Genomic DNA, 57,464 nt, shown 5'->3' on the forward strand with positions numbered 1-57,464 from the left:
ATGAATTTAAAGAAATTAGCAAATTATCTAGCAGGTTAAGCTGGATATTTTGCTAATTTCTTTAAAATAACAATATTTTTCGAAGAAAAAAGACAAACTCACTTTTAGAATTGTGAGTTTGTCTTCAGTCTGAAGTGACCTCAAATCAATTTTGAGGTCACTTTCTATCTAACTATTTCTTTTTCTTCTTTTTAGATGATACAACTTGCACATTTTTTGGTTTATTTTCAGTTTGATTTTGTTCATGCGCTGCAACTAAAGGTGCAATTTCTTCATGTACTTTCTTCTTATAGAACTTATTACCTAACCATGTTTGCACAACTAAGAATGCTCCACCGACAGCCCAGTATAAAGGTAATGCAGCTGGAGAGATTGCTGACATCCACACGATCATAATCGGTGAGATAAACATCATCATACGCATTTGTGCTTTTTGTTCTTCAGGAATGTTTTGCATTGATACATAAGCCTGAATTGCATAGACGATACCTGCAATGACTGTCATTGCAATATCAGTCTTTGTTAATTCGAACCATAAGAAATCTGGATATTTTGTAATACCACCTGATGTCGGGTATTTCAATACATAGAATAATCCCGTTACGATCGGTAATTGAATCAGTAATGGTAAACATCCCATGTTCAGCGGATTGATACCATTATCTTTATATAATGCCATCATTTCCTGGTTTGCTGCCATCTTCTCTTCTTGTGTACGGGCGCGTTTCACACGTTCCTGAATTTCAGTCATCTGCGGCTTAATTAACGCCATCTTTTCTTTCATTACATATTGGTTCTTATATGTACGCATCATAAAAGGGAAAAGTGCTAAACGCACGATTAAAGTAATCGCGATGATTGCTAAACCATAGTTATGTCCCATATTTGCACCTAACCAATGGATTAATTGGTCTAACGGATGTACAAATGTATCATAGAAAAATCCAGTACGATTCTCTTCTTTTGAATAATCACAACCCGCTAAAAATAATGCAATTGCAATGATTAACGGCCAAATTGCCTTTTTCTTCATTCTTTCACCTCATAATATTATTCACATAGAGGTTATTTTATCACAAAAAGTGATAATCTTAAACAAAAACCATGTATTTTTATTTATCTGTATAATATTTCAGGTAATCTGTAACAACCTGTTTAATATCGTCACTTTTCGTAATAGAAGAAATTGTTGAAATTCCATCAGCTCCGGCAGCAAGAATCATTTCGCTATTGGCATCTGTAATACCACCGATAGCGACGATAGGAATATCTTCGTCATATAGTCTCATTTTACGAATGAGTTCTATGCCTCCAGGTTTTTTCGCATCACTTTTACTGCTTGTTTCATATACTGGTCCTACACCGATATAATCAACATGCGTCAAATCAGATTGATCATATTCGGCAAAATTACCGACAGAGAGCCCGATAATCTTATCATTAAAATCATCAATGATGTTCTCGATTTTCTCATCGTCCTGCCCGAGATGAATACCGTCCGCATCAATTTTCTTCGCTAACGCAATGTCATCGTTAACAATAAACGGTACACCTTTTGCTTTACACATCTCAAAAAGTTTTCGCGCTAATGTTTCTTTAGCTTCACCAGTCAGAGCATTCTGACCTTTCTCTCTGAATTGATATAGCGTAATACCTGCTTCAAGGGCTTCCTGTAATACTCGCTCAAGATTACCGTCAGATGTATCCTGAGTGCCTGCAATAAAATAAACGCGCAATAATTTTCTATCAAACATTCGCTACACTTCTTTCACAAGTCTATTCTCTGCCACATCACTTTCCTGTATTAAATATAACTGATCGATTAAATTCACAGCAAAATGTCCCGGCAAAGTGCCGTTAGACGCACGTTCAGCAAACTCTGAGGCAACAGTATATGTTGTCAATGCTTCTGTTAATGTTTCTAACGTTGGTTTAGTTTCATTATATATGAAACTAGCAACAACTGCCCCTAATAAACATCCACCACCTGTGACTTTTGTTAAAAGTGCAGTACCATTCTCAATTAAGTTAATTTTTCCATTCACACAAATCGCATCGATTTCACCTGTTACGACAATTGCACATTTAAATTTATTATATGCAGCGCGTGCAACATCTTCTGTTGACAGACTCGTATCTGCTTCTGTTCCTTTCATACTCGCTTCTCTTGTCAACGCTTGTAATTCAGAAGCATTGCCACGTATTACTGTAATTTCATATGTCTCTAATAATTTTAAACAGAAATCTTTACGCAATTTAGATGCGCCACATGCAACAGGGTCCAATACGATAGGTACATCATGTTGATTGGCATATTTTGCAGCAGCCAGCATATTTTCGATATCATCTTCTTCAATTGAACCAATATTGATAAGCAATGCACCAGCATGTGTTAGAAATTCGTCCAGCTCTAACTTTTCTGTTGCCATCGCCGGACTGGCACCTAATGCCAGTAGACCGTTCGCTGTAAAATTTTTAACTACGTCATTTGTAATACAAATAATCAGTGGATTATCTTTTCTCAGCTGTTCTAATATCATTATTCCATCTCCTGAAATTTAAAATGATTAACCGGACCTTGACCATGTCCTAGTTCTGGTGTGAATCGGATTGCTGCATCCATATAACGTTTAGCAAGTTGTACAGCTTCTACAATAGATTTTCCTTTAGCAAGTTCAGATGTAATTACTGCTGAATATGTACATCCTGTGCCATGTGTGTGTTTCGTATCATAACGTTCGCCTTTCAAGACAACAAAATCATCTCGAGTGAATAAATAATCTGTAGCATCACCTTTAAGATGACCACCTTTTATCAGTACACTGTCAGATCCAATTTCATTAATAAATATTTTACCCGCACGTTTAATATCATCAAGTGTTTCAACTTTCATCTGTACGATTTCCTCAAGCTCCGGAATATTTGGTGTCACGACTGTTGCTACATCTAAAAGTTTTGTACGCACCGCACTGCGCCCATTTTCATCAAGCAATGCATCACCACTTTTAGCTACCATGACAGGATCGATTACATAAGGAACACCATGTTTTACAATATAAGGACGCACGACATCCATAACTTCACTCGTTGCAAGCATTCCTGTCTTCACTGCATCCGGTATGATATCACTGTATACACTCTCTAGTTGTGCTGCAATAACATCAACATTCTGATTAAATACTTGCTGAACGCCTAAAGTATTTTGTGCGACAATGCTAGTTACAACACTCATACCATAGACGCCTCTTGATTGAAATACTTTTAAATCTACTGTTGTTCCAGCGCCACCCGTTGGATCTGTTCCTGCAATCGATAAAGCTGTTTTCATATTATTCAACCACACTTTCCCAAGTTTCTTGTGTATAAGCCATATTAAAGAAACGTTTCTCATGTATACAGCTCTCTTTAAAGTTCTTTGTTAATACCGCGCGTTCCGCTACACTTGCGTGTTCTGCAAATTCATCTACCCAGCCATCCAGATGGTCCATTAACGGTTTCATCTCTTTTGCATAGAAATCTACCCAGTCTTTAAATGGATTACCGGTCAAATCATGACGTTCTTTCATCTTTAAAGCAACTTGCTGATAAACATACGGACACGGTGCCATCGCACAAATTGTAAATGCTGCATCACTATAACGATATGCATTAAAATACATGTGTTTAATATAATGATCACTTGTCGGGTACCATTCTCCGTCTTTAATAATCGTTTTATAATCAACCTGGGCATAGTCTGCTAAAGTATAATGTGCAGTGACTTCTCCGTTCAAAACAAAATCGATTTGTTCTAGTAAAAATTTAATACCTTCTTTATCATCTAGTTTTGGAATTAACAAGCTATAAATTTTCGCAAACTCGTTTAAATAAAGGTGATCTGCTTTTAAATAATGTATCACTGCTTCTTTACTTAAATCACCACGCACCATTCCCTGAATAAACGGATCATTGTAAATTGACTCGATAATTGGCTCTACTTCTTCTTTTAATTGTTGTGTAAACATCATTTACCTCCTCAAAATATATAAAATAAGCCCATTTCCATATAGGAAATGGGCTAAATACCGTTATTAAAAAATGAAATCAATAAAGGAATTTAACTACTTTCCTACGCTAGCATTATCTAGATCAGGTAAAGGGTTTGACAAAGTCATCTCAGCCAAAAGGCACCCCTAGTAGTATATGTATTTATTGTTAGTGTAACGCAAGCAAGATGTGAAAGCAAGATATGAAAAAAGACCAACGATACAATCGTTAGTCTTAAAATTATAAGCGAAGTCCACATACTGGCCAGGGTTGCGCGCCACGCATGTTATATAAAATTTGAGCACGTTTCGTTTGTTCAGCTGCTGATGCCTGGTGTGGATATCCATAACCACCAACACCACGCCATGTTTGTAAATTAAATTGGTACATACCATAATAACCGTTTCCAGTATTAATAGACGGATTACCACCAGATTCACATTGTGCTAATGCTGCCCAGTTTAAACCTCTGTTAATATAAGTAGAATTTGTTGTTTTTACAGTTTTTGAACTTGTATAAGCAGTTTTACTTACAGGTGCTTTATACGTTGATTTTTTGTAAGATGTATTTTTATATACAACACTATTATTTTTTCCATTAATTTTTAACACTTGGTTCGGATGAATTAAGTTAGATCTTAAGCCATTTGCTGATCTGATTGCTGCAATTGACGTACCATATTTATTAGCGATACTCCATAATGAATCACCAGATTTAACTTTATATGAAGCTGCATCTGCTGTTGAAACTGCCATCGTCGTTGTGATTGCAATTGCTGCTGTAACACTCAAGATTTTTTTCATGTTTATTTTCCTCCGGGAAATCTTTGTTTTTTATTTTATTACTGAATTCTTTTGAATGAATATGCTTTGTTCTTGTAGTTAACTATATCAGAAATAAATATTTCATAGGTTACAGCCAAATAAAAGATATGCCCTTTTATTACGCTTGCGTTACAATAATAAAATAACAAATAAATTAATTCCCATATAATGTTAAATGTTTAAGAGAAATATCACTTAGCTCGCTATGTTATTAATTATTAAGAATGTCACACTTTTGAAACAAGTGGCTTAATTTTTTCATAAAAAAAGCAGAACGTAAAGTTCTGCTAAAATTTATTATTAGTATGCTGTTGACCAATGTTGCGCGCCGTGTTGCGTATATAACATACGCGCACGTTTCCATTGTTCTGCTTCTGAAGCTTGTGCTGGGTTCCCAGTTCCGCCTACAGCTGCCCATGTTTGTGGTGAGAATTGGAATAATCCGTAGTAACCTGCTGCATTAACTGCTCTTGGATTTCCACCTGATTCACGTTGCATGATTAAACGTAAATGTGCATCAACTGATGAATTACCAGCTGGTGCTGATGTTTGTTCTACTGCAACACGTTTAGTCTGTTGTACTGGTGCTTGCTGTACTGGTGCTTGTTGTACTGGTGCTTGTTGTACACGAACTGCTTTTTGAGTTTGTTGTACTGGTTGAGCTTGTGGTTGTGGTTGTACAGTTGCTGCAGTATTTTGCGTTGCAACCGGTGCTGAAACTGGTGCTGCTACATTTTTAGCAACTGGTGCTGCTTTTACTGGTGCTGTATTCACATGTTTACGATGTGATTTTTTCTCAACGATTAATAATTGACCTTCTTTTAATTCTTTAGAAGATTCAATTTTATTCCATTTTTTTAATTCTGTAATTCTTACATCAAATTTATGTGCGATTTTACCTAAAGTATCTCCAGCTTTAACTTCGTATTTACCTTTAACTAATACTTCTAACTTTTGGTTAGGAACGATTACCTCTGATTTTAATTTATTAATCTTTTTAATCTTTTCGATTGTAGTGTCATATTTATCTGCGATTGTCCATAAAGATTCACCTTGAGCAACTTTATGTTCTTTTGCGTCTGCTTGTGTTGTAGCTAGGCCTGTAGTAAGTATTGCCATTGTAGTAATTGCTGCTAATTTTTTCATTATATATAATTCCTCCGAATAATCTCTTTTATCAATAACACTACTTTATCACGATTTTATATTTCTTTGGTTACAGCATTATTATAAGTAACTTCCTTAAATTACAAATATATTACAACGCTATCTCAATTCGATACAAAAACCGTCTATCGCCCCGGCACGGGCGATAGACGGTTTAAATTGGGAGGTGTATCGGGATGTGAGGTGTGTGAGTAATGAAGTAGTGTTACTTAAAATGGGATTTGTTGATCTGTTATTGCATCATCTGTCATTTCGGTCTGAGTATCATTTGTTTCATTATCTATCGTATTATTGCTTTGACTAGTCGGTTCTACAACTTCATCATTGTTATCAAGCGTTGCTTCTTTGTGATTAAGAGATGATTCGCCACTGAACTTCTGTACAATTTCTTCTGCCTGTTCCTGTATCTCAGCAGGCATCTTCTCATCTTTATTCAGTTTAGTAGACCATCGCTGATTGTAGGTCGTGACAGGTTCATGTTCTTGTTGTCCTGGTGTTACATTAGAAACAGCTTCCTTTTTATAGTCCGTCGTTTCTTTTTTAGCTGCACGATATCCATTAATAACGATTAATTTTTCATCGTATGACAGTTCATCCCATGTTTCATCTGGCGTCTTTTCTTTATTATTACCGCCGAATGACGGAAGAAACTTAATACTTTCTATTACGATTTCAGTTGAATACCTTGTCTGACCATCTCTTTCATAGCGATTATTATGAATTTGTCCTGTCACACAAATGAGAGAACCTTTCTTACAAAATGAATGTATATTTGTTGCTGTTCGATTAAATGCTTTACATCTCAGAAAATCAACTGTACTTTCTTTCGCACCCTTCTTCTTTCCGCGATCAACCGCCAGAAAAAATGATGCAATTTGTAGTTTGTCTGAAAAATTCTTTAAATCTATATCACTGGAAATCCTACCTGCGAGTATCACTTTATTTATCAATGTGTCACCTCCTTTCTTAATAGCACTATATAATGAAAATAAATTGTTGAAAAAATGCAGCAATTCATTTTTAGATATGAAGAACTTTCAAAATTTGAATAATTCATCATTTTCTATCAAAAATAAAAGGATTATTGATTTAAAAAGAAAGATTTTATAATTTGAAAATTAGATGTGATAATTTATAATAGATAATGGAGGGATATACATGAAAACGTTTAAAGCAGTAAGATTTCAAATAGTCGAAAATGAATCAGTAACAGAATATGCGCTACATGACGGTGTCATTATTAATAAAGAAAACAGCGGTACAGGTTGGCTGCTTGAAATCGTTATCGATGATATTCATCTTGAAAAAATGCAGCACTATTTAGAAAATGAGACGATGCTCGATACACGTGTTGTTATTACACGTGCATCAAATGATCCTGCCTTATTTGAATCAACTGTAAAACAAATTATTCCTTTAAAAGATAAAATCTCTGTAATCATTGAATGTCACATCTATACGTTACGACAAGTTTATGCAGAGAAGTTGCTTGAACAGCTTGTAGCGGACGGACTAAGTGGTCAGGAGCTACTTATCGCATTCAACCGCATGATGAAATCAAAACCAAAATTAAAAGATGAAATAGAAGAATAAAATAAAAAGAAGATAATCCAGAAGCTTGTGCTTTCCGAATTATCTTCTTTTGTTATCTCTCTAGAATTGCAAAACTGATTTCACAGCTACAAGCAATCTCACCATTCACTGTAGCCTTTGCTACACCTTTACCTAATGGACCTTTTACTCTTGTCATTTCTACTTCTAACTGTAACGTATCACCAGGTGTAACCTGCTTTTTAAATCTGCATTTATCAATACCAGTAAACATTGCAAGCTTTCCTTGATTCTCTTCTAACTTAAGCATTGCAACAGCACCAACTTGCGCTAGTGCTTCTACAATTAATACACCAGGCATTACTGCATAATCAGGAAAATGCCCCTGAAAGAACGGTTCATTACCACTTACCTGTTTAATACCAGTACATTTTTTTCCGTCTTCTAATTCAATGATTCTATCAATCAATAAAAATGGATAGCGATGTGGAATAATCTTTTTAATTTCGTCAAAAGTTAGTAATGTTTCCATCAACTTTCACTCCCAGTTAGTTTTAATAAGTGTGTCCATGTCGATGGTTTAAATACATCCATCGGAGAATGTAAGATACCATACCCAATCATCATTCCGATAACAAATAAAATCAACATTAATAAGATTACGATACTTACCATTAACAGAATGGGTATACGTCTATGTATTACTTCTGTGCCATTAATAACACTTACTTTTTGATTTAAGTTCGGTCGTTTCAAATCAATCACCCCTCAGGTTTGATTGTACATATTTAAGATTTTACAGTAACTTTTTTATCCCCTGTGCGTTCTATTTCCGCACCTAAACTTCTTAATTTAAGATGGAAATCTACGTAACCTCTATCTAAATGATAAAGTTCAGTGACCTTAGTGTAACCTTCAGCTACAAGTCCTGCCAATATTAAAGCTGCCGCTGAACGTAAGTCTGTTGCTTTTACTTCTGCACCTTGTAACTTACTTTCTGAAACACGTGCAATACGTTTATCTACTGTAATCCTTGCATTCATCTTAGCAAACTCTGCAACATGCATAAAACGATTTTCAAACACTGTTTCATGCATCGTACTTTCTTTTGGTAAGACAAGCATAAGCGCCATCATCTGAGCCTGCATATCAGTAGGAAATCCAGGATGTGGTAAAGTCTTCACATGAACTTCCTTTAAAGGTTGTTCAGCGCGTAGTCGAATACCAGTTTCATCAACATCAATTAAACAACCCGCTTCTTCAAGCTTAGCAATGAGCGCCTGCATATGCTCATAGATGGCACCTTCAACATACACATCACCTTGTGTTAATGCTGCGGCAACTAAAAACGTTCCGGCAACAATTCTATCCGGTACAATTTCATGTTCGGCACCTTTAAGCGCAGCAACACCATTGATTACGATACGATCAGTACCAGCACCTTGCACATCAGCACCCATTTTATTTAAATAGTTTGCTAAATCAACGATTTCTGGTTCTCTAGCAACATTATCAATAATTGTCTTTCCTTCAGCGAGTGATGCTGCCATCATAATATTTTGAGTTGCGCCAACGCTCGGGAAATCAAAATAGATTTGTGCACCTTTTAATCTACCATTTACACGACCCATTAAATAGCCATTTGTTTGTGTGATTTCTGCGCCTAAAGCACGTAATCCTTTTAAATGTTGTTCGATTGGACGAGAACCGATAGCACAACCACCAGGCATCGCTACTTCAGCCTTTCCAAAGCGTGCTAATAATGGCCCTAACACAAGCACACTTGCACGCATTTTACTAACGTATTCATATGCAGCATGCGTTAAAAGTTCACCACTTGCATCAACTTCAACAGTATTAACATTTAATTTTTTATATACTTTCGCATTTAAGCCTTCTAAAACGGCTGAAATAGTATCAACATCAGATAAATCAGGAACATTTGTGAACACACTTTTACCCTCAGCAGCAAGAATTGATGCTGTTATAATGGGTAACACTGCATTTTTAGCACCTTCAACTTTAACATGACCCTTTAATTTAGCGCCACCTTTAACTATAATTGTATCCATCTTAACCTCCAAATTAACATAGCTATACATCTATTCTATACCAAATACCCCACGTGTTGTTAATGAAAACTTCTTAAGCAATGAAAATATTATTATTATTTAAATATAATGTATGTTAATTATAGCACTAAAATAAAACCATAATAAGGTTTGTTTGTTTAATTAAATCAATAATAAAGTTGGTCACTAAATAACTCAACGACATGCTTAAACATATTAACAAAACTTGTATTTCTTTCGTCTTACCTGCTTTAAATAATTGATCAAAACGCAGTGCCTGCAAACTATTAAAACTCACGGCTGTAATAGCTAAATATAAAAAGACATATGTCAGTGCGTAAATATTCATATTTCTCCCTCTACAAAAAAAGTACACAGATAACTGTGTACTTTAAATTTCTTAATTAATTGGCATGTTCAAAGCAAACGCTTTGTCGACAGCCTCTCTTGAAACGGCGTAAAAGAAGCAGCCGCTAGTCAAACTTCAACAATTCCTTCAAAATCAAAAAGCGATTTTAAAGGAATTGTCTCCAGTTTGTTCGCGTCTTAACGCTTCTTTTACAGCCTCTTAGCGATATTTTGCAACTTCTAATCGGTTCATTGCACGATGTAATGCACGTTCTGCGCGGTGGAAATCAACATGTTCTGCCTTATCTTCTTTCATACGCTCTTCAGCGCGAAGTAATGAAGCTTTAGCTCTTTCAATATCAATTTCATCAGCTTGCTCAGCTGATTGAACAAGAATCGTAACTTTCTCTGGACGGATTTCAGCAAATCCTTCCGTTACAGCAATATGATCTTTATCATTAGCAGAACGTGTAACACGTACGGCCCCAATTTTTAGAGGTGCGACTGTAGGAATATGACCAGCCATCACACCCAATTCACCTGATTCAGTCTGTAATACTACTAACTCTACTTCATGCTCTGAGTAAACTGAACCGTTAGGAGTGACGATATCTAATGCGATTTTATTCATAGTTCCATCCTCCTAAGAAATTAAACTTCAACACCCATGCCTTTAGCTTGTTCTAACACAGCCTCGATGCCACCAACTAAGCGGAATGCATCTTCAGGGATATGGTCATATTTACCATCTAAGATCGCTTTAAAGTCTTGTACTGTTTGTTGAACTGGTACATAAGAACCTTTTTGACCTGTAAATTGTTCAGCTACGTGGAAGTTTTGAGATAAGAAGAACTGAATACGACGTGCACGGTTTACAGTCTTTTTATCGTCATCAGATAATTCATCCATACCTAAGATAGCGATAATATCTTGTAACTCACGATATTTTTGTAAAGTTGCCTGAACGCGACGTGCTACTTCATAGTGTTCTTCTCCAACTACTGCTGGTGTTAATGCACGTGATGTAGACGCTAATGGGTCAACGGCTGGATAAATACCCATCTCCGTTAATTTACGCTCTAAGTTTGTTGTTGCATCTAAGTGAGCGAACGCTGTTGCTGGCGCCGGGTCAGTATAGTCATCGGCAGGTACGAATACCGCTTGGATAGATGTAACTGAACCAACGTTAGTTGACGTGATACGCTCTTGTAATTGACCCATTTCAGTAGCAAGTGTTGGTTGGTAACCAACGGCAGAAGGCATACGACCTAAAAGTGCCGAAACCTCTGAACCTGCTTGTGTGAAACGGAAGATGTTGTCGATGAATAAAAGTACGTCCTGACCTTGTTCATCACGGAAGTATTCAGCCATTGTTAAACCAGATAATGCGACACGCATACGTGCACCAGGTGGCTCGTTCATTTGTCCGAATACCATCGCTGTTTTCTTAATAACGCCTGAGTCACTCATTTCGTGGAATAAGTCATTACCTTCACGTGTTCTTTCACCAACACCTGCGAATACTGAGATACCACCGTGCTCTTGTGCGATATTGTTGATTAATTCCTGAATTAATACAGTTTTACCTACACCGGCACCACCGAATAGACCGATCTTACCACCTTTGATGTATGGCGCTAATAAATCTACCACTTTGATACCTGTTTCTAAGATTTCAACTTTTGTAGATAATTCTTCAAATTTAGGTGCTAAACGGTGAATTGGATCACGACGCACGCTTGCATCTAATGCTTCACCTAAATCGATTTTTTCTCCTAATACGTTAAATACGCGACCTAAAGTTACGTCTCCAACTGGTACTGAGATTGGTGATCCAGTATCGACTACCTCTGCTCCACGTTGCACGCCATCAGTAGAACTCATAGCGATTGTACGTACAGCATCGTCACCTAAATGAAGGGCAACTTCTAACGCTAACTTCGTTGTTTTGCCTTCTTCACGTTTAATATCTAAAGTTAAGGCATTGTTTAATGCTGGTAATTGACCGTTTTCGAACTTAACGTCGATAACAGGACCCATAACTTGGATTACGTGACCTACTGCCATGTTTATTCCTCCTAAGTGTTATTCTAATGCGGCTGCTCCACCAACAATTTCAGTAATTTGTTGAGTGATTGCTGCTTGTCTCGCACGGTTATATTGTAATGATAAATCATCGATTAATTCTTTTGCATTGTCAGTTGCATTTTTCATTGCAGTCATACGTGATGCATGTTCACTTGCTTTACCATCTAAAATGGCACCATAGATTAAACTTTCCGCATATTGTGGAAGAATTACTTCTAAAATGGCATCTTGATCAGGTTCAAACTCATAGTTAGATAATGAAGTCTCACCTGATACTTCTTCTTTAGATATCGGTAAAATTTTGCGCTCCTGAACTTCTTGCTCAAGTACACTGATGAAGTGGCTAAAATGCATATAAATTTCGTCATATTCCCCAGTTTCAAAACGTGAAACAGCTTTTTGACTGATATCTTTAATTGATTTAAATGATGGTTGCTCAGAAAGCCCGATAATTTCACCTTCAACGTTATATTCACGTGAGCGTAAGAAATCACGACCAACACGACCAATTACTAAAATACCGTATTCAGCAGGATTGTTATTATGACGTTCTTTTATTTTAGCTGTAACGCTTTTTAAAATGTTTGCATTATAAGGTCCAGCAAGACCTTTATCACAAGTAATTACTAAGTAACCTGTCTTCTTAACAGGACGTGACTGCAACATTGGATGGTTTGAGTCTGAACTGTTACCTCCGATTGCTGTAATTGCTTCCTGCATTTTATTCATATATGGATAAAAGCTTTTAGCATTTTCTTCAGCACGACGAAGTTTAGAGTTAGAAACCATGTGCATCGCTTTCGTAATTTGACTTGTTTTTTTAGTCGAATTTATGCGGCCTTTTATGTCTCTAAGAGAAGCCATTTTGTCACCACCTTCTGATTAATTTCCTTATTAAAGATTATACTTCTGATTTTCTGAAGACTTTCTTGAATGCATTGAATGCTTCAACAAATGTTTCATCAGCTGGTAAGCCTTTAGTTTCACGGATTTCTTGGTAGATGTGTGGTGCGTTAGAACCAATCCATGATAATAACTCATCTTCAAAACGTGTAATATCTTCAACAGGAATATCATCTAAGTGACCTTTAGTTAATGCATAAAGAATTGTAACTTGTTTATCAACTGTTAAAGGTTTGTTTTGATCTTGTTTTAATACTTCAACCGTACGTTTACCACGCTCTAATTTCGCTTTAGTCTGTGGGTCTAAGTCAGAACCAAATTGTGCGAATGATTCTAATTCACGGTAAGATGCTAAGTCAAGACGTAATGTACCCGCTACTTTTTTCATCGCTTTAATTTGTGCAGAACCACCAACACGTGATACTGATAATCCGGCGTTGATCGCAGGACGTACACCAGAGAAGAATAAATCTGATTGTAAGAAGATTTGTCCATCTGTAATTGAGATAACGTTCGTTGGTACGTAAGCTGAGATATCCCCTGCTTGTGTTTCAACGAATGGTAATGCAGTAATAGAACCGCCACCTAAATCATCATTTAATTTAGCCGCACGTTCTAATAGGCGACTGTGTAAGTAGAATACATCCCCAGGATAAGCTTCACGACCTGGCGGACGACGTAATAATAATGACAACTCACGGTAAGCTGCTGCTTGTTTTGTTAAATCATCATATACGATTAATACGTGTTTACCGTTGAACATGAATTCTTCTGCCATTGCTACACCAGCGTAAGGCGCGATGTATAATAATGGAGCTGGTTGAGATGCTGATGCTGATACTACGATTGTATAGTCTAATGCACCGTGTTGACGTAAAGTTTCAACTGCAGTACGTACAGTTGATTCTTTTTGTCCAATTGCTACGTATACACAAATCATATCTTCATCTTTTTGGTTAAGAATTGTATCGATTGCAACTGTTGTTTTACCAGTTTGACGGTCACCGATGATTAACTCACGTTGGCCACGTCCGATTGGTACTAACGCATCAATCGCTTTGATACCTGTTTGTAATGGCTCATCAACTGATTTACGATCCATAACACCAGTAGCTGGTGACTCGATTGGACGTGTTTTAGTTGTGTTAAGCGGGCCACGTCCATCAATTGGTTGCCCTAATGGGTTAACAACACGTCCAATTAACTCTTCGCCAACTGGAACTTCCATGATACGACCTGTACGTTTAACTTCGTCGCCTTCTTTAATATCTAAGTAAGGGCCTAAGATTACGACACCTACGTTATTTTCTTCTAAATTTTGTGCAAGACCTAATACACCGTTACCAAACTCGACTAGTTCCCCAGCCATAACGTTGTTTAAGCCATGAACTAATGCAATACCGTCACCGACCTGGATAACAGTACCTACATCCGTTACGGTCATACCAGACTCATAATTTGCAATCTGTGATTTTAGTAACGCACTGATTTCTTCAGCTTTGATGGCCATTGATGTCACTCCTTATAAGAAATTATTGTTTTTGAAACGACTTGCTTAATTGATTTAATTCATTGATAACTGAACCATCATATACTGTCGTTCCGATTGTAGTACGAATACCGCCGATTAAAGATTCATTAATAACATTTTCAATTAATAATTTTTTATAGCCTGTTTTTTCGATGAATACTTTTCCTAATTCATCTAACTCTTCAGAAGATAGTGGATATACAGATTCTACTTTCATCTTTGCCTGTTGGTTTGCATTGTTATAATATTCAACGAATGCATCTACAATACCAGGAATAAGTCCTAATTGTTTGCGATCAGCCAAGATTTTCAGTAAATTCATTAATGGTGTATCCACACCTTTGAAAGTTTCTGTAACGAATGATATACGTGCTTCTTTAGATACTTTTGGATCTTCTGCAAAAGACGCAAATGTTGAATCATTTACTAATGCCTGCTTTATCTCTAAAAGATCTGAATAAACACTTTGTGATACACCTTGCACCTTTGCAACTTCTAATAAACTCTCTGCGTATTTATTTAAGACGTTGGCCATTATTTATCGCCTGCCTCTTGAATAAATTGTTGAACAAGTTGTTTTTGATCTTGTTCGTTAATTTCTTTATTGATTACTTTTTGTGCAATTAAAACAGATAATTCAGCAACACGATCGTTGATGTCTGCAATAGCACGTTGTTTTTCATTTTCAATTTCAACTTGTGCGTCGCTCACGATTTTGTTTGCACGCATATTAGCTTCGTGGATGATTGCTTCTTGTTGTGTTTTAGCTTGTGCTTTTGCATCTTCCATCATGATTGAAACTTCGTTTTGTGTTTTTGCTAATAAAGCTCTATTTTCTTCAGCGTAATGTTTTGCATCTTCATTTTGTTTTCTAGCGCTATCAAGATCGTTATTAATACCTTCTTGACGTTCATCCATAATTTTCTTAAGTGGCCCCCAGGCAAACTTACTTAAAAGTAATAATAAAATTATGAACAGTGCTAAAGTATATAATGCTGTGCCCCATTGAACACCTTGAGGCACAGCTTGTGCTGTTTCACCTAATATTAAGAAATTCAAAGTTAACGCTCCTTTCATCGCAGTTATATTGATAAATGAATGGCGAAATCAAAGTTGACTTCGCCTTAACGAGTTACTTATATGATTATTTGTTCATTACCATGAAAGCGATAACTACCGCGATGATAGGAAGTGCCTCTACTAAACCTACACCGATGAACATGATTGTCATTAATGGTCCACGAGATTCTGGTTGACGTGCTACACCTTCAACTGTACGTGCTACGATGTTACTTACTCCTAAACTTGCTCCTAATGCTGCTAAACCGATTGCGATTGCTGCTGCTAATAAATTCATGAATAATTTCCTCCTAAAGAAATATAATAGTTTTTTAATTTTTTATATTAATGGTCATCTGACACTTTATGTGACATATAAACCATTGATAACATTGTGAAAATAAATGCTTGTACAGCACCTACGAAAATTGAGAAACCTTGCCAAACCATTGTTGGGATTGCTGCACCTAAAAACCCAGCCGCACCCATTCCTGCACCAGCACCCATTACCGCAAGTAAACCTAGTAAAACTTCACCTGCAAAAATGTTACCATAAAGACGCAGACCTAACGTTAATGTAGAAGAAAATTCTTCAATAATCTTGAACGGTACCATAAACCAAACGGGTTGAGCAAAACTTTTTAAGTAATTGCCACTTCCTCGCATTTTAACACCATAGAAATGCGTAAGTAGTACCATCAATATAGAAAGTGTTAATGTCACTGTTGGATCAGCAGTAGGTGATTTCCACCATAATGTATGACCGTTGATGATAGCAAATGGTAACCCTAGCATGTTTGCAATAAATATAAACATTAAAATTGTTACAGCTAGAAAGTGAAAACGTCCACCTTTGTTCCAAGCCATATTACTGTTGATAATGCCTCTAGCAAAATCGAAAATCCACTCGATAAAATTCTGTTTGCCATGTGGTCTAATACTTAAGTTACGTGTGCATAAAAGTGCGATAATAAATACAATTACAGCTGTAACTGTCAGCATTAAAACTGATGATAAATCGAACAGTAAATTATGACCTGCAATTTCGAGATTATAGAGGGGTGATTCGTGTTCCATTTCTTCACCTCTTCCTTTATGTATTATTTTTTTAAACTGTTCACACCATGAATGATAATCATTACATAGGTCAACATTAGGCCAAGTGCGATACCTAATATATCAAATATTGCAGGATATCTCACCCAGAAGAGGCATGCCATGACCGCTATTAAAAAGCGAATGCCCATACCACTTGTGATGTACAATGCATCACTCTTAATCGCACGCGATAAATTGTGATACCATACAAAAGTACTAATCGCAGACGCAATAGTACCAATAACTAATCCTAACACAAAATCATTATGCATGAACATAGCAATTATTAAGAGTATTAAGATTAGGTATATAAAATATTGCAGATATTGCTTAAAAAATGTCTTGAATTCTGACATATTGGGAACTCCTTAGAAATAGTTTTCACGCGGATGAAAACCGTTTCATTCCACATTTTATGATAATATAGGCAAAATACCGTGTCAATGCTATGTCAAAACTTTAGAAACATAAATTTCACGGAATGTTCACAAATTAGACAAATAATTATGTTTCGTTTTAAAAATTATTTAATTAATTATTTTCAGATGCTTCTACCTTAAATGGTACCGGTTTTTCTTGTGTCAAGTTAAAATAATATTTTATATGACCACAAATTCTTTTAGAAGTTTCACCATCTCCATAAGGGTTGCTTGCTTTTGACATACTTTGGTAAGTTGTTTCATCTGTCAGTAACGTTTTTGTTAACTGATAAATATTTTCTTCTTCAATGCCTGCAAGTTTTAATGTTCCAGCTTTAACACCTTCAGGGCGTTCTGTCGTATCACGTAGTACAAGTACGGGCTTACCTAAAGAAGGCGCTTCTTCCTGGACACCACCTGAATCCGTTAATATAAAATGACTGCGCGAAGCAAAGTTATGGAAATCAATAACATCTAACGGTTCAATAAGTTGAACGCGATTGTGATTTGCTAAATGTTCAGCTGCAATCTCACGTACTTTAGGATTTTTATGCATCGGATAAACAACTTCAACATCTTCAAATTCATCGACGATACGACGAATTGCACTGAAAATATTGTGCATCGGTTGTCCGATATTTTCTCTGCGGTGCGCCGTAAGTAAAATCACTTTTCTGCCTTCAGCATTTTCAAGGATTTCAGATACGTAATCACTTTTTACTGTTGTCTTCAATGCATCAATTGCAGTGTTTCCAGTAATCGCAATTTTGTCCGCCGGTTTATTCTCATTCAGTAAGTTTTGTGCAGCTTCTTCAGTCGGTGAGAAGTGAATATCTGCAAGTACACCTGTCATTTGACGGTTCATCTCTTCCGGGAATGGAGAATATTTCTGGAAAGTTCGTAATCCCGCTTCTACGTGACCGATTGCAACTTCGTTATAGAAGGCAGCAAGACTACCTGCAAATGTTGTCGTTGTATCACCATGGACTAAGATCATATCAGGCTTAGCTTCCTGAATCACTTCTTCTAAGCCTAAAATTACACGACTTGTCACTTCTGATAACGTTTGTCCTGCTTTCATTATGTTTAGATCGTAATCTGGCGTAATATCAAAGATTGTTAATACTTGATCCAGCATTTCTCTATGTTGCGCAGTAACAACTACAATTGGTTCTAACTCCGGGTCTTCTTTTAAAGCGAGTACAAGAGGGGCCATTTTAATCGCTTCAGGTCTTGTACCAAAAATCGTCATAATTTTTTTCATGATAATCTCCTATATTCTTATTTTGTACCAAATAATCTATCGCCAGCATCACCTAATCCAGGGACGATATAGCCATGGTCATCTAATTTCTCATCTAATGCTGCGATATAGATATCTACATCAGGATGTGCCTCTTGTAATAACTTAACACCTTCCGGCGCAGCGATTAAACACATAAAACGAATTTTAGTAGCGCCACGTTTCTTTAAAGAATTAATCGCTTCAATTGCAGAACCACCTGTAGCAAGCATCGGGTCAACGACGATAAAATCACGTTCCTCAATATCCTGAGGTAACTTTGCGAAGTATTCAACAGGTTGCAAAGTTTCAGGGTCACGATATAATCCGATATGTCCGACACGCGCTGCCGGAATTAACTTTAATACACCATCAGTCATACCTAATCCTGCGCGTAAAATAGGTACAACTGCCATCTTCTTACCTGATAAACGTTTTGCTGTCATTTCAGTAACTGGTGTCTTCACTGTGACATCATCTAATTCTAAATCGCGCGTAACTTCGTATGCCATTAACATACCTACTTCATCTACAAGCTCGCGGAATTCTTTCGTTCCAGTCTGCTCGTCTCGAATGTAACTTAACTTATGTTGAATTAACGGGTGATCAAAAACATGGACTTTCGCCATAATAATCTTCTCCAAACTATATTGTATTTATTTCTTTTTATAAACTCAGGTGATTTATCGTTAAATCTTTACTGATATAAAGGAAACTTATCTGTAATTGATTTAACTTGCTCTCTTGCTTTCGCTAACACTTGTTCATCTTCATAATTTGCTAATACGTCAGCGATAATATTACCGATTAATTTCATTTCATCTTCTTTTAAACCACGTGTTGTTACTGCTGGCGTACCAATTCGAATACCACTTGTTACAAATGGACTTGTCTTATCAAATGGAATCGTATTTTTATTCGTAGTAATACCAACTGCGTCTAACGCATGTTCTGCAATCTTACCTGTTAAGTCCATCGGTGTCACATCAACACTAAACAGATGATTATCTGTGCCACCACTTACGATGCGAAGTCCTCTTTCTGACAATGACGCAGCAAGCGTCTTCGCATTGTTAATAACTTGTGTTTGATACGTCTTAAATTCAGGTTGTAACGCTTCACCAAATGCCACAGCTTTCGCTGCGATTACATGCATTAAAGGTCCGCCTTGAATACCTGGGAATATTGCTTTATCGATTGCTTTTGCATATTCCGCTTTACATAAAATCATACCACCACGTGGCCCACGTAACGTCTTATGCGTCGTTGTCGTTACAAAATCAGCATATGGTACTGGGTTTTCATGAAGCCCTGTAGCTACAAGTCCAGCGATGTGTGCCATATCAACCATAAATAATGCGCCAACTTCATCAGCAATTTCTCTAAATTGTTTAAAGTCAATTTCACGTGAATATGCTGAAGCACCAGCAATAATTAATTTCGGTTTGTGTTCTTTTGCTAAAGCACGTACATTGTCATAATTGATTGTTTCAGTTTCTTTATCCACCTCGTAAGCTACGAAATGATAATCTATACCACTGAAATTCACATGAGAACCGTGCGTTAAATGTCCACCGTGACTTAAATCCATGCCTAGTACAGTATCTCCTGGTTTAATCGCTACACGGTAAACCGCCATATTCGCCTGAGATCCTGAATGCGGCTGAACGTTTGCATGTTCTGCTCCAAATAATTCTTTCGCTCTGTCTCTTGCTAAATCTTCTACGATATCGACAAACTCACATCCACCATAATAACGCTTATGCGGGTAACCTTCAGCGTATTTATTTGTTAATACTGATCCTTGAGCTTCCATTACAGCTTTAGAAACAAAATTTTCTGAAGCAATTAATTCAATGTTGTTATTTTGTCTTTCTAATTCTTTATTCATTGCCTCAAATAGTACATTATCCTGCGCTTTAATTTCGTTCATCATATATCCCCCTGATATTCATTTAATATTGACTTCTAGGACCACCAATTAACTTCGGACGATGCGTTGCAATCGTAACCACTGCTTCGCCTACTTTTTTCGTTGCAACGCGTACAGGAATCTGTACATGTTTAATATGTTGACCAATCAGCGTCTGACCGATATCAATACCTATATCACACACGACATGCTCAACAACTACTGGATCTTCGAAACTTTGATATGCCAGACTACTCATACTGCCACCTGCCCCTTTTACAGGTACCACGCTGACTATTTCAAAGCCATATCGCTCCTGCACACGACGTTCCATCGTTATCGCACGATTGATATGTTCACAACCCTGGAAACAAAAATCAACACCCGTTTGTTTGTGTATACGTTGAAATGCTTCAAAAAATACTTTTGCTACTTCATCAGAACTATTTGTACCGATACGTTCACCAATAACTTCAGAAGTTGAACATCCAATAACACATAACGTATTTGGCTTAAAGAAATCAATTGCTACGAGTTCATCCAGCAATGTATTAATGTTATCCATTGCTAGACTCCAGCTGCGCTATTTTATCGATACGTTTCTGATGGCGTCCACCTTCAAATTCACCATCCAACCATGTTTTAACGATAAGTAGCATCAATCCTTCACCAATAACGCGTTGTCCCATTGCCAGGATGTTCGAATTATTATGTTCGCGTGTCACTTGAGCTGTAAACACGTCATGAACGAGCGCACAACGAATACCCGGCACTTTATTTGCTGTAATACTCATCCCAATACCAGTACCGCAAATCAAAATGCCTCGGTCATATTCACCGTTTGCTACAGCATGTGCTACAGGACCTGCATAGTCTGGATAATCGACTGATTCAGTTGATGCTGGCCCGAAATCCTTAAACTCAGTACCTTGTGCTGTTAAAAATTCTGTAATTTTAGCTTTGTACTCAAATCCACCATGGTCACTTGCAATCGCAATCTTCACAATATCCCTCCTCTTATTACATACTTCATATTATAGCCTATTTAAAAAGTGAGTTAAAACATTTCCGGAAAATGATTCGTTATTTTTTGAATTGTCTATTTTTCATCAATTTTTGTTAATAATTTCGTGATATTTTCCTGTAACTGTTCGTAAGTCTGTTGATATATTTCATAATCTCCACCATATGGATCCTGGATGTCCTGACTTACACCATCCACATATTCAATTAACGTATATACATTGCTTGCTGGATACATCGAACGAATCGTATCACGGTGATTTGCTGTCATCGTTAAGATTAAATCTTTTTCACTATCCACGCGGTCAAAGCCAGCACTTAGTGAAGCAACCGGCAAATGATTCGTTTCAATAATTTGTTGTGTATGGCGTGAAGCGGGCATACCATCCATCGCAAAAATACCTCTCGATGAAAATGAATGTTTATTTGACATTGATTTTGCGATACTTTCTGCTAGCGGACTACGGCACGTATTTCCTGTACAAACAAAAACGATATCCATCTTTCTCCCTACTTTCCTGAAGTTGCTTTATTGATGCGATTCATTAATGCATCGCTCCCGTCAATATGGGAATAGTCAGCGATATAGAGCTTTGTAATTTCTTTCTGCTGATCCATCTCGCGTAATGCACTATATAAATTATGCATGGCACCTTCAATATCTTCAAATGTCTCGCTTAAAGCATATGTCACATTGTCATTAAAACGTGATAACTCATTACGTGGTGCTATCAGCGCTTCATTTGAGGCAAGCTGTAATTGCGTTATATCAGACACAAGTACCATAGGACTGTCGGGTGCATAATGACGATATTTCATACCAGGTGCTATCGGCTGTTCTGTATTATAGTGTGCTGTTGTAATGCATCCTGGAATGATGCGCTCTAAATTATCTTTTGTAATCGCACCTGGACGTGCAATTTTATATGGATAAGATGTACAATCCAAAACCGTGCTTTCAATACCTACATCTACCTGAAATCCTTCGACAATGCCATAAATCTTTCCATCCATATCAAACTTCACATGATCTGCAGTTGTTGGAGACGGCTTTCCACTCGTATTTGCAGAAGGTGCAGCAAGCGGTAGATAAACTAATTTCAGTATTTGGCGTGCAATTTTATCACTTGGCATTCGTACTGCTACTGAATTAAGTCCAGCGGTAACTGCAGGTGCTAGCACGTCTTTTTGAAGCGGTAAAATAAATGAAATTGGTCCTGGCCAGAACGCATCCATCAATTGATGTACTTTATCATCCGGAATACATGCAAAGTCTTCAATTTGTGTTTTTTCATAAATGTGAACGATAAGTGGATTATCCTGCGGACGTCCTTTCGCTTTAAAAATTTTATCCACAGCCGTACTGCTCAATGCATTAGCAGCTAATCCGTAAACTGTTTCGGTAGGAATTGCAATGATTTCATCTTGTTTAAACCCTGTAATGATTTCCTGTACTTGTGGATATCTTGATAAGTCATCCACATTGTTACGCACATTCCAAATTTTTGTCTGCATGCTGAATCCCCTCTCTTTACTCATATTTTAAAACAAAATAAAAAGTTATGCACAAATTGTGGATAACTCCTGTAATTTGTGTATAACTTATTCACACCATTCAAACCAGACAATGCGATTCAAACCGTTAATATCCTGAACGACTTGTGGCGTAATGTGTGGATAAAGTTTCAAGACATATTCTGAGATAGCCGCGCCTTGTGCATGTCCAATTTCAAATGCGACAAGGGCATCTGGATTTAATATATCCGGCATACGCTCGATCATACGTTTATACAATGCCAAACCATCATCTTCTGCAAATAAAGCGATATGGGGATCATGCAATGCACTTTCATTCATTAACTCTAGTTCACTTTGTGCAATATACGGCGGGTTACTTATTAAACAGTCTACCCTAATTCCACGATTAATTAACGGTTCGAGTAAATCGCCTTCTAAAAAGGTGACCTCTGCGTTAAGTGCTGCTGCATTATTACGTGCAGTATTGAGCGCATCACTAGAAATGTCTACGGCATAAGCTTTAGTTCCCTGTAACTCTAAGGCAAGAGATATTGCGATAGCGCCACTACCTGTACCGATATCAGCGAAAGATTGATGATTGCTCCATTTTTCAATGACAAGAGATACAAGCTCTTCCGTTTCATTGCGTGGCACAAGTACATCTTTTGTCACCATAAACTTGCGGTCATAGAACATTTGAAACCCGGTAATATGTGCAAGCGGTATATGATGTGCTAACTGTTCGATACCTGTTAGATAACGCGTTCGTTCTTCTTCAGTCAGTTGTTTATTATCCATCATTATATCCATTTGTGATAGCTCAAACAGATCCATCATTAAATATCTCGCACCGATTACTGGTTCCTCATTTTGTGATAAAACCGCTTCACCTTGTTTAATCAGCTGCTGGACGTTATAGTACGCCATCATTTAATGCTTCTAATTTAGACGTTTGTTCTGCGATTGTTAACGCATCGATGATTTCGCTTAATTTACCTTCTACAATCTGATCCAGCTTTTGAATCGTTAAACCGATACGGTGATCCGTTACACGGTTTTGAGGATAATTGTATGTTCTAATACGTTCAGAACGGTCACCAGTACCTACTGCTGATTTACGTTGTTCAGAATACTTCGCCTGTTCTTCCTGTAATTTCGCATCAAATACACGCGTTTTAAGTAATTTTAATGCTTTTTCACGGTTTTTAATTTGAGATTTTTCTGAAGACGTTGCCACAATCCCAGTCGGAATATGCGTAATACGTACTGCTGAGTCAGTTGTGTTAACGTGCTGACCACCAGAACCAGATGAACGATACGTCTCAATACGTAAATCTTCCTGACGGATTTCAATTTCTACATCTTCTACTTCTGGTAATACCGCTACTGTTGCTGTAGACGTATGAATACGTCCACCACTTTCAGTCGTTGGGATACGCTGTACACGGTGGGCACCATTTTCGAATTTCAATTTACTGTATGCACCTTTTCCGATAATTGTGAAACTAATTTCTTTAAATCCACCATGGTCCGCTTCATTCGTTTCCATAACTTCAATCTTCCACCCTTGTTCTTCTGAGAATCTTGAATACATACGGAATAAGTCTCCAGCAAATATATTCGCTTCATCTCCACCAGCTGCTCCACGAATCTCCATCACTACGTTCTTATCATCCATAGGATCTTTTGGAATTAATAATAGTTTCATCTTTTCTTCTAATACTGGAATTTGCGGTTTTAATTCATTAATTTCTTCTTTAATCATTTCCTGCTCATCTGCATCACTTGCGTCACCCATCATTTCTAATGCTTCTTCAAGTTGTTGCTTCACTTCTTTATACGCTCTAAATGCTTCAACTGTTTCCTGAAGATCAGCCTGTTCTTTTGAGTATTCTCTTAATTTATCGGTATCACTTACGATATCCGGATCACTTAACAATTCATTTAATTGTTCATAACGTTGTTCTACGATTTCTAACTGATCAAACATATATATTTACTCCTTTTTAAGTTTATTTAATGTGTTTCATATTTTATTTCGGAACGATATGATGCTCACGACATCTCGGTTCATAACTTTCTTTTGCACCAACTAAAATAATCGGATCATCAAAGCGCGCTGGCTCACCGTTAATAAGGCGTTGTGTTCTTGAACTCGGGGCACCACATACACTGCACACTGCCTGCAACTTTGTAACATGTTCAGCAACTGCCATGATTTCAGGTACGGGTTCAAAAGGTACACCTCTGAAGTCCATATCTAAACCAGCAGTAATAACACGATATCCTTCTTCAGCAAGCTGTGTTGCTACACCGACGATATCATTATCAAAAAACTGAATTTCATCTATTGCAATAATATCATGGTCTTCCTGCACATGTTCCATTATTTCAGAAGAATGCGAGACATTAACTGCTTCAACTTTGTTGCCATTATGAGAGACGACTTCTAAATCGCTATATCTGTCGTCGATGGATGGTTTAAAGACGATGACACGCTGCTTCGCAAAAAGTCCGCGACGCACACGACGAATCAATTCTTCACTTTTCCCGCTAAACATACTACCCGTAATACACTCTATCCAACCCGAATGATACTGCTCATACATCTTGAATGCCACCTTTTTAAGTCATAATCGCTTTATTATATCATAATTTAACCCTATATTACATTGTGATTTAAAACTCATCTTGAACATTAAAAAAACTCCTACACCAAAAGGTATAAGAGTTTAAAGCTTCAGTATTAGTTATTTGACTTAAGACCGAATTTTTTGTTGAAACGTTCAACACGTCCATCCGCAGATGCGAATTTTTGACGGCCTGTGTAGAATGGGTGAGAGTCAGAAGAAATATCCAAACGGATTACTGGGTACTCGTTTCCATCTTCCCAAGTCATTGTTTCTTTTGATTTACGTGTAGATCCACTTAAGAATTTGAAGTCTGTAGTAGAATCTAAAAAGATTACTTTTTGATAATCTGGGTGAATTCCTGGTTTCATAATTGTTTTCAGCTCCTTTGCCCTGAACCATCTGGAACAGAGTTATTTCGTGAAATATTTTCACGTCAATACTTACATATTATATACGTCTCACTATAAAAAAGCAAGGTTAAATTTTAAATGATCGGTTTACCTGATTTTGCACTTTCGACCATGCGCTCACCGAGTTGTTTAAAGAAATCTTCGTTTGATTCACTTTGTTTTAGTCGGCGTAAGAAACGTTCCGTAAAGTCATTGCTATCCGTAAATAAATTTCTCAGCTGCCAAACCATCTCTAATTCTTTCTTATCAAGTAATAATTCCTCTTTACGTGTTGAACTTCTGCGGATATCAATAGCCGGATAAACACGTTTTTCAGCAAGCTTTCTATCTAATGTAAGCTCCATGTTTCCTGTCCCTTTGAACTCTTCATAGATCATATCATCCATACGTGAACCTGTTTCAACAAGCGCTGTAGATAGAATCGTCAAACTTCCACCTGCTTCAATGTTACGCGCCGCTCCGAAAAATGCTTTCGGACGATGCAGACTGGCAGGATCTAATCCACCTGATAATGTACGACCACTCGGTGGTACCACTAAGTTATAGGCACGTGCTAGTCGCGTAATTGAATCCATTAAGATAATGACGTCTTCACCAATCTCAACAAGACGTTTCGCACGCTCTAATAACAGTTCAGCCACTTTTACGTGATGTTCTGGTGGCTCATCAAATGTTGAATGTACTACTTCTGCTGCTTCTACCGAACGCTCTAAATCCGTTACCTCTTCAGGACGTTCACCGACAAGTAAGATAAACAATTTCGCTTCAGGATGATTAACACAGATTGCATTTGCGATTTCTTTCAGCAATGACGTTTTCCCTGCTTTAGGAGGTGCTACAATCATACCACGTTGCCCAAATCCAATTGGTGTCACTAAATCCATTATGCGCGTTGAATATGCTGTCTTCGTTGTTTCAAGACGAATTCTTGTATCCGGATATAGTGGGGTTAACGCCTGGAAGTGAGGACGCTTCTTAACCTCTTCAGCATTTTGATCATTGACGAAGTCTACTTGCAATAATCCGTAATATTTCTCATTTTCTTTTGGTTTACGAACTTTGCCGGTAACTTTGTCCCCTTTTTTAATCTCAAAACGACGAATCTGACTGGCAGAGATATAAATATCTTTCTCACCTTTTGAATAGTTAACCGTTCTTAAAAACCCGTATCCATCAGGCTGTATATCATCTAATATACCTTCCATATAATAGTTTCCGTCTTTCTCCATCTGTTTTTCCATGATGGCCAGCACTAACTCTTTTTTATTCAATTTACTATAATTAACAAGACCTAGTTCTTTCGCTTTTGCTGTTAATGCTTTTGTTGTATGATTTTTGTATAATTCGTGAAAAGACTCATACTGAGGGCTTGTTCTCACTTTTTCTACCATTTCTACACCCATTTCTATATTAATTTATCAATAAATCTATATGCATTCGTTTTGGAAAATTCAAAAAGAAAATAGAAGAAGTTTCAAGAGGAGTATCATTAGATAGTTTAGCATGTTTTGATAAAAAGAAAAAGCTCGAGCGTCTGCTCAAGCTTTTAATTATGATTAAATTGTATCTTCCTGATTGATTACTAAACCTGGTTTCTTCTCTAAACTATGGCGACCTTGTACGAAACGTACTGTGCCAGATTTTGCGCGCATAACTAATGAATGTGTTTCAGCATATCCGCCTTTAAACTGAACACCTTTCATTAATTCACCGTCAGTAACTGCTGTAGCAGCAAAGATTGCATCGTCACCTTTTACCATATCATCCAGTTGTAATACAGTGTTCGGTTCGATTCCCATCTTGCGGCAACGCTCTTCTTGTTCTACATCTTCCGGTAAAAGAATACCCTGGAAGTCGCCACCTAAAGCTTTAATACCCACAGCAGCAATAACGCCTTCAGGTGCACCACCTGAACCGAATAAAATATCAACACCTGTAAAATCAAACGCTGTATTAATCGCACCAGCAACGTCTCCGTGTTCGATTAACTTAATACGCGCACCCGCTTCACGAATTTCTTTAATAATCCCCGCATGACGCTCACGATTTAAAAGCGTAGCTGTAACATCAGAAATATCTTTACCTTTCGCTTTAGCAACTGCATGTAAATTTTCTGTTACTGACTTAGAAATATCCACTACACCTACACAGTCAGGACCAACTGCAATTTTCTCCATATACATATCCGGTGCATGAAGTAATGTTCCTCTATCACCAACAGCTAGTACTGTCATTGCATTCCATGAACCTTCAGCAACAAGCGTCGTTCCTTCTAGAGGATCAACTGCGATATCAATTTGAGGACCTTCTTTAGTCCCTAGTTCTTCACCGATATATAACATTGGTGCTTCATCCATTTCACCTTCACCAATAACTACAACACCGTCCATCGGAATTGTATCAAATACTTCGCGCATTGCTGTCGTTGCTGCGTCGTCCGCTTCGTTCTTTAATCCTTTACCTACCCAACGCGCACTTTTAAGCGCTGCCGCTTCTGTAACTCTGACTAATTCCATTGACAAACTACGTTCCATAAACATTCTCCTCTGCATTAGATATGTAACATCGTTAATAGTATAACACATTCCAATATTATGCGTACCATTAGTTGTAAAATGATACTTATTTTTTAAAGACAAAATAAAAAGCCTACCTGCTGACTATTCAGCAAGTAGGCTTCCTATTATGCTTGTTTTTCGTCTAGTTCTAAGTGCTCTTGTGCCCATGTTTCAATCGGATGCATCGCTTCAGATAAGGCATAACCTTTATCCGTTAATACATATTTAATTGAAAGCGGGGTTGTAGAAACAACTTTTTTTTCGACAAGGCCCCATTCAGCTAATTCACTCAACTTCAAACTTAATGCACGTGGCGTAATTGATTTTAAGTCACGTTTCATATCAGAAAAATGTGCAGAGCGATCATCTGAACGCGATAAATAGTTTATAAGTAGGCCATTCCAACTGCGACCAAGAATCTTAAACGTCTCTTCTAAATACGGACATACTTCCATATGACTCACCTCTTTATATTACTATTGTACACCGATATAAAAAATATATCAAATATATTTTTTATATATTTGTTGCTGCTTAAGAAAAAAAACGGCATTTGGCCGTTTTAGAAAATTCATTATTGTATCTCTTCTCTCCAGATATCTGCACCAAGCGCCTTTAGCTTCTCAACAATACCGCTGTATCCACGGTCGATATGTTTAACATTATAAACCGTCGTAATACCTTCAGCAGCAAGACCTGCGATAACTAAACAAGCACCTGCACGCAAATCACTAGCAGCAACTTCTGCACCTGATAGTTGAGATGGTTTAATAATTGCAGTACCACCAGACTCAGTGATATCACCGTTCATACGTGATAATTCATCAACATGTTTGAATCGGGCTGGATAGATAGTATCCGTTATCGTACTTTGACCCTCTGCCATAAATAATAATGGTGTAAAAGGTTGTTGTAAATCAGTCGCAAATCCAGGATAAACATTTGTCGTAATCGTTACTGGATTATATTTTTCCGGTTTAGAAATTAAAGCTTGATCTTCACCGATTTGAACATTAACACCCATTTCAATCAATTTAGCAGTTAGTGGTTCCATATGTAAGGGTATGATATTTTCAATTAATACTTCCTCACCCATCATTGCAGCGGCACACATATATGTACCAGCTTCAATTCTATCAGGAATAATTGTGTGTGAAGTACCTTGAAGTGATTCAACACCTTCAATTTTTAAAGTATCCGTACCAGCTCCACGAATTTTCGCACCCATGTTGTTTAATAGCGTTGCTATATCAACGATTTCAGGTTCTTTAGCAGCATTTTCAATGACTGTTTTACCTTTAGCCATCGAAGCAGCAAACATAATATTGATTGTTGCACCAACAGATACGACATCAAGAAAGATTTTCGCACCTTTTAACTCTTTAGCTTCAAGATACATGCCACCTGCTTCATTCGTAACAGTAGCACCTAACGCTTCGAAACCTTTAATGTGCTGGTCAATAGGACGTGGTCCTAAAGGACATCCGCCAGGTAATCCAATCACACATTTCTTAAATTTTCCAAGCATTGCACCCATCATATAATATGAAGCACGTAATGATTGAACTTTATGATTAGGAAGTGGCATGTTAATAGCATTTGAAGGATCTACGGTTAAACGGTCGCCATCTAAAGTTGTCGTTATGTTCAAATCTTCTAATAAGCTCATTAAAGTCACAACGTCTGAAATTTCTGGTAGACCTTCTAATGTAACAGGACTACTAGCCATTAAGGTTGCCGGAATTAAAGCAACTGCACTATTTTTAGCACCACTGATTTGAACTGAGCCTTTAAGAGGATTGCCTCCTCTTATTTTAATTACTTCTTCTGACATAATTGTACTCCTTTAACTTTTATCACACACATTTTTCTTATTATTGTTGATTATTTTTATTATAAACTAATTCATTTTAGTAATGCAAAACAAAAAGTATGAAGTCAAATATAATCCAAAGGGTAAAATTAGTCAAGAAAAAAGACTGATATGCCATGCATATCAGTCTAAGTATGAAAATAAAATTTAAGCTTTGTTAGAAGTACCAAATTCTTTAATTTTACCAATAACAGTTGCTTTAATCGCTTCACGTGCTGGTCCTAAATACTTACGTGGATCATATACGTTTGCATCATTGTTTAATGTATCACGAACAGCTTTTGCTGAAGCGATTTGGTTTTCAGTGTTTACATTGATTTTAGCAGTACCTAAAGAAATTGAACGTTCGATATCTTTAGTTGGGATACCCGTACCACCGTGTAATACTAATGGTAAACCTGTTGCTTTACCGATTTCTTCCATTTCTTTGAAACCTAAGTTTGGTTCACCTTTGTAAGGACCATGTACTGAACCTAATGCAGGCGCTAAGCAGTCAATACCAGTTTTCTCAACTAATTCCTGACATTCTTTAGCATCAGCGTAAACAACACCGTCAGATACTACATCATCTTCTTGTCCACCAACGCGTCCTAATTCAGCTTCAACTGAAACACCTTTAGCGTGTGCATATTCAACTACTTTACTTGTGATTTCAACGTTCTCTTCGAATGAGTGATGTGAAGCATCAATCATAACAGAAGTAAATCCAGCATCAATCGCAGCTTTACAGTTTTCAAAACTTGAACCGTGGTCTAAATGGATTGCTACAGGAACTGTAATTTCCATATCTTTCATTAAACCTTCAACCATTTTTACTACTGTGTAGAAACCACCCATATATTTAGCTGCACCTTCAGAAACACCTAAAATAACTGGCGCGTTTTCTTCTTGTGAAGCACCTAAGATTGCTTGAGTGAATTCAAGGTTGTTAAGGTTGTATTGACCAACAGCATAACCACCTTCTTTTGCTTTGATTAACATTTCTTTCATAGAAACTAATGGCATGGATAAAATCCTCCTTGTTTGTGCTTAAGCACTATTTTTATAAGGTAAGTATAGCACTTCGTTATCTTATTTGCATGTGCTAAGAATCGTTTTACGAAAACTTTTCAGCGATTTTCACAACTTCGTCAATTGTAAACGGCTTCATTAAGACACCTGTTGCGCCAGTTTGCTTAATTGATTGAATCTCTTCATCTGTCTGAAAAGCGGAAACAAGATAAACAGGAACATCCGAGAATTTTCTCAGCTGATCTAAAGTTTCGTCACCCGACATGACCGGCATTTTACGATCCAGAAAAATGAGATCGTAATAATTCTCCTTTAACATCTCTAATCCTATTTTTCCGTTTTCCGCAATTTCAGTATCATAACCTTTCATTTTAAATATTTCCTGAAAAAGAAGTCGAATATTAGGTTCATCGTCAATTACTAATATTTTCATTTCATGTTTTCTCCTATTCATTTATGATATGATATGTGTTAAGAATTTTAGAAAGAAGGTTTACCATGCTTAAAATATTTAATACGCAACTTAATGGTATCTTTAAAAAAATAGATATGCAAGAAGCTGAGCTGGATATAGCGGGCCGATTACTTGCACAAGCCGTTGTCGGAGAAGGTAAAATATACATTAAAGGATTTGGCGACTTAAAGCTTTTCGAGGAATTTGCTGCAAATAGTAAAGAAAGTTTATTCGATGCTGCAGTCTACATTTCTGATGCGTTAGTTGATGGAACAGATCGTATTCTTGTAATGAGCGATGCGTATGATGAAAGTACTGCTGAATTTGTCGATAGTCTGGAAGCACGAGATATCGACTACGTATTAGTATGTAATAAGCACGAAGATATTCGATCGATGAATTTTATCGATTTAAGTACACCACGTGCGCTGGTACCTACTGAAGATTTCAGTCGTATTATTACGCCGCATATGATGGCGATGAATTACATCTACTATGCAATCTATAGTGTGATGCATGAGATGCTGGTGGAGGAATAAGAAAAGAGTGATGAAACAAGTCTGATATATTGCGTATATCGGACTTGTTTTCTTGATATCCACGATTTCGACGTGCATCTTGTCCGATATATCACGTATATCGGACTTGTTTTCTTGATATCCACGATTTCGACGTGCATCTTGTCCGATATATCACTTATATCAGACTTGTTGCTCTTACACATTACTATTGAAACCAATAAACTCTACCTTTATTCTTTCCTTTAAACATACAGCTATTTAAAAGAGCTCTTTGGACTGTCTTAATTTCACAGTTACTCCATTCAGCTATTTCTTTAATTTGAAATGGTTCATTTTTAAGGATCGAAACTTGTCTAGCTGCTTCTGTAATATAATCTAGTTTGCTTAGTCGTCTACCACAACGACAAGCCACATATTTTTTTCTACTTGCTACCTCCACATACCCAAATCGCTTACACTTTGGACAACGATAACCTTTCTTCATCTGCGTATAATCATAATAAGCAAATCGGTGATTATCTACCGCGTCCGCTGATATCAACGCTTTAGCTAAACGATAGTCTTCATCAGTCGGCGGTCCAAGCTTTTTAAGATAATCTATAATACCAGGTATTTGGCCGGCAAACTTCACATATTGATCACCATTGAAGTTCCTCAAAACAAAATTTTCATTCACAAAGATGATGCGACTTACATGTTCGTATTGAAATACATTACGCATTAAAAATTGTGACAAAATAAGGTCTGCACGTTTCAACTGTGATATTATTGTTTGATCAACTCTACCGCGATTGTTCTTAAATATTCCATCTATATAAGTGTATTCTCCTGAATAATTTTTTGTATCAAAGTGAAAAATTTTACCATCCCCGATAATCAAAAAATCAAACTGAGCTTTACTAGATTCTTTCAACGTAATATCCCAAAGCTTCAATCCCCCTTCGACAGCTTGCAGTTGTTCATAAAAATAGTTTTCCCCGGCAAATCCAATTTGATATGCAAATAAAGCTGTACGATCATCTTTTGTCAGGTTACACCTTCCATCAACGTTCATCAAATAACTCATCTTATTATCAGGTTCATGAAGTTTTAGAAACATATTACACCTCCTACCAATTAATTTACAACAACACAAATCTGTTTTCAATAGTTAACTTTTGTTAACTCATCACAAACAAAAAAGGTCATCCAAAAGGATGACCTTTAAAAATCTTATTTATTAATTGCTGCCTCTATAAATCCACGGAATAAACTTTGTGGTTTCATTGGACGTGATAAGAATTCCGGATGGAATTGACATGCCACAAACCATTTATGATCAGGAATTTCAACGATTTCCACTAAGCGACCATCTGGCGAAAGTCCTGAGAATACTAATCCTTTTTCTTCTAAACGTTCACGATACTCGTTGTTAAATTCATAACGATGACGGTGACGTTCATCAACATGGTTCACACCATATGCTTCAAATGCTTTCGTACCTTCCTGGACTTCACATGGATATAATCCTAATCGTAATGTTCCGCCTAAATCTACAACATCTTTCTGATCAGGTAATAAAGCGATAACTGGATACGGTGTATTTGGATCTAACTCTGCTGAATGTGCACCTTTCAATCCAACAACATTACGTGCAAATTCAACTGTTGCAAGTTGCATACCTAAACAAATACCGAAGAATGGAATATCATTTTCACGCGCATATTGCGTCGCTAAAATCTTACCTTCGATACCACGTTCACCGAAGCCGCCAGGTACTAATATACCGTCAGCATCCTGCAGACGTTCTTTATAATTTGTTACATCTAAATGCTCTGAATTGATCCAGTCGATTTCAATATCTTTACCAAATACATAACCTGCATGTTTTAATGCTTCTGCAACTGAAAGATACGCATCCTGTAATGCAACATATTTACCTACTAATGCAATTTTCACTTTTCCATCCAAGCTGCGTACAGTATCTAACAATTGATTCCATTCAGTAAGATCAGCTTCACCACTTGCTTCTAGCCCTAAACGTTCAATCACAAGGTCATCCATGTCTTGAGCTTGTAATGCAACCGGAATTTGGTAAAGTGTATCCGCATCGCGACATTCAATTACTGATTTCTTATCGATATCACAGAATAACGCAATTTTATCGCGTAAGTCTTCTGTCATTTCATATTCAGTTCGCACGACGATCATATCTGGTTGAATACCTAATCCACGTAATTCTTTCACAGAGTGTTGTGTCGGCTTCGTTTTCATTTCACCCGCAGCTTTAATGTACGGTAATAATGTACAGTGAATGTACATTACATTCTCACGACCTAGGTCGCTTTTAATTTGACGAATTGATTCGATAAAAGGAAGTGATTCGATATCTCCTGTCGTACCACCAATTTCAGTAATAACGACATCAGCTTTCGTTGATTCGCCAGCTAAAAGTAAACGTGATTTGATTTCATTAGTAATGTGTGGAATAACCTGAACTGTCCCACCTAAGTAATCACCACGACGTTCTTTCTTCAACACATGAGAATAAACACGACCTGCTGTAACATTAGAATATTGATTTAAATTAATATCGATGAAACGTTCATAGTGCCCTAAATCTAAGTCTGTTTCTGCGCCGTCATCAGTTACGAATACCTCACCGTGCTGGTATGGACTCATCGTACCTGGATCTACGTTTAAATATGGATCAAACTTTTGAATTGTTACATTTAGACCACGATTTTTTAATAATCTTCCTAAACTTGCTGCAGTAATCCCTTTACCTAAAGAAGATACTACTCCACCTGTTACAAATATAAATTTTGTCATGATTTACCTCCTAAAAAAATAAAAAAGCACTCCGTTTGCAAAAGCAAAGGGAGCGCATAAGTTTATACGTTCGTCCTAATTAAAGGAGCCCAAGTAAAATAATAATCATTTTTGAGCAAAATGTCAACTAAGATTATTATTCTTCTTCGTCTTCTTCCTCTTCATCTTCGAATTGATCGTCTTCGTCATCGAATTCATCCGCTTCAACTACTAAACCTGCTTCTTCTAATTCATCTTCGACTTCTTCATCCTCAGCGTCAACGTTTTCTTCGTCATCTTCACTAACAACAATGTCTAATTCATCTTCGACTTCATCTTCACCAAGTAAAGCGATCTTAGGTGCATCTTCATCGTCTTCATCAAGCACGTCAAATTTTTGTACAGTCGGCGCGATTTTTTCTTCGATATCATCTACTGAATACCAGTCGCGAAGACCCCACATATATTCACCTGTTGATAAGAAACGACCATCTGTATTTAAATCTGTGTAGAATTGAACAACACGTGTTTCAATTTCTTCACTTGAATACTCACCTATAGATTGGAATTCATCGATTAAATCATAGAGGTTAACTTCTTTACCTTTTTCAGTTAAATAAATATAAGCTAAATCGATAAAAGAGTTTTCATCTATCATTTCTTTTGTATATTCAGAGATTTTCATTTTCTTCGTCCTTTCAAACTATGCTAGTTTAAGTTCACACTACATCATATCAAGAAAACGACCTCTAACGCAAGATTAATAACGAATTAATTTCGTTAAATGATGAGGATGTTCAGCATCCATCGGTACAAAGTTATTATTTAAGTATACATCTCTTAAATTTTCCGGAACCTCTACTTCTATCCTGATGACATCTTTAAAATGTTTACGGACAAAAGTCGCAATCTGACGCAACACATTTTCATGGATAACATCCACATCTTCAGTAATATCCATCGCTTTCAATGTAGCGATATCTCCATCAACTTCTAAATCGACAGTTCCTACTTCTTTTTCATCTTTCAGCAATTTAATATTGTCGCCATCTTGAACCAATTTTAATTTAGAAACATAGTTTGCGTCTAAGTCTAAATAATAAAGACGTTCCTTGCCGATTGGCCCATTAGGGTTTGTCGCTAAATGCATAAAGCCAGCACGCTCATATAAATTCCACGCACCTTGATTCTCAGCATCGACAACTAGGAAAAGATGATCAAAGTTCGGGAATACAGTCTGCGCAAACTCCGGTATATTCATCATAATTTCAGTACCATAGCCTTGCCCTTGCAACTTATTATTGATTGATAAACTACGCACGTAAACAGCGTTTACTGGTGTGTCATATCCTTCATGCTGATAATGTTGATGTAGTACAAAGAACCCGACAACCTGCTCATCATGATTAAGCACAACACATGGTCTGCGGTTCGGGTCAAATAAACCTTCATCTAAAACTTCTAAAGGTAATGATGAATATATCTTTTGTCTATCTGTTAATTCAAACGCTTCTAATTGAGGTCTATATTCCTCTTTATATTGAACAATCTTAATTTGAGATCCTATAAATTCCATAATGTTGCCTCCGTCTGAGATGAATTTAATAATTTACTCAATATATACCCATTTCATCTCAAAATTATCACAAAATTTAAACAAAACAGTGAAACGACACAAACAATACTGCATTATAGTATAATGACAAAAACAAATAATAAATGAGGTATTTATATGAAAATCGGTATTGATGCTGGCGGTACTTTAGTTAAAATCGCCATTTTAGAAAATGACAAATTCACATTCAGAAAACAGCTGAGCACCGAAATCCAGGAAGTAGCTGAATGGTTAAAGACTGTACCTGATGCACAAGTTGCATTAACTGGTGGGAAAGCAACATATCTGCAGAGCTTAATCCCTCAAAATGCATTTCAATCGGTTGAATTTGATGCAACATTCCGTGGCATCCAATCATTCCTAACAGAAATGAATCTAGATATTTCAAAATTTGTCTTTAGTAATGTCGGAACCGGAACGTCTATACACTTTGTAGACAACGGTAAACAAATCCGCGCAGGCGGAACAGGCGCAGGTGGTGGTATGATGATGGGATTATCTTACTTACTGACTGGAAAAGTAAATTTCGATGATATTGTGACAACAGCAAAAGAAGGAAACCGTGACATTATCGACTTAAAAGTAAAACATATCTATAAAGGTGATAAAACGCCGATACCAGGCGAACTGACTGCAGCCAATTTCGGTAACGTCCTTCATAACAAAGATACTAAAAACTTTACCGATGCTGATAAAATTGCTTCAGTATTGGGTATTGTCGGAGAAACCGTAACAACAGTATCCATTCATGCTGCACGTGAATTCGGTGCCGAATATGTTGTCTATATCGGTTCAAGTTTCTTAAATAATACGTTATTACGCGATATTGTTATGAACTATACAATTCTCCGTAACTTTAAGCCTTACTTCATCGAAAACGGTGAATATTCAGGTGCGGTTGGTACATTGAGATTGATGGATGAGCAATAAAAAACGCTGCGTTACTCGTGTAAGTAACGCAGCGTTCTGCTTTGCAGACGACCTTATTTCTTCCCGATTAATTTCACTAAACTAAACAAAAACGGAATTAAAGTCGCACTAATAATTGTCGTTGCTACTGCAATGCCTGTAGCATTATTTTTCTTACTCAAATGAATCACTCCTTAAGTCGAGCTTCAAATGCTTTTACGCGTGATTCTACTACATCTTCATCTCCGTGCCAGATACAGATAAATCGTGATGGGAATCCGTCTTTCTCTTTATAATCTCCATTATAATAGGCAAGCGGGAATAAGTATCCTGCTTTCACTTCATTCAATATGACATCAAAGAATTTCGCATTATCTCCAGCACTATAATACGCAAGAAACTTCTTATAATCTCCAGATAATACACTATCTAATAATAACAGCGAGCTTGAACCGTTCTGTCTGAAGTTAAGGTCGATTGCGTAAATCGCACCTTCGCTATCCACAAGTAAATCAAAGCCAGCAATTCCAGCATATCCTGCTTCTACACCATTTTGCATGATTTCCATTCCGGCATCGATGACATTCTGCGGGATATCATGATTTATAATATTCCCACGATATTTACCATACTTTTCAGTGATCTGCTGACTTGAACCAATAAACTTAATACCAAGTTCTTCGCTATATGCATATTGTACACAATAATTATGCACTGGCTCAATAAACTGTTCGATAATCATCTGCTCTGTACCTTCTGCTTCTCGGACACGTTTAATACTACGTTCAACATCTTCCTGCGTATAGCACAGCATTACGCCATATCCACCGGCAGTCGGATGTTCGTCTCCTGGTTTAATCACGAAAGGCAGTGACCACTTGCGAACAGTATTTTCAAACTCTTCAATCGCTACAACGTCACGTTTCGGTAAGAATTTCCCCTTTGTCCATTTATCCAGTATTGATTTATTGTTAAGCGCTAAAAATTTATTACGCGGTACGACATATTTATCGCCTGATACTAATTCTTCTTCATGAGCATATTGAAAGAATATCTTTTCTCCATCTGCAACTGCATCGCGTAACACCTGTTCATATGATTCACGTGTATTATACACTCTGAAACCATTTGGCATATCAAATCCAACTGCATTAAACAACGCTTCAGTTTTATCTGTCACAGTCGCTTCGTGTACAACGACCGGCATCTCGGCAATTAACAGTTCACGTGCGCTCAGTAAATTTGATTGGTGTTCTTCCGGCTGTAGCCATGGATTAAAAGTATAGGATGGGCGTGATGAATACATCACTTTCTCCCCATATAAATCTTTCATAACTAATGGTAAGTTGATTGGTTTAGTCCCCATAAATGTTCTCCTTTAATGTTTCATGTAAATGTTTAATGCGTTGTAGTTCTTCAGGTTTCTCGATTAACTCGATAGCCATCGTTGCCATTATTTTAGCGCCTTGTAATAAGGCATGGTCTCCGTGTGCGCTTTTCGCTGCTTCACGAAACTCTACTGTGTGGCCTACGAGCGACGATGGCCCCATCTTTATATGCGGGTGAATCGTAGGAATGATATGACTTACATTCCCCGTATCCGTTGAACCGAAACCAAAATCATCATGCAAAATTGGTTCATTATGCATAATAGCATGTTTCTCAAATAAATCATCTAAAAATGTATTTCTGATGAATTCATTGACACCATTTTGAATGTGGTTGAGTTGATATTCTGCACCTGCTGTAATTGACGCACCTTGTGCTACACGATCAACTTTACCGGTTAATACATCTAAATCTTTTCTGCTGATTGCTCGTGTATAAAATCTCGCTTTCGTATAATCCGGAATAATATTTGCTGACTTACCACCATCTAAAATAACACCATGCACTTTATCCGTCTTTTTAATATGTTGACGCAGTTGACCGATACCATTAAAGAAACTGATCATCGCATCAAGCGCGTTAATACCATTATGTGCATTCTCAGAAGCATGCGCAGTCTTGCCAAAAAACTCCACTTCAAATACGTCTACTGCCAGTGTTGGCACGGTTCTAAACGATTCATGACCAGGATGAATCATCAATGCTACATCACTATCATTAAATAACCCAGCTTTAACGTATGATGCTTTCGCACTCCCGTTTACACCACCTTCTTCAGCTGGTGTGCCGAACACTTGAATGACACCGCCTAAATCATCAATCACTTCTTTTAGAGCAATCGCTGATAATACGCTAGATGTGCCGATAATGTTATGACCACATGCATGTCCTAAACCTGGCAATGCATCGTATTCTGCTAAATAAGCGATAGTAGGTCCTGCTTTCTCGCTTTCATACGTTGCGATAAATCCAGTTTCATGTCCTGCAATATCACGCTCTATACTAAACCCTGCATCTTTTAATGTCTTGCTCAGCAAATTAGACGCAAAGTATTCTTCGTTGCCTAGTTCAGGTCGTGCATGAATTTCATGACTGATGCGTATGAATTTATCTCTATTTTCATCTATATATTGTAATACTTTGTTATTCATATTATTCTCTCCTCCGTACTTATAAAAAAAAGACATTCCCAGATAGGAATGTCTACACGTTCTTATCTGCCAGCTTACGCTGTAGGAATTAGCACCTTACATTACTGCAGGTTGCTGGATGTCATCGGGCCCTTCCCTCAATCCGTCTTGATAAGTTATTGAATTTATAGATAACTATATAGTTATCTATAAATTCTGTCAAATATCAAAATTAGTATGTTGGTAAAGTAATTAAGAATTTCGTGCCAGCAACTGAACTGACAACGTCTATCGTGCCGTCATGCAGTTCCACGATTTCTTTTGCCACAGATAATCCCAAACCACTGCCATTATGATGTTCATTTGTTCTGTTACCACGATAGAACTGTTCAAAGATATGTGTCAGATCTTCCTGTGGTATACCTTGCCCGTTATCCGCAATTTCTATAATCGCGTTATTTCCATTCGTATACGTACTGATCCATACTTCAACATTGACATTATGTGTAAAACTATTCGACACAATATTCGTCAGCACGCGATCCATCCTTGACGTATCAATATGAATCGTCGCATCTTCTTTAAGTATATAGCTTAAACCTTTATTGCCATATTGAGAGACAAATGCATCGATATATGTTCGCAAACATATTTCTTCTGTATGGAATTGAATCCCGTCACTTTTCAGCTGATAGACCATATTTAAATCTTTAAGCAGCTGATCAATATATAATGCTTTATCTTCAATAATGCCGATAAACTTCTTCTGTTCGTCCGGTTCAAGCGGCATACCACTGTTAAGTATTTTGGCATATCCATAGATTGAACTAAGCGGTGTTTTTAAATCATGTGTAATACCCCGTACCCATTTTTCCCGCTGAATATTCATATTACTTTGGTAATTTTTATCATCTGCAAGCTTTCCTGTAAGTTTCGCTATCGCACCATCAATCGGACTATACATACGATATTTACGACGTAACCGACCATTTTTATAGATTCTTTCATCATTAAGCACTGAATAGTCACCTTTTGCAAGTTGCTCTACCCATGTTGAAAAGTGTTTTAACGGTTGCGCTAGTCGATTACCTAAAAAGATTGAGAACAGTAATATAGCAGCCAATACAACGAGATTTATCCATGCATACCAAATTAAAAAATTTTTTATGTCATTCATAAAATCTTTATCATACATATAGCTGTCCTCTGCAAAGATTGCTTTCGTATCAGCCGGATGTTGATTTTTCTGAACCACATAGTAATTTTTATTATCTTTAAAATATGAAACAAAGAAATATTTCTGGTAATTGTCATTATTCTTATGCTTAAATAGCGTACTATTCACGACATCTTCATCAAACTGTCCAGAAATTTTAGTTAAGCCTTTTTTATCTGCAACGAATAACGCAAGATCGTGTTGCTCTAAATAACGCTGTGCTTCTTTCGAATCAGTTTCAAGCTTACGTCTCGCTTCATTTAATACTTTATTCTCCAAATAGATAACCTGCTGTCCTTTAGGCAGCTCCCATGTCGTAAATGCTTCAGCACGATATGTATTTAACGGCTGTAATTTGAAATCTTTATCAGACGAATAGATGACCTTACCACCCTTGTCTCTTACTACAAGTATGCCGTTGTGCTGTTTAATATAATTAACCATCTCTTTAACCGGTTTAACTTTGTCCCCGTCAAACTTAATATATTCACTAATAGCATATGAATCCACACTTTGCATATCTTCCTCAAAGAAACTTTGTTCACTGGTAACCAGAAAATAGAGAAAGAAGGCACAAATAATTAAGGTCACTGAAAAATAAAAGATAAGAAAATAACGGATAAAGCGAATCATAAATTTTTTGCTGATGCTCATTTATCCTCACCTGATTTTAAAATGTAGCCGATACCACGTGATGTTAGTAATAATTTCGGTTTACTTGGTTCCACTTCGAGCTTTTCTCTTAACTTTCGGATATGAACCATCACTGTATTATCATCTACAAACTGATTTTCCCACACCGCTTCATAAATCTGCTCTTTTGTACATATCTCATCCTGATGTTCATAGAGGTATTGCATCAATAAATATTGTTTTCCTGAAAGCAGATATTTCTTATCTCTTACAGTTAATTCTGCATTTCGTTCATCAAATGAATATAACGCCTTTTCTTTTTTACCGGACTTCATATAACGCTCGACATTAACCTTTACTCTCACCGCAAGTTCCATCGGATTAAATGGCTTTGTAATATAATCATCTGCGCCATTTTGAAAGCCTTTAATCTTATCTCTATCCTGTGTATTGGCCGAAACATAAAGAATCGGCGCATCGGTCATTTCACGTATTTCATTGCCAAGATCATAACCTGACCCATCCCCAAGATTTATGTCCAATAGATAAGTATCATAATGTGTACTAATCATCAACTTCGCCTGTGCAAATGTAGAAGCAATATCAACTTTTCCGAAACCTTCACGCACAAGAATAAACTTTATAAGTTCGGCAATCTCAAGTTCATCTTCTACAATTAATATTGACGGCATATTTTTATCTCCTTTAAAAACGCATTTCTTTAGTAATAATAACAAAATTCCCACTATTTTTGTATTATTCTTTTAATTATGAAAAAACAAGATAGAAGTAATCTTCAATCTCGTTCTTATATTATTGAAACATCTTCATGTGATGTTCTATCACTATACCAGTCAAGAGCTTTTACTGTCATTACGGTGACAAAGATCAGTTTAGACTGTTCATATGCGTGAACTTCAAATGGATACATTTTAGCAAGTTCTCTTTTCACACTATTATATCGTTCCATCTCACTCGGATAATATTTTAAATAGCTGGTAAACGCAGTCATTTCTAAAATCTTTTCATGACCAGATGGAAATATATAGAGCTGATGTGTTCTATCACCTGAAACGCGCTTCACATATTGTAAGCAATCTTTAAATTCCGGTGTAATTCTTTCATAACCTAAATTGATTAAAGCCAGATGCTGCGTTTCAAAGAGCTGCAAACTTTTAGTGACAATCATCATATCAATAATTGGTTTAGCCGACATACCAGGCACTGCTGTTGAACCGATATGCAATATATTATCGGCGTGCTCTTTAATACTATTTTTTAATTTTCTGCTTTCATCTAAAAACAAATGCTGCCAAATACTATCATATGGTAAAACAACAATCTTCTTCATATGCCACCAACTTTCAAATTTTGTAATAGTACTATTATATCTTATTGTGACAAAATTCACAAACTATTTCGTTGTTTTCTAATTCGTACCATGTTATTATTAATCCCGAGTTAACCGATAAGATTACTTAAATTATAGGAGCGGAAATAATCATGAGCTTACCTTTTATGGATATATTTAAAAATTGGGCATCTGAATACGATAACTTCGTGACTGGTCAGGACCCTGAATATAAAGATGTTTTTGTAAACTATGACTTTATGATTGCACAAGCAGTAAAACATGCACAAGGCGATGTTGTAGAATTTGGACCAGGTACTGGTAACTTAACTAATTACCTTTTACAGCAAGGTTTAAACGTCCGTGCGATTGAACCAAGCGAAGAAATGGCAGCAATCGGAGAAAAGAAGACAAGGATTACGTTTGAACGTGGTGACTTCTTAAATTTCAAACAGCAACCAGCTGATACATTTATCTCTTCATTTGCTTTCCACCACTTGACAGATACAGAAAAAGATATCGCAGTCGGTAAATATGCAGAATTACTTAATGATGGTGGCCGCGTCATCATTTTAGATACAATCTTCAATTCTGAAGAAGAGAAACGATTGATGATAGCGCACTATACGTCACTTGGTTTCAATAATTTAGTAGATGATTTAAACCGTGAATATTATCCATTAAAAGAAACGATGGAAGTTATCGCCAACCGCAATGGCTTCGACTATCACGATACACAGCTTAATCGCTTTGCACACCTTCAGATTTTAGAAAAAAAGACAATTAAAAAGCCATTTGATTTAATCGGCCACACACCTATAGTAGAAATTACAGCATTTCCGTTAAATGAGGGAAACCGTATTTTCGCAAAACTAGAGAATCATAATTTAGGTGGTTCAGTAAAAGATCGCCTTGGACTAAATATTATTACAAAAGCTTTAGAACGCGGTGATATTAAAACCGGTCAAGTCGTTGAAGCAACTGCAGGGAACACGGGTATCGGGTTAGCACTTATATGCCAGAAGTATGATTTAAAATTACGTGTATACGTTCCTGAGAAGTTCAGCGTTGAAAAACAAAGCATTATGCGTGCTTTAGGCGCAGAAATTATCAATACACCAACGGATAAAGGGATGCTATTCGCACGCGAGGAAGCATTAAAATATGCACAGAAAACGGGTGCATTCTTCACCAATCAATTCGAATCACCTGATAATCCTTCTAGTTATGAAGGACTTGCGAATGAAATTATCGCTGATGTTGGACGCGTTGATATGATCGTAGCCGGCGCTGGTTCAGGTGGTACGTTTACAGGGCTAGCACACTACTTTAAAGATGCACATAAAGTCATCGTTGAGCCACAAGGTTCAATATTAAATGGTGGTGAATCAGGCAGTCACAGGACTGAAGGTATCGGTGTTGAAAAATGGCCAGGTTTCTTACCAAAAGATTTAATCGATGCAGTTGAAACGATTTCTGATATTGATGCTTTTACAAAAGTGTCAGAACTTGCTAAGCTTGAAGGGTTAATGCAAGGTAGTTCATCCGGTGCTGCATTACAGGCGGCGCTAAATCAGCAACAACACTTTACGAATCAAAATATCGTTGTCATCTTCCCGGATGCTAGCGACAGATATTTATCACAAGCAATATTTAATATTAAAGGAGAATAACAATGAAGAAAAAAACAATGATGATTCATGGTGGACAAACGACTGATGTCTATACTGGGTCAGTCAATGCACCAATCTATCAGACAAGCACATATAAACAAGATGGTATAGGTAACTTACGTCAAGGCTACGAATATTCTCGTACGAAGAACCCAACACGTACTGCTTTAGAAACGTTAATCGCAGACCTTGAACATGGACATGAAGGTTTCGCATTCGGTTCAGGTATGGCAGCAGTATCAACAGTAGTAATGCTGTTAAATGCTGGTGACCATATCGTAGTTGGTAGTGACGTCTACGGCGGAACATACCGCGTATTTACTAAAGTATTTGACCGTATCGGCATTAAATCAACGTTTGTAGATACAACAGATGTTGAAGCGGTTAAAGCGGCAATTACACCTGAAACTAAGATGTTATATATCGAAACACCGACAAATCCATTACTCAATGTTACTGACATTCGTGCAATGGTTGAAATCGCACAAGCAAACGACTTAATCTCAGTAGTAGATAATACATTTATGACACCATATTTCCAGAATCCAATCGATCTAGGTGTTGATATCGTATTACATTCAGCGACAAAATATATCGGTGGTCATAGTGATGTTGTAGCAGGCTTGCTTGTTTCACGTACACCAGAATTATCAGAACAAATTCACTTTATTCAGAACTCTGCTGGTGGTATACTCGGACCACAAGATAGTTTCCTACTTGTACGTGGTATTAAAACACTTGCATTACGTATGGAACAAACCGAAAAAACAACGAAGAAAATTATCGAATTCCTACAATCACAAGATAAAGTAACAAACATCTTCCACCCATCATTATTAGATGCAGAACGTAAAGCAATTCATGAATCACAAGCAACAGGTTTCGGTGGAATGATTTCATTTGATGTCGGTTCTAAAGAAAATGCTGAATTACTTGTAAAATCTTTAAAATACTTTACATTAGCTGAATCATTAGGTGCAGTTGAAAGTTTAATCTCTGTACCAAGTCAAATGACACATGCATCTATTCCACGTGAACGCCGTTTAGAATTAGGAATCACTGATGGATTAGTACGTATTTCAGTGGGTATTGAAGATAGTGAAGATTTATTAGAAGACTTAAAAGAAGGATTTGCATTACTTAAATAATCAGGAGGCACATCATGACACAAAAAATGAACGTTGAAAGCTTTAACTTAGACCATACAATCGTAGATGCACCATTCGTACGTTTAGCAGGTATTAAAGAAGGTATCAATGGCGATGTAATTAACAAATACGATATCCGTTTCAAACAACCAAACAAAGAACATATGGAAATGCCTGGACTACACTCATTAGAACATTTAATGGCTGAGAACATCCGTAACCATACAGATAAAGTTGTAGATTTATCACCAATGGGATGTCAGACAGGATTCTACCTATCACTAATTAATCATGATGACTATGAAGACGTGTTAGTTATACTGGAAAAAACATTAAATGACGTCCTTACTGCTACAGAAGTACCAGCATGTAACGAAGTACAATGCGGATGGGCTGCAAGCCATTCATTAGAAGGCGCACAAGCTATCGCTAAAGAAATGTTAAGCAAAAAAGACGGCTGGAGAAATATTTATCAAGAAGGTAAAGCACCAGCAGAATAATTTAAAATCCACCTCAGCTGAGGTGGATTTTTTTCTAACTCAAGATCAACAAATTATCCATTAAAATCTAATTAAATTAGCAGCTGCATAAACGTCATCATATTCGTTTAATACTTTTAACTGTTCATCAACAATATCTAAATGATATGGACCAGTCATCTCACCAATTTCATACATCTTCGCGCTATCAATGTCATCATGCTTCTTAAAATTAAACGCTACGCTGTAATCTGACTTTTCACCAGTACCATATACAAGTTCACCTAACACTTTAGCTGTACCATTACCTTCAAAGTAAGGTTTCAACTCTAATGGCAATGTAAATCTGAAACGATAATGCGGTGTATTATGCATAAGATAATTATAAAGCACGCGATCAATTCTATAATCTAAGCGGAAAGCAACACCATTATCGTTTGGCGTTACCACTAAATTCTTCACCATAAAGTGTGGCATATGAAACTCTTTACCTACAGCTTCAGGTGGCGTCGGTTCCGGCTTTACAAGTTCAACATTGACGCTTTTTTTCTTCTCATCGTTATGATTCAAATTTTGTACCTCATCGTTTTGTTTTTGATTTTTCGTTAAGAAATAATATAGTGCTCCACTCGCTGCAACAAATACAATTGCACCGACTGCACCAGTCGTCTTTTTACAGTTACATTTCATAGTGACGTCCCCTTTATCTACGTTATTTTATTTCACTATACCCCATTCATGTTTATCTTAAGCGAAACTATTAAAAATCTATAAAAAACTATAAAAATAATAAAAAAAAATGTTAATGTAGTGTTTGTACTTTAAGAAATGAGGTTTTACTTATGCTTTTCTCACGAACACCGGTAAATAAACTTTTACCGTTCAGTTAATGATTTCGACAAAATGAAAACATTCATTAAAAGTATTGCTGAAAACTAGTATTTACAGATAATTTACTTTAAATTCACTCCATCTCAATATTAAAAGGGTAAGATGTCTATCATGGAGATGATAGACATGTTTACAGAAAAAGAACGATTAAACTTAATTATGTCGTATGGTTTAGAAGAATCCATCGATCTTTATAATAAATATTATGATGAAATCCATTCTATAGATCTTAAAAAATTTAAATCAACAATGAGCATCCAGTATGATTTACCACAAAAGCTTGCTGATGCCATATACTTTATAGAATATCATTATAAAAATCGGGGTCCCCACTTTGAAGAGATCATGGACTTCTTTAATACTTTACGCGCGATTGAACGACAAGTGATATAAAAATAGCTCACTACAATAAGTAGCGAGCCATTTTTATTTGTTTCTATTTCAATTTATTCAAATAACTCTCTCCGAATTCAGGTAATTTCACTTCAAAGTTATCAGCGATCGTAGCACCAATTGAAGCAAATGAGTCGTGTCCTGAAAGTTCACCATTACCGATTGATTTTGAATACATCAATAAAGGTACGTATTCTCTCGTATGGTCTGTTCCAGGCATTGTTGGATCATTACCATGATCTGCAGTAATGATTAATAGATCATCTTCACGAAGTTCATCTAATAGTTCACCTAAACGCTCATCAAATGCTTTAATCGCATTCATATAACCTTCTTTATCACGACGATGACCATATAACGCATCAAAGTCTACTAAGTTTAAGAAGCTTAAACCTTTGAAATCGCGTTTTACAACTTCTAATAATTTATCCATACCATCCATATTATCTTTCGTACGGATTGACTCAGTAACACCTTCGCCATCATAGATATCATTAATCTTACCAATTGCGATTACATCTAAACCAGCATCTTTCATTTCATTCATCACTGTACGTCCGAAAGGCTTTAACGCATAATCATGACGGTTAGATGTTCTCGTAAAGTTTCCAGGTTCCCCTACATATGGTCTTGCAATAATACGCCCAATCAAGTATTTAGGATCCTTTGTAAACTCACGCACTTTCTCACAGATTTCATATAATTCATCTAATGGAATAATATCTTCATGGGCAGCAATTTGTAATACAGGGTCAGCTGAAGTATAGACGATTAAATCGCCAGTCTTCATTTGATGTTCGCCCCACTCGTCAATGATTGCTGTACCTGATGCTGGTTTATTGGCAACAACTTTGCGTCCTGTCATTTCTTCGATTGCTTGTACGAGTTCCTCAGGGAATCCATCAGGATAAACTTTAAACGGTTTATCGATATTTAACCCCATAATCTCCCAGTGTCCAGTCATCGTATCTTTCCCAACTGATGCTTCAGATAATTTCGTATAATAGCCAACCGGTTCATCTACCTTATTTACTACTGGAAGTTCAGCAATATTTCCTAAACCTAAACGCTCTAAGTTTGGTAGCTTTCCTTTGTAACCTTCTAACGTATGTTTTAAAGTGTGACTTCCAAGATCTCCGAACTTGTCAGCATCTGGTGCTTCACCTATACCTACAGAGTCCATTACAATTAAATGAGTTCTATTAAATTTCATGATTATCTCTCCTTTGCGTTGTGCTGAATGAGGTAGATTTCAGTGGTGACTTGTCCAATATCTCATGTTTATTGAACACATCGCTCAAACATCCAATCCAATCCTACTACTCAGTAATAACTTTATGAATCAATACTGGTGCTTCTGCACTGTCTGCAATTTCAATATTGTCGTAAATCTTATTCATAACGTCTTCTACATTATCTCGGTTTGCGTATATTGTTACAAGTGATTCGCCCGCTTCAACTTTGTCGCCGACTTTCTTACGTAACATCAATCCTACTGCTAGATCAATAACGTCTTCTTTCGTAGCGCGTCCTGCACCGAGTAACATCGAAGCCACTCCGATTTCATCTGCTACAATCTTGCTTACGACACCACTTTCTTTCGATGGTACTTCAATCACATATTCTGCTTGAGGTAACTTAGTAACGTCATCAACGACTGACGCATCTCCACCTTGGTTAGCAAGGAATGTTTTAAATTTCTCTAAAGCTTTACCATTATCAATCACTTCCTGTAATTTCGCACGTGCTTCATCTAACGATTCTGCTTTACCTGCTAATACGACCATTTGACTTCCTAAAGTAAGTACAAGTTCTGTTAAGTCTTCCGGTCCTTCGCCGCGTAATGTTTCAATCGCTTCTTTCACTTCCAGTGCATTACCGATTGCAAATCCTAATGGCTGACTCATATCAGAGATTATCGCCATCGTATTACGTCCGACGTTATTTCCGATCTTAACCATTGCATGTGCAAGCTGCTCTGCATCTTCTTCTGTCTTCATAAATGCTCCCGCACCTGTCTTAACATCTAATACGATTGCGTCAGCTCCTGCTGCAATCTTCTTACTCATAATACTTGAGGCGATTAACGGTATACTATTCACTGTTCCTGTTACATCACGTAATGCATATAATTTTTTATCTGCCGGTGTTAAATTACCTGTTTGTCCGATTACCGCTAACTTATCTTCATTTACAATCTTAACGAAGTCTTCTTCTGAAATTTCAACATGGAATCCTTCTACCGCTTCTAATTTATCAATTGTTCCACCTGTATGTCCTAATCCACGGCCACTCATCTTCGCAACCGGAATATCAAGTGCTGCTACTAACGGTCCTAATACTAAAGTTGTTGTATCACCAACACCGCCTGTTGAATGTTTATCAACTTTCACACCTTTTATAGCGCTTAAGTCAATCTGATCACCACTTTCAACCATCGCCATCGTTAAGTGAGCACGTTCTTCATCGTTCATATCCTGGAAGAATATCGCCATCGCTAAACTCGATGCCTGATAATCAGGAATTTCTTCTTTAGTATAACCCTTAATGAAGAATTCAATTTCTTCTTTTGTTAATGCATGTCCGTCACGTTTCTTTGCAATAATGTCTACCATTCTCATAATTAATAACCTCCATTTTTTTGTAAGCGTTTTCTTTTATATCAAAAGTGAAAGGGAATTAATAATCCCCTTTAGCTTCTTCACCCTTTAAAATTTGTACACCAGCTGATGCACCGATACGCGTAGCGCCAGCATCGATCATCGCTTTAACGTCTTCATAAGAACGCACGCCACCTGATGCTTTTACGCCCATATCAGATCCAACTGTTTCACGCATTAATTTCACATCTGCTACTGTCGCTCCACCTGTTGAGAATCCTGTAGAAGTCTTAACGAAATCTGCTCCTACTTCTTTCGCAATTTCGCTCACTTTCACTTTCTCTTCGTCAGTTAAAAGACTTGTTTCGATGATTACTTTCGTCGTAACATCTCCTGCAGCATCTACTACTGCTTTAATATCTTCACGTACTAAATCAAAGTTACCGCTCTTAGCCGCACCGATATTAATCACCATATCAACTTCACCTGCACCGTTAGCAATCGCATCTTTCGTTTCAAATGCTTTTACTGCTGGTGTATTAGCACCTAATGGGAACCCGATTACAGTACATACTAAAACATCAGTACCCTCTAATAAAGCATGTGCATATTTTACATGTGTCGGATTCACACATACACTCATAAAGCCGTATTCACGTGCTTCTTGTGCAAGCTGTTCAATTTGGGCAGTCGTTGTTTCTGGTTTCAAAGCAGTATGATCAATATATTTCGCTAAATTCATATTATTTATTCCTCCCTTATATTCAAATCCATTATAACAGATATTGAACAAAAGTAAAAATGTTAAATGAAATTACGTTCAAGTTAAATTAATTGCTTAGCTGTAATGCTGTCAGTTATAAGTACATTCGGTATACCTCCCGTTAGTGCACCTCGAATTGCTTCTATCTTATGCTTACCGCCTGCAACAAGTATGCTTGTTGGAATCTGCTTTAATGTATCCAGGGTCACACCCATCGTACGATCATCGACCCAGACGTCAGCAATTCTCCCATTCTTATTATAAAACCTTGAACAGATGTCACCCACCGCTTCATTCTTCAGACGCTTAACTTCATCGTCCGATAAAAAGCCAAGTTTAAACAACAGTGCTTCATCGCGCACTGTCCCTGTAGTGTATATGGCAACATCACATGCACTTGCCATGCTTAAAATCCCTTTAATATGGCGATCTTCACTCACTAATTGTTTCACCTGTTTGTTATCAAAAATAACAGGTACAGGTAGATCACGTGGAATGGAATTGAAGCTCTTTGCAAATAATGCTAACGTTTCATGTGAATTCGTCTTTATATTTGAGTATGAAATACCACCTTTTAACTGAATGGTAGAAACGCCAGTTAAATTCGTCGGTTTCATTAAATTAGCAGTTTCATACATCGTTTTCCCCCAGCTAATGCCGACGACATCGTTATTCTTCACATTATCATGAAGAAATTCTGCAGCTGCTTCTGCTATAGCACTGAGCACAATTTCGTATTTATCGCTCGATACTTCTTTAATTAAGACATACTTTAAATTATATTTTTCTTTCAGTAATTCTGCGAGTTCTTCACTTTTTTCATATGGGTCATGAATCGAAATATTGACAATCCCCATATCTTTAGCAAATTGAAGTTGTCTCGATACAGTCGGTCTGGAAATATTAAGTTCATCGGCAATTGCTTTTTGTCCTAAATTTTCTTCGTAATACATTTTAGCGATTCTAATACATTGTTTGATTTTTTCTTCCATTATGCTCACCTCTACTTACATTCATTTTAAGGGAAAACATAAAAAAATACACTTCAATTCCATTGAAGTGTATCAATTAATTTATTAACTAATAATAACGCGTTAGACTTTAAATTATCCTAAGAAAGATTTTAACATCCAGTTATGTTTTTCAAGGTTCGTAATCATACCTAAGAACATATCTGCAGTCATTTCATCATCTGCTTCTTCGGCTGTAGCTTTACCTTCTTCTAATAGTTTGATTACTTTATCAAAGTCTTTAGATAAATCTTTCACCATATCTTCTGCAGATAAATTTTTCTTAGCTTCTTTAACAACAGATAAATCTAAACTTTCTTTTAACGTTGCAATAGGATTTCCTTCAATCGCTAAAATACGCTCTGCTAATTCATCGATGTAAACGTTAGCCTCATCATATAACTCTTCGAATTTAGTGTGTAAACTGAAGAATTGTGGTCCTTTTACATACCAGTGATAGTTGTGTAATTTCGTATAAAGCACCGTCCAGTTTGCCACTTGTTGGTTTAATGTTGCTACTACTTTGTTTTCTTGTGTTTTTTTAGCCATCAATAATCTCTCCTTTTAATTGTTATTTATATTAATTATTATATAATAATTATTCTAATTAAGCAAACGATTCTGTCTGTCTTATTTTAAAATATTTGGGTATACTATTAAAAAGAGGAGGCCATTATGTTTAGAAAATACATATTACCTATCATTATCGCAATACTCGCTGCTATCATGCTACTATCAATCGATTACTGGAAACTACCTTTAACCGATATACTTACTTCTACCCCGTATATCGTTGTGTTATGCATACTTGCTGTATTATTTGCTATTATCGCCTTTATTTACAGTAAGCTTGCCTATAAAGTAGATAATGACCCTAGTTTAGAACATTACGAACAGGACAGAGCATCATTTAAGAAATTTTCTGAGATGAACATCGCTATCATTATTTCATTTTATTTCGCGCTCGGATCAATTCTATTAATCAGTATTAATGATGCGCCGTTGTATCTAGGAATTATCAGTATAATCGTGTTAATTATTGCTATTCTCATGCGCTATTACGGCTATAGCATGATTAACAAATTGTATCCGGAACGTGATTTACCCGAGAACTTTGAAGCAGACTTTGATGACAAGCTTATTGATTCATTATCTAAAGAAGAAATGTATACGATATTTACCGGTCTATATAATGCTTTTAAAATTACTAATATTTTATTACCCGCAGCAATGATGCTGATTACGATATATGGGTATGCAACAGGCGTACCGCAACACTTCGCTCTGTCGGTTATCGCCGCTGTCGCAATCATCATCAATATCGTCTACCAGATTACTGTCAGAAAGATGATCTAGACATTTTCATAACGCAATAATGCCGGATACTCTGAGTGTCCGGCATTGTTATGTCTATTTAATAGCTTCTATATAAAAAAGACACCCAATAATGAGTGTCTAAAAACTATGCTTGTCTATGTTCTTCTAATAATGGCTCATCCGGTTTAACAAAGAACCATAGGATAATTGCAAGTGCTGCCGGAATCAACATTAAATAGAACGTCGTATCCCAACCGAACTTCTGTACTAGTACCCCACCTAAGAATGGACTTAAGAAAGCACCGATATTACCCCATAAGTTCATCCATCCTGAAACAGTACCTGAGTAGTTACGTCCCAGGTCAGCAGCTGAAGCCCAGCTCATACCCATCGATAAACCTACCCCACCTAAACATAGTGATAAGTAAATGATGTTCATCGTCATATCATTAGTTTGAACTGATAAGAATAATGAAATCGCAAATACGATAAATCCAAAGATTGCGATACTTGAACGTGCTTTAAATTTAGAATGACCACGTGCAACAATCGCATCTGAAATTGATCCACCAGCCATGATTAATACGAACATCATTAACCACGGTGCTGCCGCTAAGAATTTCATATCCGTTAAAATAACATGATATTCTTCTTGCAGGTAAGTTGGTAACCAGATTAAGAATAATGTGATAACGAACTGTACTACGAAATATTGACCGGCGATTGCAAAGAAGCTGAAACGTTGGAAGAAACGTCCCCAAGGTGCAGTTTCTTTCGTAGCACCACCTACTGCATCACGGTTTTCCATGATATAGTGCTTTTCCGCTTCATTCACCATCTTATGTTGTTCAGGTAAATCTTTAGCAATAACAGCCCATAGTAAAGCAATTAAAATACCGATTGCACCAAAGATATAGAATACCGCTTCCCATCCAAACGCCTGATAAATAGCGATTGTTACAAATGGTGCAATAACAGGACCGAAGTAACTACCTGCCAGTAAGGCGCTTGAAGCACGACCTTTTTCTGATTTTGCAAACCAGTATGTGTTAAATACAGCGTTTGATGGATACATCGGTCCTTCACCAATACCGAATAAGAAACGCATCGTGTATAATAATCCGTGATTTTTAACAACCCCAGTCAGGATTGTAAATGCACTCCACCAGACTAGTGCAAATGTTAACATCTTCTTAGGACCAAATTTCTCAGCCATGATCCCTGCTGGTACCTGCATTAATGCATAACCTGCTGCAAATATAGAACCTAACATCCCAAATTGCGCTTTAGACATATTTAAATCTTCCATCATCGGACCAGCGATATAAGAAATATTCGCTCTATCCATATAGGCAATAACCCCGATGACAAAGAACATCAATGCGAACATCCAACGCACATTAGACTTTCTTTCATTCATAATATATTCTCCCCCATAATCGTTTTCGACTCACTCAGTCATCCGATGACTATATTTTTTGACTCCTCAAAAATACCACAGGATAAAACCGTTTACAATACCTTTGTGAAAAATAATATAATTTTTTTAATCCATCTCAACTTGATAAGAACAAGTATTTGTGACCCTATCACCACAATTAAAGTTATTAATTTCACAAACTTGTTATATTGTTAAAAACAAAAACTATATAACAGTTTTAAAAACGTTTATCTCTTTAATTCTTTAATTTATTAATACTTCTGGTAAAGACGATACAACCTAAAAAAACAATGTAATATTTCGAATAAATATTATATAAAAATATTCTGAAAAATGAAACAGATAATTTGTAACACACGACACTAATTGGTATAATATAACTGTTATAAAAATAAAATTTCATCAAGGAGTGTTTGTCAATGAAAGCAGCAGTATGGTATGGTCCGAAAGATATTCGCGTAGAAGAAAAAGAAATTCGTGATATGAAACCGAACGAAGTACGTGTGAAAGTTGGCTACGCAGGTATTTGTGGATCAGATTTACACGAATATCAGGAAGGACCTGTATTTATTCCAGTCGATAAAGAAGATGAATTAACAGGTGGAAAAGCACCTTTAATTATGGGGCATGAATTCTCTGGTACAGTCGTTGAAGTCGGAAGTGAAGTAAAAGACTTTAAAGTTGGTGACCGTGTATCTGTTAACCCAACGGTAACACATGGTAAAAGTATCGATGAACTAGACGTATATGATGGCTTTAGCTTTATTGGATTACACACAGACGGTGGTTTCACTGATCTAGTAAACGTACCTGAAGTTAATTTGTATCACTTACCAGACTCAGTATCATTACGTGTCGCAGCAACAATTGAACCGCTTGCAGTGGGTGTGCAGGCTGTAAAAGAAAGTGAAATTGAATTCGGTGATACTGTTGCAATCTTCGGTGCCGGTCCTATCGGATTATATACGACACTTGCAGCACGTGCAGCTGGCGCAAGAAAGATTATCGTATTGGATTTATCAAAAGAACGTTTAGAAAAAGCATTAGAATGTGGTGCTACTGACATCATCAATTCTGGTGAAGTGGATGCAGTTGAAGCGATTAAGAAAATCGTACCTGGCGGCGTAGATCGTTCATTTGAAGTTGCAGGTGTTGCACCAACATTTAAACAGGCAATCGATGCTACGCGCCCTCGCGGTAAAATGGTTATCGTATCAATATTTGCAGGAGACATCTCTTGGCCACCATTGCAATTAACAAACACTGGTGTGCAAATCACATCTACCATTGCTTATTCTAGAGCAAGCTACCAACAAACAATCGACTTATTAGGCAGTGGGCAAGTTGATACTGAAAATACGATTACAAAAGAAATCGAATTAGATGATATCGTCACAGAAGGCTTCGAAACATTAACGAACGATAAAAACCAAGTCAAAATCTTAGTTAAATTAAACGGCGAAGGATAATTTTTCCTAAAAAAATATAAGCCCCTAATCGATTAACTCGATCAGGGGCTTATATCAATTATTTTATTCAAAATCTTCTAAAATCAAATTCATTCCTTAGGTGGTTTCTTATGCTTTTCAACCTCAACCCCAGTAAAATATCCGATTGCGCCACCAATAAGAATCATAAATATAAGCATAACTATATTACTTTTCATAAACATTAACCCAAAGATCATTGCCATACAAAAAGCCCAGAACCATCGCTGTTGCATACAATCACTCCATTTATAAGATTACTGAAACGCAAAGTAATAATAAATCATTGTGATTATATTATAATACACCTATTACATATTCATCCACTAAAATATAAACAAATTATTCTTAATGGATAAAATGACATCTTAATTTACCTAAAAAAGCCTGAGGATTTTCCTCAGGCTAAAACAATTAGTTATAACTATATTCTCTTCTAAACTCTTCCGTAAATGCTTCAAGTTCAAAGTCATCCGGTACCTGCTCAGTACGGACAACTAGTACATCACACTTCGCATAACGTACAATCGCTTCTGAAACACTACCCATCACAAAACGTTCCAATGCATTTATACCGTTAGAGCCACAGATAATTAAATCGCAATTTGCTTTCGGCGCTATCTCTTTAGTAATAACCTGACGTGCTGCTCCGTGACCAATCTTTGTATCTACTGATTTCACGCCTTGTTCTAAAGCAATCGCTTTATAGCCATTCAACATCTTCTCAGTATACTTATCGGCATTCTCATGCAATGAACCCCGTTCACTTTCTACATTCGCGTATGTTCTAATATCCACCACATGCACTAATGTAATTGCTGCATTATTTCTTTTCGCGATGTCGACACCCTTTTGAAATGCATACTCACTCACTTTTGAGCCATCTACCGGAATCAAGATATGTTGATACATCATTTGTAACAGCCCCTCTCTTATCTTCATCTTTA

General features: G+C 36.8%; 65 protein-coding genes and 2 riboswitches. Of the genes, 9 read left to right on the plus strand and 56 right to left on the minus strand.

Annotation, left to right across the window (positions count from 1 at the left end; all coding sequences use genetic code 11):
• Positions 1-172: 172 nt before the first annotated feature.
• From yidC to BHX94_RS11390, 8 genes are all read right to left on the minus strand, one after another.
• A complete protein-coding gene (yidC, locus tag BHX94_RS11355; RefSeq protein ID WP_111746771.1) occupies positions 173-1,033 on the minus strand; it encodes a membrane protein insertase YidC in 861 nt (286 codons plus the stop codon).
• Between the two features lie 79 nt (positions 1,034-1,112).
• On the minus strand, positions 1,113-1,754 hold the full coding sequence (gene thiE / locus BHX94_RS11360) for a thiamine phosphate synthase (RefSeq protein WP_111746773.1): 642 nt from the start codon (positions 1,752-1,754) through the stop codon (positions 1,113-1,115).
• A 3-nt stretch (positions 1,755-1,757) separates the two neighbouring features.
• Entirely contained in the window at positions 1,758-2,540 is a 783-nt protein-coding gene (gene thiM / locus BHX94_RS11365; RefSeq protein ID WP_379875163.1) for a hydroxyethylthiazole kinase, read from the minus strand.
• On the minus strand, positions 2,540-3,337 hold the full coding sequence (gene thiD / locus BHX94_RS11370; protein ID WP_111746777.1) for a bifunctional hydroxymethylpyrimidine kinase/phosphomethylpyrimidine kinase: 798 nt from the start codon (positions 3,335-3,337) through the stop codon (positions 2,540-2,542). Before thiD ends, thiM begins: the two co-directional genes overlap by 1 nt.
• The gene (tenA, locus tag BHX94_RS11375; RefSeq protein ID WP_111746779.1) at positions 3,330-4,007 is read right to left on the minus strand and encodes a thiaminase II; all 678 of its coding nucleotides are present in this window, start codon (positions 4,005-4,007) and stop codon (positions 3,330-3,332) included. The genes thiD and tenA overlap by 8 nt, the downstream gene beginning before the upstream one ends.
• Positions 4,008-4,088: 81 nt before the next feature.
• Positions 4,089-4,184, minus strand: a riboswitch (TPP riboswitch).
• 82 nt (positions 4,185-4,266) lie between these two features.
• Positions 4,267-4,830 (minus strand): transglycosylase family protein, encoded by a 564-nt coding sequence (locus BHX94_RS13120; RefSeq protein ID WP_111746781.1) that lies wholly within the window; start codon positions 4,828-4,830, stop codon positions 4,267-4,269.
• A 321-nt stretch (positions 4,831-5,151) separates the two neighbouring features.
• A complete protein-coding gene (locus BHX94_RS11385; RefSeq protein ID WP_111746784.1) occupies positions 5,152-5,997 on the minus strand; it encodes a LysM peptidoglycan-binding domain-containing protein in 846 nt (281 codons plus the stop codon).
• A gap of 230 nt (positions 5,998-6,227) precedes the next feature.
• The gene (locus BHX94_RS11390; RefSeq protein ID WP_170120837.1) at positions 6,228-6,968 is read right to left on the minus strand and encodes a single-stranded DNA-binding protein; all 741 of its coding nucleotides are present in this window, start codon (positions 6,966-6,968) and stop codon (positions 6,228-6,230) included.
• Between the two features lie 208 nt (positions 6,969-7,176).
• Here BHX94_RS11390 and BHX94_RS11395 point away from each other — a divergent pair, with 208 nt between their 5' ends.
• A complete protein-coding gene (locus BHX94_RS11395; protein WP_111746788.1) occupies positions 7,177-7,611 on the plus strand; it encodes a YwpF family protein in 435 nt (144 codons plus the stop codon).
• 52 nt (positions 7,612-7,663) lie between these two features.
• Here BHX94_RS11395 and fabZ read toward each other — a convergent pair whose 3' ends face one another.
• The 30 genes from fabZ to BHX94_RS11545 all read right to left on the minus strand — a co-directional run bounded on the left by fabZ (position 7,664) and on the right by BHX94_RS11545 (position 31,740).
• A complete protein-coding gene (fabZ, locus tag BHX94_RS11400) occupies positions 7,664-8,101 on the minus strand; it encodes a 3-hydroxyacyl-ACP dehydratase FabZ (RefSeq protein ID WP_111746790.1) in 438 nt (145 codons plus the stop codon).
• The gene (locus tag BHX94_RS12955) at positions 8,101-8,325 is read right to left on the minus strand and encodes a DNA-directed RNA polymerase subunit beta (protein ID WP_199798158.1); all 225 of its coding nucleotides are present in this window, start codon (positions 8,323-8,325) and stop codon (positions 8,101-8,103) included. The genes fabZ and BHX94_RS12955 overlap by 1 nt, the downstream gene beginning before the upstream one ends.
• A gap of 32 nt (positions 8,326-8,357) precedes the next feature.
• Positions 8,358-9,641, minus strand: coding sequence for a UDP-N-acetylglucosamine 1-carboxyvinyltransferase (murA, locus tag BHX94_RS11410; RefSeq protein ID WP_111746792.1), 1,284 nt, complete (start codon positions 9,639-9,641; stop codon positions 8,358-8,360).
• A 127-nt stretch (positions 9,642-9,768) separates the two neighbouring features.
• On the minus strand, positions 9,769-9,990 hold the full coding sequence (locus BHX94_RS11415; protein WP_111746794.1) for a DUF1146 domain-containing protein: 222 nt from the start codon (positions 9,988-9,990) through the stop codon (positions 9,769-9,771).
• Between the two features lie 219 nt (positions 9,991-10,209).
• Positions 10,210-10,620 carry a F0F1 ATP synthase subunit epsilon gene (locus BHX94_RS11420; protein ID WP_111746796.1) on the minus strand — a complete coding sequence of 137 codons (411 nt, stop codon included), beginning with the start codon at positions 10,618-10,620 and terminating at the stop codon, positions 10,210-10,212.
• Between the two features lie 20 nt (positions 10,621-10,640).
• On the minus strand, positions 10,641-12,056 hold the full coding sequence (gene atpD / locus BHX94_RS11425) for a F0F1 ATP synthase subunit beta (protein WP_096078018.1): 1,416 nt from the start codon (positions 12,054-12,056) through the stop codon (positions 10,641-10,643).
• Positions 12,057-12,074: 18 nt separating this feature from the next.
• Complete coding sequence (atpG, locus tag BHX94_RS11430; protein ID WP_096078017.1) at positions 12,075-12,941, minus strand: ATP synthase F1 subunit gamma; 867 nt, start codon at positions 12,939-12,941, stop codon at positions 12,075-12,077.
• 37 nt (positions 12,942-12,978) lie between these two features.
• A complete protein-coding gene (atpA, locus tag BHX94_RS11435; RefSeq protein WP_111746798.1) occupies positions 12,979-14,490 on the minus strand; it encodes a F0F1 ATP synthase subunit alpha in 1,512 nt (503 codons plus the stop codon).
• Between the two features lie 22 nt (positions 14,491-14,512).
• On the minus strand, positions 14,513-15,046 hold the full coding sequence (gene atpH / locus BHX94_RS11440) for an ATP synthase F1 subunit delta (protein ID WP_111746800.1): 534 nt from the start codon (positions 15,044-15,046) through the stop codon (positions 14,513-14,515).
• Positions 15,046-15,588, minus strand: a complete 543-nt coding sequence (locus BHX94_RS11445; RefSeq protein WP_111746802.1) for a F0F1 ATP synthase subunit B — start codon at positions 15,586-15,588, stop codon at positions 15,046-15,048. The genes atpH and BHX94_RS11445 overlap by 1 nt, the downstream gene beginning before the upstream one ends.
• Positions 15,589-15,655: 67 nt before the next feature.
• The gene (gene atpE, locus BHX94_RS11450) at positions 15,656-15,868 is read right to left on the minus strand and encodes a F0F1 ATP synthase subunit C (RefSeq protein WP_111746804.1); all 213 of its coding nucleotides are present in this window, start codon (positions 15,866-15,868) and stop codon (positions 15,656-15,658) included.
• 47 nt (positions 15,869-15,915) lie between these two features.
• Positions 15,916-16,647 (minus strand): F0F1 ATP synthase subunit A, encoded by a 732-nt coding sequence (gene atpB, locus BHX94_RS11455; RefSeq protein ID WP_111746806.1) that lies wholly within the window; start codon positions 16,645-16,647, stop codon positions 15,916-15,918.
• A gap of 23 nt (positions 16,648-16,670) precedes the next feature.
• The gene (locus BHX94_RS11460; RefSeq protein ID WP_111746808.1) at positions 16,671-17,024 is read right to left on the minus strand and encodes an ATP synthase subunit I; all 354 of its coding nucleotides are present in this window, start codon (positions 17,022-17,024) and stop codon (positions 16,671-16,673) included.
• Between the two features lie 175 nt (positions 17,025-17,199).
• Complete coding sequence (wecB, locus tag BHX94_RS11465; protein ID WP_111746811.1) at positions 17,200-18,351, minus strand: non-hydrolyzing UDP-N-acetylglucosamine 2-epimerase; 1,152 nt, start codon at positions 18,349-18,351, stop codon at positions 17,200-17,202.
• Positions 18,352-18,368: 17 nt separating this feature from the next.
• The gene (upp, locus tag BHX94_RS11470; protein WP_096078011.1) at positions 18,369-18,998 is read right to left on the minus strand and encodes a uracil phosphoribosyltransferase; all 630 of its coding nucleotides are present in this window, start codon (positions 18,996-18,998) and stop codon (positions 18,369-18,371) included.
• Between the two features lie 68 nt (positions 18,999-19,066).
• Entirely contained in the window at positions 19,067-20,302 is a 1,236-nt protein-coding gene (locus tag BHX94_RS11475) for a serine hydroxymethyltransferase (protein ID WP_146606925.1), read from the minus strand.
• A gap of 22 nt (positions 20,303-20,324) precedes the next feature.
• Positions 20,325-20,846 carry a TIGR01440 family protein gene (locus BHX94_RS11480; RefSeq protein ID WP_111746815.1) on the minus strand — a complete coding sequence of 174 codons (522 nt, stop codon included), beginning with the start codon at positions 20,844-20,846 and terminating at the stop codon, positions 20,325-20,327.
• Positions 20,839-21,285, minus strand: a complete 447-nt coding sequence (gene rpiB / locus BHX94_RS11485) for a ribose 5-phosphate isomerase B (protein ID WP_111746817.1) — start codon at positions 21,283-21,285, stop codon at positions 20,839-20,841. The genes BHX94_RS11480 and rpiB overlap by 8 nt, the downstream gene beginning before the upstream one ends.
• Positions 21,286-21,380: 95 nt before the next feature.
• Positions 21,381-21,806: a low molecular weight protein arginine phosphatase gene (locus BHX94_RS11490; protein ID WP_096078007.1), complete on the minus strand. Its 426-nt coding sequence runs from the start codon at positions 21,804-21,806 to the stop codon at positions 21,381-21,383.
• Positions 21,807-21,814: 8 nt separating this feature from the next.
• Positions 21,815-22,819, minus strand: a complete 1,005-nt coding sequence (locus tag BHX94_RS11495; RefSeq protein ID WP_111746819.1) for an L-threonylcarbamoyladenylate synthase — start codon at positions 22,817-22,819, stop codon at positions 21,815-21,817.
• 87 nt (positions 22,820-22,906) lie between these two features.
• A complete protein-coding gene (prmC, locus tag BHX94_RS11500) occupies positions 22,907-23,749 on the minus strand; it encodes a peptide chain release factor N(5)-glutamine methyltransferase (RefSeq protein ID WP_170120838.1) in 843 nt (280 codons plus the stop codon).
• On the minus strand, positions 23,736-24,812 hold the full coding sequence (gene prfA, locus BHX94_RS11505) for a peptide chain release factor 1 (protein WP_096078004.1): 1,077 nt from the start codon (positions 24,810-24,812) through the stop codon (positions 23,736-23,738). Before prfA ends, prmC begins: the two co-directional genes overlap by 14 nt.
• A gap of 43 nt (positions 24,813-24,855) precedes the next feature.
• Positions 24,856-25,431 carry a thymidine kinase gene (locus tag BHX94_RS11510; protein WP_096078003.1) on the minus strand — a complete coding sequence of 192 codons (576 nt, stop codon included), beginning with the start codon at positions 25,429-25,431 and terminating at the stop codon, positions 24,856-24,858.
• A 137-nt stretch (positions 25,432-25,568) separates the two neighbouring features.
• Entirely contained in the window at positions 25,569-25,823 is a 255-nt protein-coding gene (locus tag BHX94_RS11515) for a type B 50S ribosomal protein L31 (RefSeq protein WP_096078002.1), read from the minus strand.
• 116 nt (positions 25,824-25,939) lie between these two features.
• On the minus strand, positions 25,940-27,256 hold the full coding sequence (gene rho / locus BHX94_RS11520) for a transcription termination factor Rho (RefSeq protein ID WP_096078001.1): 1,317 nt from the start codon (positions 27,254-27,256) through the stop codon (positions 25,940-25,942).
• Positions 27,257-27,421: 165 nt separating this feature from the next.
• Positions 27,422-28,399, minus strand: a complete 978-nt coding sequence (gene glpX / locus BHX94_RS11525; RefSeq protein ID WP_111746823.1) for a class II fructose-bisphosphatase — start codon at positions 28,397-28,399, stop codon at positions 27,422-27,424.
• A 149-nt stretch (positions 28,400-28,548) separates the two neighbouring features.
• Positions 28,549-28,878, minus strand: coding sequence for a winged helix-turn-helix transcriptional regulator (locus tag BHX94_RS11530; protein ID WP_096077999.1), 330 nt, complete (start codon positions 28,876-28,878; stop codon positions 28,549-28,551).
• Positions 28,879-28,997: 119 nt separating this feature from the next.
• The gene (locus tag BHX94_RS11535; protein ID WP_111746825.1) at positions 28,998-30,257 is read right to left on the minus strand and encodes a UDP-N-acetylglucosamine 1-carboxyvinyltransferase; all 1,260 of its coding nucleotides are present in this window, start codon (positions 30,255-30,257) and stop codon (positions 28,998-29,000) included.
• A gap of 186 nt (positions 30,258-30,443) precedes the next feature.
• Entirely contained in the window at positions 30,444-31,301 is an 858-nt protein-coding gene (fdaB, locus tag BHX94_RS11540) for a class IIb fructose-bisphosphate aldolase FdaB (RefSeq protein ID WP_096077997.1), read from the minus strand.
• A 91-nt stretch (positions 31,302-31,392) separates the two neighbouring features.
• Positions 31,393-31,740 (minus strand): response regulator, encoded by a 348-nt coding sequence (locus BHX94_RS11545; protein ID WP_111746827.1) that lies wholly within the window; start codon positions 31,738-31,740, stop codon positions 31,393-31,395.
• A gap of 65 nt (positions 31,741-31,805) precedes the next feature.
• On the opposite strand from BHX94_RS11545, the gene BHX94_RS11550 reads away from it, so the two are divergent.
• On the plus strand, positions 31,806-32,300 hold the full coding sequence (locus BHX94_RS11550) for a DUF2529 family protein (protein WP_111746829.1): 495 nt from the start codon (positions 31,806-31,808) through the stop codon (positions 32,298-32,300).
• A 187-nt stretch (positions 32,301-32,487) separates the two neighbouring features.
• Here BHX94_RS11550 and BHX94_RS11555 read toward each other — a convergent pair whose 3' ends face one another.
• The 4 genes from BHX94_RS11555 to BHX94_RS11570 all read right to left on the minus strand — a co-directional run bounded on the left by BHX94_RS11555 (position 32,488) and on the right by BHX94_RS11570 (position 36,648).
• Positions 32,488-33,381 (minus strand): nuclease-related domain-containing protein, encoded by an 894-nt coding sequence (locus tag BHX94_RS11555; RefSeq protein WP_111746831.1) that lies wholly within the window; start codon positions 33,379-33,381, stop codon positions 32,488-32,490.
• Positions 33,382-33,494: 113 nt separating this feature from the next.
• A complete protein-coding gene (locus tag BHX94_RS11560; protein WP_111746833.1) occupies positions 33,495-35,093 on the minus strand; it encodes a CTP synthase in 1,599 nt (532 codons plus the stop codon).
• 136 nt (positions 35,094-35,229) lie between these two features.
• Entirely contained in the window at positions 35,230-35,757 is a 528-nt protein-coding gene (gene rpoE / locus BHX94_RS11565) for a DNA-directed RNA polymerase subunit delta (RefSeq protein ID WP_111746835.1), read from the minus strand.
• Between the two features lie 75 nt (positions 35,758-35,832).
• On the minus strand, positions 35,833-36,648 hold the full coding sequence (locus BHX94_RS11570) for a GNAT family N-acetyltransferase (RefSeq protein ID WP_111746837.1): 816 nt from the start codon (positions 36,646-36,648) through the stop codon (positions 35,833-35,835).
• 156 nt (positions 36,649-36,804) lie between these two features.
• Here BHX94_RS11570 and coaW point away from each other — a divergent pair, with 156 nt between their 5' ends.
• Positions 36,805-37,617 (plus strand): type II pantothenate kinase, encoded by an 813-nt coding sequence (coaW, locus tag BHX94_RS11575; RefSeq protein WP_111746839.1) that lies wholly within the window; start codon positions 36,805-36,807, stop codon positions 37,615-37,617.
• Positions 37,618-37,783: 166 nt separating this feature from the next.
• Here the strand turns inward: coaW and ldmS are convergent, their stop codons facing one another.
• From ldmS to BHX94_RS11600, 5 genes are all read right to left on the minus strand, one after another.
• Positions 37,784-38,962: an L-aspartate--L-methionine ligase LdmS gene (ldmS, locus tag BHX94_RS11580; protein WP_111746841.1), complete on the minus strand. Its 1,179-nt coding sequence runs from the start codon at positions 38,960-38,962 to the stop codon at positions 37,784-37,786.
• Positions 38,952-40,136: a M20 family metallopeptidase gene (locus BHX94_RS11585; RefSeq protein WP_111746843.1), complete on the minus strand. Its 1,185-nt coding sequence runs from the start codon at positions 40,134-40,136 to the stop codon at positions 38,952-38,954. Before BHX94_RS11585 ends, ldmS begins: the two co-directional genes overlap by 11 nt.
• 59 nt (positions 40,137-40,195) lie before the next feature.
• A riboswitch (SAM riboswitch) is annotated at positions 40,196-40,293 on the minus strand.
• 54 nt (positions 40,294-40,347) lie between these two features.
• Positions 40,348-41,850: a sensor histidine kinase gene (locus BHX94_RS11590; RefSeq protein WP_170120839.1), complete on the minus strand. Its 1,503-nt coding sequence runs from the start codon at positions 41,848-41,850 to the stop codon at positions 40,348-40,350.
• 131 nt (positions 41,851-41,981) lie between these two features.
• Complete coding sequence (locus tag BHX94_RS11595) at positions 41,982-42,656, minus strand: response regulator transcription factor (protein ID WP_096077985.1); 675 nt, start codon at positions 42,654-42,656, stop codon at positions 41,982-41,984.
• A gap of 116 nt (positions 42,657-42,772) precedes the next feature.
• Entirely contained in the window at positions 42,773-43,315 is a 543-nt protein-coding gene (locus BHX94_RS11600; protein WP_111746848.1) for a GrpB family protein, read from the minus strand.
• 152 nt (positions 43,316-43,467) lie between these two features.
• Between BHX94_RS11600 and BHX94_RS13135 the strand changes: the two genes are divergently transcribed.
• Genes BHX94_RS13135 through BHX94_RS11615 form a run of 3 tightly spaced genes read left to right on the plus strand, consistent with a single transcriptional unit; the run spans position 43,468 to position 46,636 of the window.
• The gene (locus BHX94_RS13135) at positions 43,468-44,988 is read left to right on the plus strand and encodes a pyridoxal-phosphate dependent enzyme (RefSeq protein ID WP_111746850.1); all 1,521 of its coding nucleotides are present in this window, start codon (positions 43,468-43,470) and stop codon (positions 44,986-44,988) included.
• Positions 44,989-44,990: 2 nt separating this feature from the next.
• On the plus strand, positions 44,991-46,136 hold the full coding sequence (locus BHX94_RS11610) for a bifunctional cystathionine gamma-lyase/homocysteine desulfhydrase (protein WP_111746853.1): 1,146 nt from the start codon (positions 44,991-44,993) through the stop codon (positions 46,134-46,136).
• A 14-nt stretch (positions 46,137-46,150) separates the two neighbouring features.
• Positions 46,151-46,636: an S-ribosylhomocysteine lyase gene (locus BHX94_RS11615; RefSeq protein WP_096077981.1), complete on the plus strand. Its 486-nt coding sequence runs from the start codon at positions 46,151-46,153 to the stop codon at positions 46,634-46,636.
• Positions 46,637-46,696: 60 nt separating this feature from the next.
• Here the strand turns inward: BHX94_RS11615 and BHX94_RS11620 are convergent, their stop codons facing one another.
• Positions 46,697-47,305, minus strand: coding sequence for a hypothetical protein (locus BHX94_RS11620; RefSeq protein WP_111746855.1), 609 nt, complete (start codon positions 47,303-47,305; stop codon positions 46,697-46,699).
• Positions 47,306-47,632: 327 nt separating this feature from the next.
• Here BHX94_RS11620 and BHX94_RS11625 point away from each other — a divergent pair, with 327 nt between their 5' ends.
• A complete protein-coding gene (locus BHX94_RS11625; RefSeq protein ID WP_096077978.1) occupies positions 47,633-47,899 on the plus strand; it encodes a hypothetical protein in 267 nt (88 codons plus the stop codon).
• A 43-nt stretch (positions 47,900-47,942) separates the two neighbouring features.
• Here the strand turns inward: BHX94_RS11625 and deoB are convergent, their stop codons facing one another.
• The 5 genes from deoB to BHX94_RS11650 form a co-directional block, all read right to left on the minus strand.
• On the minus strand, positions 47,943-49,118 hold the full coding sequence (deoB, locus tag BHX94_RS11630) for a phosphopentomutase (protein ID WP_111746857.1): 1,176 nt from the start codon (positions 49,116-49,118) through the stop codon (positions 47,943-47,945).
• 100 nt (positions 49,119-49,218) lie between these two features.
• Entirely contained in the window at positions 49,219-50,520 is a 1,302-nt protein-coding gene (locus BHX94_RS11635) for a pyrimidine-nucleoside phosphorylase (RefSeq protein ID WP_111746859.1), read from the minus strand.
• 58 nt (positions 50,521-50,578) lie between these two features.
• On the minus strand, positions 50,579-51,241 hold the full coding sequence (gene deoC / locus BHX94_RS11640; RefSeq protein ID WP_111746861.1) for a deoxyribose-phosphate aldolase: 663 nt from the start codon (positions 51,239-51,241) through the stop codon (positions 50,579-50,581).
• A gap of 83 nt (positions 51,242-51,324) precedes the next feature.
• Positions 51,325-52,254: a sugar-binding transcriptional regulator gene (locus BHX94_RS11645; protein WP_111746863.1), complete on the minus strand. Its 930-nt coding sequence runs from the start codon at positions 52,252-52,254 to the stop codon at positions 51,325-51,327.
• Positions 52,255-52,368: 114 nt separating this feature from the next.
• Positions 52,369-52,821, minus strand: a complete 453-nt coding sequence (locus BHX94_RS11650; RefSeq protein WP_111746865.1) for a Dps family protein — start codon at positions 52,819-52,821, stop codon at positions 52,369-52,371.
• A 126-nt stretch (positions 52,822-52,947) separates the two neighbouring features.
• On the opposite strand from BHX94_RS11650, the gene BHX94_RS11655 reads away from it, so the two are divergent.
• On the plus strand, positions 52,948-53,628 hold the full coding sequence (locus tag BHX94_RS11655) for a hypothetical protein (RefSeq protein WP_111746867.1): 681 nt from the start codon (positions 52,948-52,950) through the stop codon (positions 53,626-53,628).
• A gap of 106 nt (positions 53,629-53,734) precedes the next feature.
• On the opposite strand, the gene BHX94_RS11660 is transcribed toward BHX94_RS11655, so the two are convergent.
• Positions 53,735-55,009 (minus strand): pyruvate MFS transporter, encoded by a 1,275-nt coding sequence (locus tag BHX94_RS11660; RefSeq protein ID WP_111746869.1) that lies wholly within the window; start codon positions 55,007-55,009, stop codon positions 53,735-53,737.
• Positions 55,010-55,449: 440 nt separating this feature from the next.
• On the opposite strand from BHX94_RS11660, the gene BHX94_RS11665 reads away from it, so the two are divergent.
• The gene (locus BHX94_RS11665; protein ID WP_111746871.1) at positions 55,450-56,499 is read left to right on the plus strand and encodes a 2,3-butanediol dehydrogenase; all 1,050 of its coding nucleotides are present in this window, start codon (positions 55,450-55,452) and stop codon (positions 56,497-56,499) included.
• Between the two features lie 89 nt (positions 56,500-56,588).
• On the opposite strand, the gene BHX94_RS12915 is transcribed toward BHX94_RS11665, so the two are convergent.
• Positions 56,589-56,753 carry a DUF445 domain-containing protein gene (locus tag BHX94_RS12915; RefSeq protein WP_165958646.1) on the minus strand — a complete coding sequence of 55 codons (165 nt, stop codon included), beginning with the start codon at positions 56,751-56,753 and terminating at the stop codon, positions 56,589-56,591.
• A 178-nt stretch (positions 56,754-56,931) separates the two neighbouring features.
• On the minus strand, positions 56,932-57,432 hold the full coding sequence (locus BHX94_RS11670) for a universal stress protein (RefSeq protein ID WP_111746873.1): 501 nt from the start codon (positions 57,430-57,432) through the stop codon (positions 56,932-56,934).
• Positions 57,433-57,464 lie beyond the last annotated feature (32 nt).

This window comes from Macrococcoides bohemicum (genome assembly GCF_003259675.1).
In the GTDB taxonomy this organism is placed as follows: Bacteria; Bacillota; Bacilli; order Staphylococcales; family Staphylococcaceae; genus Macrococcoides; species Macrococcoides bohemicum.

What these genes read in the sequence shown, in the direction of transcription:
- yidC (WP_111746771.1), bottom strand. Translation starts at nt 1,033, where the DNA reads ATGAAGAAAAAGGCAATTTGGCCGTTAATCATTGCAATTGCATTATTT.
- thiE (WP_111746773.1), bottom strand. Translation starts at nt 1,754, where the DNA reads ATGTTTGATAGAAAATTATTGCGCGTTTATTTTATTGCAGGCACTCAG.
- thiM (WP_379875163.1), bottom strand. Translation starts at nt 2,540, where the DNA reads ATGATATTAGAACAGCTGAGAAAAGATAATCCACTGATTATTTGTATT.
- tenA (WP_111746779.1), bottom strand. Translation starts at nt 4,007, where the DNA reads ATGATGTTTACACAACAATTAAAAGAAGAAGTAGAGCCAATTATCGAG.
- BHX94_RS13120 (WP_111746781.1), bottom strand. Translation starts at nt 4,830, where the DNA reads ATGAAAAAAATCTTGAGTGTTACAGCAGCAATTGCAATCACAACGACG.
- BHX94_RS11385 (WP_111746784.1), bottom strand. Translation starts at nt 5,997, where the DNA reads ATGAAAAAATTAGCAGCAATTACTACAATGGCAATACTTACTACAGGC.
- BHX94_RS11395 (WP_111746788.1), top strand. Translation starts at nt 7,177, where the DNA reads ATGAAAACGTTTAAAGCAGTAAGATTTCAAATAGTCGAAAATGAATCA.
- fabZ (WP_111746790.1), bottom strand. Translation starts at nt 8,101, where the DNA reads ATGGAAACATTACTAACTTTTGACGAAATTAAAAAGATTATTCCACAT.
- murA (WP_111746792.1), bottom strand. Translation starts at nt 9,641, where the DNA reads ATGGATACAATTATAGTTAAAGGTGGCGCTAAATTAAAGGGTCATGTT.
- BHX94_RS11415 (WP_111746794.1), bottom strand. Translation starts at nt 9,990, where the DNA reads ATGAATATTTACGCACTGACATATGTCTTTTTATATTTAGCTATTACA.
- BHX94_RS11420 (WP_111746796.1), bottom strand. Translation starts at nt 10,620, where the DNA reads ATGAATAAAATCGCATTAGATATCGTCACTCCTAACGGTTCAGTTTAC.
- atpD (WP_096078018.1), bottom strand. Translation starts at nt 12,056, where the DNA reads ATGGCAGTAGGTCACGTAATCCAAGTTATGGGTCCTGTTATCGACGTT.
- atpG (WP_096078017.1), bottom strand. Translation starts at nt 12,941, where the DNA reads ATGGCTTCTCTTAGAGACATAAAAGGCCGCATAAATTCGACTAAAAAA.
- atpA (WP_111746798.1), bottom strand. Translation starts at nt 14,490, where the DNA reads ATGGCCATCAAAGCTGAAGAAATCAGTGCGTTACTAAAATCACAGATT.
- atpH (WP_111746800.1), bottom strand. Translation starts at nt 15,046, where the DNA reads ATGGCCAACGTCTTAAATAAATACGCAGAGAGTTTATTAGAAGTTGCA.
- BHX94_RS11445 (WP_111746802.1), bottom strand. Translation starts at nt 15,588, where the DNA reads ATGAAAGGAGCGTTAACTTTGAATTTCTTAATATTAGGTGAAACAGCA.
- atpE (WP_111746804.1), bottom strand. Translation starts at nt 15,868, where the DNA reads ATGAATTTATTAGCAGCAGCAATCGCAATCGGTTTAGCAGCATTAGGA.
- atpB (WP_111746806.1), bottom strand. Translation starts at nt 16,647, where the DNA reads ATGGAACACGAATCACCCCTCTATAATCTCGAAATTGCAGGTCATAAT.
- BHX94_RS11460 (WP_111746808.1), bottom strand. Translation starts at nt 17,024, where the DNA reads ATGTCAGAATTCAAGACATTTTTTAAGCAATATCTGCAATATTTTATA.
- wecB (WP_111746811.1), bottom strand. Translation starts at nt 18,351, where the DNA reads ATGAAAAAAATTATGACGATTTTTGGTACAAGACCTGAAGCGATTAAA.
- upp (WP_096078011.1), bottom strand. Translation starts at nt 18,998, where the DNA reads ATGGCGAAAGTCCATGTTTTTGATCACCCGTTAATTCAACATAAGTTA.
- BHX94_RS11475 (WP_146606925.1), bottom strand. Translation starts at nt 20,302, where the DNA reads ATGAACGAAATTAAAGCGCAGGATAATGTACTATTTGAGGCAATGAAT.
- BHX94_RS11480 (WP_111746815.1), bottom strand. Translation starts at nt 20,846, where the DNA reads ATGGATAACATTAATACATTGCTGGATGAACTCGTAGCAATTGATTTC.
- BHX94_RS11490 (WP_096078007.1), bottom strand. Translation starts at nt 21,806, where the DNA reads ATGGATATCGTTTTTGTTTGTACAGGAAATACGTGCCGTAGTCCGCTA.
- BHX94_RS11495 (WP_111746819.1), bottom strand. Translation starts at nt 22,819, where the DNA reads ATGCAGACAAAAATTTGGAATGTGCGTAACAATGTGGATGACTTATCA.
- prmC (WP_170120838.1), bottom strand. Translation starts at nt 23,749, where the DNA reads ATGGCGTACTATAACGTCCAGCAGCTGATTAAACAAGGTGAAGCGGTT.
- prfA (WP_096078004.1), bottom strand. Translation starts at nt 24,812, where the DNA reads ATGTTTGATCAGTTAGAAATCGTAGAACAACGTTATGAACAATTAAAT.
- BHX94_RS11510 (WP_096078003.1), bottom strand. Translation starts at nt 25,431, where the DNA reads ATGTATGAGCAGTATCATTCGGGTTGGATAGAGTGTATTACGGGTAGT.
- BHX94_RS11515 (WP_096078002.1), bottom strand. Translation starts at nt 25,823, where the DNA reads ATGAAACCAGGAATTCACCCAGATTATCAAAAAGTAATCTTTTTAGAT.
- rho (WP_096078001.1), bottom strand. Translation starts at nt 27,256, where the DNA reads ATGGTAGAAAAAGTGAGAACAAGCCCTCAGTATGAGTCTTTTCACGAA.
- glpX (WP_111746823.1), bottom strand. Translation starts at nt 28,399, where the DNA reads ATGGAACGTAGTTTGTCAATGGAATTAGTCAGAGTTACAGAAGCGGCA.
- BHX94_RS11530 (WP_096077999.1), bottom strand. Translation starts at nt 28,878, where the DNA reads ATGGAAGTATGTCCGTATTTAGAAGAGACGTTTAAGATTCTTGGTCGC.
- BHX94_RS11535 (WP_111746825.1), bottom strand. Translation starts at nt 30,257, where the DNA reads ATGTCAGAAGAAGTAATTAAAATAAGAGGAGGCAATCCTCTTAAAGGC.
- fdaB (WP_096077997.1), bottom strand. Translation starts at nt 31,301, where the DNA reads ATGCCATTAGTTTCTATGAAAGAAATGTTAATCAAAGCAAAAGAAGGT.
- BHX94_RS11545 (WP_111746827.1), bottom strand. Translation starts at nt 31,740, where the DNA reads ATGAAAATATTAGTAATTGACGATGAACCTAATATTCGACTTCTTTTT.
- BHX94_RS11550 (WP_111746829.1), top strand. Translation starts at nt 31,806, where the DNA reads ATGCTTAAAATATTTAATACGCAACTTAATGGTATCTTTAAAAAAATA.
- BHX94_RS11555 (WP_111746831.1), bottom strand. Translation starts at nt 33,381, where the DNA reads ATGTTTCTAAAACTTCATGAACCTGATAATAAGATGAGTTATTTGATG.
- BHX94_RS11560 (WP_111746833.1), bottom strand. Translation starts at nt 35,093, where the DNA reads ATGACAAAATTTATATTTGTAACAGGTGGAGTAGTATCTTCTTTAGGT.
- rpoE (WP_111746835.1), bottom strand. Translation starts at nt 35,757, where the DNA reads ATGAAAATCTCTGAATATACAAAAGAAATGATAGATGAAAACTCTTTT.
- BHX94_RS11570 (WP_111746837.1), bottom strand. Translation starts at nt 36,648, where the DNA reads ATGGAATTTATAGGATCTCAAATTAAGATTGTTCAATATAAAGAGGAA.
- coaW (WP_111746839.1), top strand. Translation starts at nt 36,805, where the DNA reads ATGAAAATCGGTATTGATGCTGGCGGTACTTTAGTTAAAATCGCCATT.
- ldmS (WP_111746841.1), bottom strand. Translation starts at nt 38,962, where the DNA reads ATGGGGACTAAACCAATCAACTTACCATTAGTTATGAAAGATTTATAT.
- BHX94_RS11585 (WP_111746843.1), bottom strand. Translation starts at nt 40,136, where the DNA reads ATGAATAACAAAGTATTACAATATATAGATGAAAATAGAGATAAATTC.
- BHX94_RS11590 (WP_170120839.1), bottom strand. Translation starts at nt 41,850, where the DNA reads ATGCAAAGTGTGGATTCATATGCTATTAGTGAATATATTAAGTTTGAC.
- BHX94_RS11595 (WP_096077985.1), bottom strand. Translation starts at nt 42,656, where the DNA reads ATGCCGTCAATATTAATTGTAGAAGATGAACTTGAGATTGCCGAACTT.
- BHX94_RS11600 (WP_111746848.1), bottom strand. Translation starts at nt 43,315, where the DNA reads ATGAAGAAGATTGTTGTTTTACCATATGATAGTATTTGGCAGCATTTG.
- BHX94_RS13135 (WP_111746850.1), top strand. Translation starts at nt 43,468, where the DNA reads ATGAGCTTACCTTTTATGGATATATTTAAAAATTGGGCATCTGAATAC.
- BHX94_RS11610 (WP_111746853.1), top strand. Translation starts at nt 44,991, where the DNA reads ATGAAGAAAAAAACAATGATGATTCATGGTGGACAAACGACTGATGTC.
- BHX94_RS11615 (WP_096077981.1), top strand. Translation starts at nt 46,151, where the DNA reads ATGACACAAAAAATGAACGTTGAAAGCTTTAACTTAGACCATACAATC.
- BHX94_RS11620 (WP_111746855.1), bottom strand. Translation starts at nt 47,305, where the DNA reads ATGAAATGTAACTGTAAAAAGACGACTGGTGCAGTCGGTGCAATTGTA.
- BHX94_RS11625 (WP_096077978.1), top strand. Translation starts at nt 47,633, where the DNA reads ATGTTTACAGAAAAAGAACGATTAAACTTAATTATGTCGTATGGTTTA.
- BHX94_RS11635 (WP_111746859.1), bottom strand. Translation starts at nt 50,520, where the DNA reads ATGAGAATGGTAGACATTATTGCAAAGAAACGTGACGGACATGCATTA.
- deoC (WP_111746861.1), bottom strand. Translation starts at nt 51,241, where the DNA reads ATGAATTTAGCGAAATATATTGATCATACTGCTTTGAAACCAGAAACA.
- BHX94_RS11645 (WP_111746863.1), bottom strand. Translation starts at nt 52,254, where the DNA reads ATGGAAGAAAAAATCAAACAATGTATTAGAATCGCTAAAATGTATTAC.
- BHX94_RS11650 (WP_111746865.1), bottom strand. Translation starts at nt 52,821, where the DNA reads ATGGCTAAAAAAACACAAGAAAACAAAGTAGTAGCAACATTAAACCAA.
- BHX94_RS11655 (WP_111746867.1), top strand. Translation starts at nt 52,948, where the DNA reads ATGTTTAGAAAATACATATTACCTATCATTATCGCAATACTCGCTGCT.
- BHX94_RS11660 (WP_111746869.1), bottom strand. Translation starts at nt 55,009, where the DNA reads ATGAATGAAAGAAAGTCTAATGTGCGTTGGATGTTCGCATTGATGTTC.
- BHX94_RS11665 (WP_111746871.1), top strand. Translation starts at nt 55,450, where the DNA reads ATGAAAGCAGCAGTATGGTATGGTCCGAAAGATATTCGCGTAGAAGAA.
- BHX94_RS12915 (WP_165958646.1), bottom strand. Translation starts at nt 56,753, where the DNA reads ATGCAACAGCGATGGTTCTGGGCTTTTTGTATGGCAATGATCTTTGGG.
- BHX94_RS11670 (WP_111746873.1), bottom strand. Translation starts at nt 57,432, where the DNA reads ATGATGTATCAACATATCTTGATTCCGGTAGATGGCTCAAAAGTGAGT.